Annotated in this window: 48 protein-coding genes and 1 tRNA gene (2 of these 49 only partly in view); 31 read left to right on the top strand and 18 right to left on the bottom strand. The window is 28.2% G+C overall.

The annotated features are described in order from the left end of the window. The 11 genes in view from fliQ to BVAVS116_RS01310 are tightly spaced (at most 43 nt apart) and all read left to right on the top strand, a layout consistent with a single transcriptional unit that may run on beyond the window. Positions 1–5, top strand: partial view of a flagellar biosynthesis protein FliQ gene (gene fliQ / locus BVAVS116_RS01360; protein WP_006068297.1) — the 3' end only. It extends 259 nt beyond the left edge of the window; the window shows 5 of its 264 coding nt (coding positions 260–264); its start codon lies off the left edge, out of view; the stop codon is at positions 3–5. Between the two features lie 43 nt (positions 6–48). Continuing rightward, a complete protein-coding gene (gene fliR, locus BVAVS116_RS01355; RefSeq protein WP_006068406.1) occupies positions 49–837 on the top strand; it encodes a flagellar biosynthetic protein FliR in 789 nt (262 codons plus the stop codon). Next, positions 837–1955, top strand: coding sequence for a flagellar biosynthesis protein FlhB (flhB, locus tag BVAVS116_RS01350; RefSeq protein ID WP_006068607.1), 1119 nt, complete (start codon positions 837–839; stop codon positions 1953–1955). Before fliR ends, flhB begins: the two co-directional genes overlap by 1 nt. Before the next feature lie 8 nt (positions 1956–1963). Continuing rightward, positions 1964–4057 carry a flagellar biosynthesis protein FlhA gene (gene flhA / locus BVAVS116_RS01345; RefSeq protein ID WP_095456318.1) on the top strand — a complete coding sequence of 698 codons (2094 nt, stop codon included), beginning with the start codon at positions 1964–1966 and terminating at the stop codon, positions 4055–4057. A gap of 4 nt (positions 4058–4061) precedes the next feature. Beyond that, positions 4062–5228: a flagellar biosynthesis protein FlhF gene (gene flhF, locus BVAVS116_RS01340; RefSeq protein ID WP_006068785.1), complete on the top strand. Its 1167-nt coding sequence runs from the start codon at positions 4062–4064 to the stop codon at positions 5226–5228. Between the two features lie 11 nt (positions 5229–5239). Next, positions 5240–6127, top strand: coding sequence for a MinD/ParA family protein (locus tag BVAVS116_RS01335; protein ID WP_006068738.1), 888 nt, complete (start codon positions 5240–5242; stop codon positions 6125–6127). A gap of 9 nt (positions 6128–6136) precedes the next feature. Then, entirely contained in the window at positions 6137–6616 is a 480-nt protein-coding gene (locus tag BVAVS116_RS01330) for a hypothetical protein (RefSeq protein WP_006068814.1), read from the top strand. Positions 6617–6618: 2 nt separating this feature from the next. Further along, positions 6619–8523, top strand: a complete 1905-nt coding sequence (locus tag BVAVS116_RS01325) for a FapA family protein (protein ID WP_006068251.1) — start codon at positions 6619–6621, stop codon at positions 8521–8523. A 25-nt stretch (positions 8524–8548) separates the two neighbouring features. Then, positions 8549–8857, top strand: coding sequence for a hypothetical protein (locus BVAVS116_RS01320; RefSeq protein ID WP_006068510.1), 309 nt, complete (start codon positions 8549–8551; stop codon positions 8855–8857). A 19-nt stretch (positions 8858–8876) separates the two neighbouring features. Further along, positions 8877–9398: a hypothetical protein gene (locus BVAVS116_RS01315; RefSeq protein WP_006068341.1), complete on the top strand. Its 522-nt coding sequence runs from the start codon at positions 8877–8879 to the stop codon at positions 9396–9398. Beyond that, positions 9376–10845 carry an Hsp70 family protein gene (locus BVAVS116_RS01310; RefSeq protein ID WP_006068877.1) on the top strand — a complete coding sequence of 490 codons (1470 nt, stop codon included), beginning with the start codon at positions 9376–9378 and terminating at the stop codon, positions 10843–10845. Before BVAVS116_RS01315 ends, BVAVS116_RS01310 begins: the two co-directional genes overlap by 23 nt. 22 nt (positions 10846–10867) lie before the next feature. Here the strand turns inward: BVAVS116_RS01310 and lepB are convergent, their stop codons facing one another. Next, complete coding sequence (gene lepB / locus BVAVS116_RS01305; protein ID WP_006068715.1) at positions 10868–11374, bottom strand: signal peptidase I; 507 nt, start codon at positions 11372–11374, stop codon at positions 10868–10870. A 61-nt stretch (positions 11375–11435) separates the two neighbouring features. Between lepB and BVAVS116_RS01300 the strand changes: the two genes are divergently transcribed. After that, positions 11436–12668, top strand: coding sequence for a M23 family metallopeptidase (locus BVAVS116_RS01300; RefSeq protein WP_006068656.1), 1233 nt, complete (start codon positions 11436–11438; stop codon positions 12666–12668). 6 nt (positions 12669–12674) lie between these two features. On the opposite strand, the gene BVAVS116_RS01295 is transcribed toward BVAVS116_RS01300, so the two are convergent. Then, positions 12675–14057, bottom strand: a complete 1383-nt coding sequence (locus BVAVS116_RS01295; RefSeq protein ID WP_006068601.1) for a tetratricopeptide repeat protein — start codon at positions 14055–14057, stop codon at positions 12675–12677. Between the two features lie 217 nt (positions 14058–14274). On the opposite strand from BVAVS116_RS01295, the gene BVAVS116_RS01290 reads away from it, so the two are divergent. Genes BVAVS116_RS01290 through BVAVS116_RS01275 form a run of 4 tightly spaced genes read left to right on the top strand, consistent with a single transcriptional unit; the run spans position 14275 to position 20604 of the window. Continuing rightward, a complete protein-coding gene (locus BVAVS116_RS01290) occupies positions 14275–15288 on the top strand; it encodes a hypothetical protein (protein ID WP_006068743.1) in 1014 nt (337 codons plus the stop codon). Beyond that, positions 15281–17440 (top strand): flagellar assembly lytic transglycosylase, encoded by a 2160-nt coding sequence (locus BVAVS116_RS01285; RefSeq protein ID WP_040351361.1) that lies wholly within the window; start codon positions 15281–15283, stop codon positions 17438–17440. The genes BVAVS116_RS01290 and BVAVS116_RS01285 overlap by 8 nt, the downstream gene beginning before the upstream one ends. Positions 17441–17454: 14 nt before the next feature. Beyond that, positions 17455–18249, top strand: a complete 795-nt coding sequence (locus tag BVAVS116_RS01280) for an undecaprenyl-diphosphate phosphatase (RefSeq protein WP_006068279.1) — start codon at positions 17455–17457, stop codon at positions 18247–18249. A gap of 3 nt (positions 18250–18252) precedes the next feature. Beyond that, positions 18253–20604 (top strand): DNA translocase FtsK, encoded by a 2352-nt coding sequence (locus tag BVAVS116_RS01275; protein WP_006068320.1) that lies wholly within the window; start codon positions 18253–18255, stop codon positions 20602–20604. A gap of 44 nt (positions 20605–20648) precedes the next feature. Here the strand turns inward: BVAVS116_RS01275 and rpsU are convergent, their stop codons facing one another. From rpsU to recJ, 3 genes are read right to left on the bottom strand one after another with little or no spacing between them, the layout of a single operon-like run. Then, positions 20649–20858: a 30S ribosomal protein S21 gene (gene rpsU / locus BVAVS116_RS01270; RefSeq protein WP_002656880.1), complete on the bottom strand. Its 210-nt coding sequence runs from the start codon at positions 20856–20858 to the stop codon at positions 20649–20651. Between the two features lie 14 nt (positions 20859–20872). Then, positions 20873–21817 carry a M23 family metallopeptidase gene (locus BVAVS116_RS01265; RefSeq protein ID WP_006068428.1) on the bottom strand — a complete coding sequence of 315 codons (945 nt, stop codon included), beginning with the start codon at positions 21815–21817 and terminating at the stop codon, positions 20873–20875. Then, entirely contained in the window at positions 21810–23936 is a 2127-nt protein-coding gene (recJ, locus tag BVAVS116_RS01260) for a single-stranded-DNA-specific exonuclease RecJ (protein WP_006068754.1), read from the bottom strand. Before recJ ends, BVAVS116_RS01265 begins: the two co-directional genes overlap by 8 nt. 282 nt (positions 23937–24218) lie before the next feature. On the opposite strand from recJ, the gene lon reads away from it, so the two are divergent. Continuing rightward, positions 24219–26639, top strand: coding sequence for an endopeptidase La (lon, locus tag BVAVS116_RS01255; protein ID WP_006068495.1), 2421 nt, complete (start codon positions 24219–24221; stop codon positions 26637–26639). Here lon and BVAVS116_RS01250 read toward each other — a convergent pair. The 7 genes from BVAVS116_RS01250 to rdgB all read right to left on the bottom strand — a co-directional run bounded on the left by BVAVS116_RS01250 (position 26628) and on the right by rdgB (position 35499). Beyond that, entirely contained in the window at positions 26628–28931 is a 2304-nt protein-coding gene (locus BVAVS116_RS01250; protein WP_006068524.1) for an efflux RND transporter permease subunit, read from the bottom strand. The genes lon and BVAVS116_RS01250 overlap by 12 nt on opposite strands. A gap of 13 nt (positions 28932–28944) precedes the next feature. Continuing rightward, the gene (gene leuS / locus BVAVS116_RS01245) at positions 28945–31467 is read right to left on the bottom strand and encodes a leucine--tRNA ligase (RefSeq protein WP_006068380.1); all 2523 of its coding nucleotides are present in this window, start codon (positions 31465–31467) and stop codon (positions 28945–28947) included. A 101-nt stretch (positions 31468–31568) separates the two neighbouring features. Then, positions 31569–31652 (bottom strand) — tRNA-Leu (locus BVAVS116_RS01240). A 20-nt stretch (positions 31653–31672) separates the two neighbouring features. Further along, entirely contained in the window at positions 31673–32287 is a 615-nt protein-coding gene (locus BVAVS116_RS01235; protein ID WP_095456317.1) for a DedA family protein, read from the bottom strand. Beyond that, the gene (gene pcsA / locus BVAVS116_RS01230) at positions 32284–32988 is read right to left on the bottom strand and encodes a phosphatidylcholine synthase (RefSeq protein ID WP_006068618.1); all 705 of its coding nucleotides are present in this window, start codon (positions 32986–32988) and stop codon (positions 32284–32286) included. Before pcsA ends, BVAVS116_RS01235 begins: the two co-directional genes overlap by 4 nt. A gap of 13 nt (positions 32989–33001) precedes the next feature. Beyond that, a complete protein-coding gene (gene pepF / locus BVAVS116_RS01225) occupies positions 33002–34774 on the bottom strand; it encodes an oligoendopeptidase F (RefSeq protein WP_006068953.1) in 1773 nt (590 codons plus the stop codon). Between the two features lie 119 nt (positions 34775–34893). Next, positions 34894–35499, bottom strand: a complete 606-nt coding sequence (gene rdgB, locus BVAVS116_RS01220) for an RdgB/HAM1 family non-canonical purine NTP pyrophosphatase (RefSeq protein WP_006068700.1) — start codon at positions 35497–35499, stop codon at positions 34894–34896. Between the two features lie 176 nt (positions 35500–35675). Here rdgB and BVAVS116_RS01215 point away from each other — a divergent pair, with 176 nt between their 5' ends. From BVAVS116_RS01215 to BVAVS116_RS01205, 3 genes are read left to right on the top strand one after another with little or no spacing between them, the layout of a single operon-like run. Next, positions 35676–36701 (top strand): M23 family metallopeptidase, encoded by a 1026-nt coding sequence (locus BVAVS116_RS01215; RefSeq protein ID WP_006068998.1) that lies wholly within the window; start codon positions 35676–35678, stop codon positions 36699–36701. Next, a complete protein-coding gene (locus BVAVS116_RS01210) occupies positions 36702–37256 on the top strand; it encodes a bactofilin family protein (RefSeq protein ID WP_006068703.1) in 555 nt (184 codons plus the stop codon). It abuts the gene before it with no gap. Next, positions 37243–37737: a YaaR family protein gene (locus BVAVS116_RS01205; protein WP_006068765.1), complete on the top strand. Its 495-nt coding sequence runs from the start codon at positions 37243–37245 to the stop codon at positions 37735–37737. The genes BVAVS116_RS01210 and BVAVS116_RS01205 overlap by 14 nt, the downstream gene beginning before the upstream one ends. Positions 37738–37823: 86 nt before the next feature. On the opposite strand, the gene BVAVS116_RS01200 is transcribed toward BVAVS116_RS01205, so the two are convergent. The 3 genes from BVAVS116_RS01200 to BVAVS116_RS01185 form a co-directional block, all read right to left on the bottom strand. Then, a complete protein-coding gene (locus tag BVAVS116_RS01200; protein WP_095456332.1) occupies positions 37824–39413 on the bottom strand; it encodes a glycerol-3-phosphate dehydrogenase/oxidase in 1590 nt (529 codons plus the stop codon). 403 nt (positions 39414–39816) lie between these two features. Next, complete coding sequence (gene glpK / locus BVAVS116_RS01190; protein ID WP_006068550.1) at positions 39817–41322, bottom strand: glycerol kinase GlpK; 1506 nt, start codon at positions 41320–41322, stop codon at positions 39817–39819. A 43-nt stretch (positions 41323–41365) separates the two neighbouring features. Beyond that, positions 41366–42130, bottom strand: coding sequence for an MIP/aquaporin family protein (locus BVAVS116_RS01185; RefSeq protein ID WP_006068322.1), 765 nt, complete (start codon positions 42128–42130; stop codon positions 41366–41368). 407 nt (positions 42131–42537) lie between these two features. Here BVAVS116_RS01185 and BVAVS116_RS01175 point away from each other — a divergent pair, with 407 nt between their 5' ends. Next, positions 42538–43140, top strand: coding sequence for a deoxynucleoside kinase (locus BVAVS116_RS01175; protein WP_006068545.1), 603 nt, complete (start codon positions 42538–42540; stop codon positions 43138–43140). 65 nt (positions 43141–43205) lie between these two features. Then, positions 43206–43976 (top strand): hypothetical protein, encoded by a 771-nt coding sequence (locus BVAVS116_RS01170; RefSeq protein ID WP_040351328.1) that lies wholly within the window; start codon positions 43206–43208, stop codon positions 43974–43976. Here BVAVS116_RS01170 and lnt read toward each other — a convergent pair. Next, complete coding sequence (gene lnt / locus BVAVS116_RS01165; protein WP_006068995.1) at positions 43916–45481, bottom strand: apolipoprotein N-acyltransferase; 1566 nt, start codon at positions 45479–45481, stop codon at positions 43916–43918. The two genes, BVAVS116_RS01170 and lnt, sit on opposite strands and share 61 nt — an antisense overlap. 147 nt (positions 45482–45628) lie before the next feature. Between lnt and BVAVS116_RS01160 the strand changes: the two genes are divergently transcribed. The 8 genes from BVAVS116_RS01160 (at position 45629) to BVAVS116_RS01125 (ending at position 52623) form a co-directional block, all read left to right on the top strand. Next, complete coding sequence (locus BVAVS116_RS01160; protein WP_006068202.1) at positions 45629–47635, top strand: hypothetical protein; 2007 nt, start codon at positions 45629–45631, stop codon at positions 47633–47635. A gap of 32 nt (positions 47636–47667) precedes the next feature. After that, complete coding sequence (gene ychF, locus BVAVS116_RS01155) at positions 47668–48774, top strand: redox-regulated ATPase YchF (RefSeq protein WP_006068969.1); 1107 nt, start codon at positions 47668–47670, stop codon at positions 48772–48774. 14 nt (positions 48775–48788) lie between these two features. Then, positions 48789–49616, top strand: coding sequence for a hypothetical protein (locus BVAVS116_RS01150; RefSeq protein ID WP_006068898.1), 828 nt, complete (start codon positions 48789–48791; stop codon positions 49614–49616). A 69-nt stretch (positions 49617–49685) separates the two neighbouring features. After that, positions 49686–49943, top strand: coding sequence for a 30S ribosomal protein S20 (gene rpsT, locus BVAVS116_RS01145; RefSeq protein WP_006068795.1), 258 nt, complete (start codon positions 49686–49688; stop codon positions 49941–49943). Positions 49944–49955: 12 nt separating this feature from the next. Further along, positions 49956–50282: an HU family DNA-binding protein gene (locus tag BVAVS116_RS01140; RefSeq protein ID WP_006068623.1), complete on the top strand. Its 327-nt coding sequence runs from the start codon at positions 49956–49958 to the stop codon at positions 50280–50282. Next, the gene (locus BVAVS116_RS01135; RefSeq protein WP_006068653.1) at positions 50283–50690 is read left to right on the top strand and encodes a bactofilin family protein; all 408 of its coding nucleotides are present in this window, start codon (positions 50283–50285) and stop codon (positions 50688–50690) included. It begins immediately after the preceding gene. Positions 50691–50769: 79 nt separating this feature from the next. Further along, entirely contained in the window at positions 50770–52317 is a 1548-nt protein-coding gene (gene rho / locus BVAVS116_RS01130; RefSeq protein WP_006068580.1) for a transcription termination factor Rho, read from the top strand. A 60-nt stretch (positions 52318–52377) separates the two neighbouring features. After that, entirely contained in the window at positions 52378–52623 is a 246-nt protein-coding gene (locus BVAVS116_RS01125; protein ID WP_006068460.1) for a type B 50S ribosomal protein L31, read from the top strand. 46 nt (positions 52624–52669) lie between these two features. On the opposite strand, the gene BVAVS116_RS01120 is transcribed toward BVAVS116_RS01125, so the two are convergent. Both BVAVS116_RS01120 and BVAVS116_RS01115 read right to left on the bottom strand, forming a co-directional pair. Then, entirely contained in the window at positions 52670–55588 is a 2919-nt protein-coding gene (locus BVAVS116_RS01120) for an insulinase family protein (protein ID WP_006068373.1), read from the bottom strand. 15 nt (positions 55589–55603) lie between these two features. Further along, entirely contained in the window at positions 55604–56305 is a 702-nt protein-coding gene (locus tag BVAVS116_RS01115; protein ID WP_006068377.1) for a hypothetical protein, read from the bottom strand. Positions 56306–56441: 136 nt separating this feature from the next. Between BVAVS116_RS01115 and serS the strand changes: the two genes are divergently transcribed. After that, positions 56442–57671: the 5' portion of a serine--tRNA ligase gene (gene serS, locus BVAVS116_RS01110; protein ID WP_006068506.1), read on the top strand. 48 nt of this gene lie beyond the right edge of the window; the window shows 1230 of its 1278 coding nt (coding positions 1–1230); its start codon is at positions 56442–56444; its stop codon lies off the right edge, out of view.

Raw genomic sequence — 57671 nt, 5'->3', positions numbered from 1 at the left:
TTTAATTTATGACTTTAAATTATAATATTATATTATTTGGATGAAATTTTGAATTTGAATTTTTTGGTTTTAAAATCTTTTACAATTTTACCTGTGTTGGTTAGAATTTTTATGTTTTTAAAATTTTCTCCATTTTTTTCAACAATAAAAATTGGATATTTTAATTTTTTCTTTTCTTTGATTCTCTCTGTAATTATTGTTGAAAAGATTAAAGTTACTTATCCTTTAGATAATATGTTTTCTTTTGTGTTAATTTTATTAGGAGAAGCTATTTTAGGCCTTATTCAGGCATTTTTTGTTAGTATAATTTTCAATGTTTTTCATTTAGTTGGATTTTTCTTTTCGAATCAAATTGGGCTTGCTTATGCAAATGTTTTTGATATCTTTTCAGAAGAAGATAGTATGGTTATTTCGCAAATTTTTGCTTATTTATTTTTGCTTTTGTTCTTGTCAAGCGATTTTTTACTTCGGTTTTTTGTGATTGGCATACATGATTCTGTTTTGAACATTAGGGTTGAACATTTGGTAAATATGAGAAATTCAGAATTTATCAAGCTTTTGTTTATGTCTTTTGGATTTCTTTTTGAGAAAGCTTTATTAATTTCGTTTCCAATATTGTCTTTGCTTTTACTTTTTTATTTGGTATTGGGAATACTTTCAAAAGCATCACCCCAGATTAATTTATTAATAATTAGTTTTTCAACTTCGCTATTTTTAGGGCTGTTAATTTTATATATTGGATTTCCAAGCTTAGCAATATCTTCAAAAAGAGTGATTGAGCTTTCCTTAGATTCTCTTGCCAGTTTTTTAAAATTGTTTTCTAGAGTTTTAAAATAATGAAAAAAGATGAATTTTTGATTAAAAGTTGGTATATTCCCCTTGATTTTTTTTCTGCAGATGATGAAGGAAGAACCGAATTACCCACTGACCAGAAAAAGCAAAAAGCAAGAGAAGAAGGACGGGTATTAAAGTCTGCTGAAATTAATACCGCTGTTGGTCTTTTATTGTTATCTGCATTATTTTTTTTCATGCTTTCTTATTTTGCTTTAGATTTAGTAGCTGTTTTCAAAGAGCAGGCTAGCAAGCTTCCTGAAGTTATGAAGATGAGTATTTATGCTATGGGTTTTGCATATATTAGATCCATCATGGGTTATGTCGTTTTGTTTTTTTTTGCATCCTTAGCTGTTAATTTTTTTGTGAATATTGTTCAAGTAGGCTTTTTTATTACTTTTAAATCTTTAGAGCCAAAGTGGGATAAAATTAGTTTTAATTTTTCCAGGTGGGCAAAAAATTCTTTTTTTTCAGCTGGGGCTTTTTTCAATTTGTTTAAAAGTTTGTTAAAAGTTGTTATAATATGCTTAATATTCTATTTTATTATAGAAAACAATATAGGCAAAATTTCTAAGCTTTCGGAGTATACGCTTCAGACTGGGATTTCTATTGTGTTAGTGCTTGCCTATAAGATATGTTTTTTCTCAGTAATATTTTTGGCAATTGTCGGAGTGTTTGATTATTTGTTTCAAAGATCTCAATACATTGAGAGTTTGAAAATGACAAAAGAAGAGGTAAAGCAGGAGAGAAAGGAAATGGAAGGTGATCCTTTACTTCGATCTAGAATAAAAGAGAGAATGAGGGTTGTTTTAAGTACTAATTTAAGAGTAGCTGTTCCTCAAGCAGATGTAGTAATTACAAATCCAGAACATTTTGCGGTTGCTATTAAATGGGATAGCGAAACAATGCTAGCTCCAAGGGTACTTGCAAAAGGTCAGGATGAAATGGCTCTCACAATTAAAAAAATTGCAAGAGAAAATAATGTCCCTTTAATGGAAAATAAACTGCTTGCAAGAGCGCTTTATGCTAATGTTAAGGTTAATGAAGAGATTCCAAGAGAATATTGGGAGGTTGTTTCAAAAATTCTTGTGAGAGTATATTCTATTACTAAAAAGTTTAATTAGAGGTTCTATTGTTGGATGCTAGAAAAAATTCTATATTAGGATATTTAGGGCTTAATAATAAGTCTGATTTAATAATTTCAGTTGGTTTGATATTTATTGTTGCCGGGTTTATTTTACCCCTTCCTGCGGTTATTTTGGATGTTTTGATTACGGTTAATCTAGTAATAAGTCTTTTAATTATTTTAATTGTTCTTTATTCCAAGAGATCTCTAGATTTCTCTGTTTTTCCCACTTTGTTACTTGTGATGACTATTTTTGGACTTGTCCTTAATATTTCTTCTACTAGATTAATTTTAACTAAGGGTATAAATTTTGATGGGCAAATGATAAGAACATTTGGCACATTTGTTGTAGGTAGTTCTGGAATTCAAGGACTTGTTGTTGGATTTATAATATTTATAATAATCATTGCTGTTCAATTCATTGTAATTACCAAAGGAGCAACAAGGGTAGCTGAAGTTGCAGCTCGATTTGCTCTTGATGCGCTTCCTGGTAAGCAAATGGCAATTGATTCTGCTTATAGTTCTGGAAATTTGACAGAAGAAGAGGCTACAAGGCAAAAAAATGATTTACAATCCGAAGTCAATTTTTATGGCGCAATGGATGGAGCTTCTAAGTTTGTGTCGGGAAACGTTAAGGTTGGATTTTTGATAACCCTTATAAATATTCTTGGCGGTTTGTTGGTAGGAATAACTTTACAAGGTCTTAACTTTAATGAAGCTCTTAATAATTATGTTTCATTGACGGTTGGTGATGGGCTTGTGTCTCAATTACCGGCCCTTTTAATTTCAACAGCTACAGGTTTAATTGTTACTAGGTCAATTTCAAAAAATAGTTTTGGTGGCGAGATTTTTGAGCAATTCACAAATCATTTAGGAATTTATTGGATTGTTTCTGGATTTTTGTTTTTTTTAGCTTTTCTTCCTGGATTTCCAACTTTAATTCTTATTTTTTTAAGTTTGCTAATTGCATTTTTAGCTTATTCTCTTTCAGGCATAAAAAGTAGAGAAGAAATTAATGAAAAAATGAAACTGGAAGAAGAGCAAGCGGCAATTTATTTAGATAAAGATGTTGCGCCTGTTGTTCCCCTTGATCCATTAGCTCTTGAGATTGGATATAATCTTGTTCCAATAGTTGATGATACAAAAACCTCTGAACTACTTGATCGTATTGTTAAGATAAGGCGCGAGATTGCATTTGAATTTGGAATAGTTGTGCCTAAGATTAGAATAGTTGACAATATGCGGCTTGAGCCCAATGCTTATTCTTTTAAACTAAGAGGAGTTGAAGTTGGGCGAGGTGAGATTAAGCTTGGTAAATTTTTAGTGATAAATATTGGTCTTGATTCTGGAATAGATGGAGATCTAGTTAAAGATCCTTCATTTGGACTTCCTTCTCTTTGGGTAAATGATGATGGTCGAGAAACTGCTGAAAAATTGGGATATACTGTTGTTGATCCCCCTTCTATTATTGCTACTCATATGACAGAACTTATTAAAAGACATTCTTACGAAATTTTGACTCGTCAAGATGTTCAAAATACCCTTGATGTTTTTAAGAAAGATTATGGGGCTATTGTTGAAGAGGTTCTTAAGAATTTTTCAGTTGGAGAGATTCAAAGGGTTTTGCAGGGCCTTTTAAAAGAGCAGGTTTCAATTCGCAATTTGGTTACAATTTTTGAAACAATTGCAGATTTCACAAGTATTACTAAGGATACATTTTTCTTGATTGAAAAATGTAGACAAGCAGTTGGAAGACAGATAGCTAGTGGATATTTAGACTTAAATTCTGAGCTTAATGTAATAACCTTAAACCCCAGTTTTGAGCAAATAATAATTGATTCTCGTATAGAATCTAATCACGATCTTATAAGTTCAATTGATCCTAATTTGAAAACTAAATTTATTTATGAACTTTTCAAAATTGTAAACGAGGTTCAAGCAGAAGGGTTTTATCCAGTTATTCTCTCAAGCGAATCGTCAAGACCTATAATAAAAGTGATAACAAGTAGAGAGATCCCAGAACTTGTTGTTATGTCTGTTTTAGAGGTTCCCCAAAATATTAAAGTTAATGTTCTTAAAACAGTAGAGGTTGAAGAATAATATTATGGTTCAATATTTTACAGAAAAAGGTCCAACTTATAATGAAGTTATAGAAATAATTAAGAAAAAATATGGTAAGAATGCTAGGGTTATGACCTATAAAACTATTCCTCATGGAGGGATTTTAGGTTTGTTTAGTAAAGATTGGGTTGAGGTCTCAGGTTATGTTAGATACGACATTGGTAATCAGCAGATTAATGTTGAGGATGAAAAGCGAAAAATCCTTCAAAGCATTAAAAGAGAAGAAAATTCTTCAATTGAAGATGTGCTCAAAGAAGTTAAGTCTCTTAAAACAGAACTTGCTCAAAAAAAGGAAAATATTAACCACCCAACAATTACAAAAATTGAAGATATTTTAAGAGAAAATGATTTTTCTGAAAATTATATTAAAGACATTAATGAGTTTATTAAGAGAGAATTCAGTTTGTCAGATCTTGATGATTATGAGAGAGTTAGAGAGGATGTTGTTTTGTATATTGCAAAAACAATTAAATGTTCAGGATCTATTATTGATGATCTTAAGAAAAGGGTTTTTATTTTAGTTGGTCCAACAGGTGTTGGAAAGACCACCACAATTGCGAAACTTGCAGCAATTTATGGTATTAATGGAGAATCTAAGAGTTTGAATATTAAAATTATTACTATTGATAATTATCGTATTGGAGCTAAAAAACAAATTCAAACTTATGGTGATATTATGGGTATTCCGGTTAGAGCAATTGAGTCTTTTAAAGATTTAAAAGATGAAATTACTGATTCAAAGGATTTTGATCTTATACTTGTTGATACAATTGGCAAAAGTCCTAAAGATTTTATGAAGCTTGCTGAGATGAAGGAGCTTCTTAATGCTTGTGGAAGAGATGCTGAATTTCATTTGGCTGTGAGTTCTACTACAAAAACATCAGATGTTAAAGAAATATTTCACCAATTCTCTCCTTTTAATTATAAAACTGTAATTTTTACCAAAGTGGATGAAACCACTTGTGTTGGAAATTTGATAAGTTTGATTTATGAAATGAAGAAAGTAGTTTCTTATGTTACGGATGGGCAAATTGTTCCTCATAATATCAGTGTTGCAGAACCACTTACTTTTATTAGAAGAATAAATGGCTACAGAATAAGCGATGATGCAGAGTTTATTAAGAAAATAAAAAGTAAATCTTATTATTAAGGAAAGTTATAATGGAAGATCAAGCTCAAAGTTTAAGAGATATGATGAGATTAAATGGTAAATTTAATTTTTCAGTTGATGAGAAAGTTCAAAACAGTAAAACAAGATTTATTGCTGTTAGTAGTGGTAAAGGCGGTGTTGGCAAAAGCAATATTGCAATTGGACTTGCTCTTAAATATTCTGAGCTTGGCAAAAAGGTATTAATACTAGATGCTGACATTGGAATGGCTAATGTTAATATTTTGCTTGGTGTTATTCCCAAGTACAGCATATATCATATGATTGCTCAAAGTCGTGATATTAGGGAAGTAATAACAAAGACAGAGTACAATATTGATCTTTTAGCCGGTGCTTCTGGTACAATGGAGCTTTTAGATCTCTCTGATGTTGATGTTAATAAATTTATAAAAGAATTATTAAAAATATATGAATATGATATAGTTGTAATAGACACTAGTGCTGGGATTTCAAGACAAGTTATTTCGTTTTTGCTTTCCAGTGACGATGTTGTTATTGTTACTACCCCAGAGCCTACTTCGATTACGGATGCTTATGGAATAATAAAGGTATTGTCTTATAAGATGGAGAATTTGAAAAATTTAAGACTTATTGTTAATAGAGTAGCTAATGTTAGTGAGGCTAAGGGGGTTGCCAAAAAGGTTATAGATATTTCAGGGCAATTTTTAAATTTAAATATTGATTATTTGGGATATATTTATGAGGATCAAAATGTTAGGAGTTCTGTTTTTAAGCAAAAACCTTTTGTTTTGGTAAATCCAAATAGCAAAGCTAGTTATTGTCTTGATTCTATTGTTGCTACTCTTGAAGAGGTTTCTCTAGATAGCAGAAAAAGAAGGGGTGTTATAGGCTTTATATTAAGATTTTTTGGTGTGGAATAGTAGGACATTATGTTTGTTAGTAGGGAATTAAAGTACATTTTATTAGCTAGTTTGTCGGCATTTTTTATTTCGTCAATTTTAGGTTTATTTTTTGGTTTGCCATTTTTTACAATCTTAGTAAGGTCTTTTTTGCAGTTTGTATTTTTTTTTGTTATTGGACTTTTAATTGAGTTTATCTACAAGAAATATTTATCGAATCTTTTTTCAGCAGAATTGTCTGGTAATATGGAAAATAAGCTTCAAGATGATAATAAGGTTCATAAGGATTTGAACGAAAATCTTGATTTTCAAAATAAAAATTCTCTTTATGAAAATTCTCAAAATAACAGTAGTAATGTTGATTTTATAGAAGAGGTTAAAAAGTACAAATTTGATACTGAAGACATGGGTAAGGGAATTGGCAAGATTAAAAAAATATCATTTATTGAAGATAATGATCCAAAAGTTGTTGCAGATGCTATTAAAACTTTAATGAGCAAAAAGGAATAAATATGGATGGTAGGGTTATAAATTTTTCTGAACTTTGTGATAAAATGCGAGGTTACTTGGAAAGAGAAAATAATGTTGATTTTATAGAAATAGAAGCAGATACTCTTGAAGAAGCCTTAAATGATGCTTCTTTAGAGCTTTCAGTGCCTTATAAAGAATTAGACTATGAAATTTTGTTAAAAGGTAGTAATGGCATATTAGGATATGGAAAGAAAAAATGGAGAATAGTTGCCTATAGAAATTCTTCTAGCAAGCCTAAAGTGTCTCTTGATTCAAGAGATGATTCAGGAGAAGAAAAAATAATTTCAACGGATGGTGAATTTTTTATCAGAAAATCTTCTAAGGGTGTATTTTTAAAGGTTATTCCATCGAAGGGACAGGGAATTTCTATTAAGTATCAAGATGTTCTTTCTAAATTAGAATTACATAGCAATATTGAAAACTTCGATAAAGACATTGTGAAAGGTATAGTTGAGAATGCTAGTGGATACTATGAAAAAATTGCTGATTTTGAATCTGATCCTTCTGAAAATGTTACAATGATGGTTCAAATATCAGAAAATTCAATGTCAGTTACTATTGAATTTACTACGCCTGGAATTAATGGAGCTGAAATTTTTGCGCAAGATATTTTCAATATCCTTAGAAAATATGGAGTAATAGATATTGCAATACTTAAGGATAAAGTAGCAAAATTTGTGGATTATCCTGTTTATGGTGAGCCTATTGAACTTGCAAAGGGGTTAGAACCAGTAAAGGGCAAGGATTCTTATATTGATTTTATTGTTGATGAGAATAATAGACTTGGTGAATATGAAGTTTCAAGCATAGGATTTAGGAATGTTATTGAAGGCGAGGAATTGGCTAGAATTATTCCTTTTGAAAAAGGTATAGACGGTTATACCGTTTTTGGCAAAATGTTAAAATCAGAGAGTGGACAAGATATTAATTTTGTTTTAGGTGAAAATACTTTTAGAGATGGTTATAAAATTCGTGCAAAATGTAATGGATATATGTCTGTTTCAGATGGTGTAATATCTGTTCACAATGTTTATTTAGTCAAAGGTGATGTTGGACCTGCTACTGGAGATATAGTAAATAATGGAATGGTCCTTGTTCAGGGCAATATTTTAGATGGATACAACATTATGGCTAAAAGTGGAATAGAAGTAAAAGGATTGGTGGGTCGGTGCAATTTAAAAACGGATGGATCTATTATTTTTCATAGTGGTGTAAATGGTAAAGGTGATTCTAAAATTTATGCACGGGGCAATATTAGAGCTAAGTTTTTAGAAAATGTTACTTTAAGTTGTGGTGGAGAAGTTGAAGTTTTAAGGGGCATTGTGAATTCTTCAGTTTCTTCTAAAAAGAGAGTTCTTTGCATCGGCAAAAAATCAAAAATAGTTGGTTCTAATGTTTATGCTAAAGAAGAGGTTAGAGCATATTCTATAGGTTCTGATAGAAGTTGTGAAACCTGTATTGATGTTGGTCATGATCCTGAAATTAAAGATTTACTAACTAGGTTTAATAACCATCTTGAAAAGATTGAAAAGCGACTAGAAGTTTTAACTAAAGATATTATTGCTTTAAAAAAGAATATTGTGCTCATTACAGATAAGGCAGAAAAATCTTTAAAGATTGATAGTTACAATGAATTTGTTAATGAGGGTAAAATTCTTAGAATGGAAATAAAAATGATAGAGAGAAAGCGAATTGATTTACAAAATGAGCTTGAAAATACTAAGATAGAGGGTAAAGTTTCTGTTGAAAATATAGCTTATTCGGGTGTTAAGCTTTATATTAAAAATGCTTTTTATGAGCTTTCAAAAGATTATAGCAATGTTACTTTTGTAGAAGATGATAATTATATTAAAGTTATGACTTATATTCCTTATAAGTCTGGGTGAAGATCTTTAATATAAGGATTTAGATATGGATGCATATAAAGTTTTAAAAATGTCTGTTGTTAGTTCTTTTAAGGCTAGACAACTTTTAAGTGAATATGAAAAGCGCAAAAGATTAAGAATTAATCAAAATCAAAATACTAGGTTTAGATTTTTAAGAAATTATCATACTGATTTTGAGGTTAGTAATGTGTGTGCAATTAGTAAAGTTGAGAATAATTTTTTGCTTTCATTTCCAGTAAAAAAAAATAAAAATGAAGATAGGGCAATGCTGAGTTTATATTCTGGTAAATTTGAGGATCCTAAAATTGGTAAAAATGTTAACCTTAAGAGATAAAATGTTTTAGGGCTTTTGTATGTTTGTTGTTTTTTATCTTATTTTAATTATATTTGTTTTTATATATTTTCATGTGTATGTTAATTTGAAAATAAAATCTAATAGCATACTTAGAAAGTTTAAAAGTGAGGTAGATAAAACAATTATTGAAATCAATCAAGCTACGGATAGAAATATAAATATTATTGAAATAAAAATTGAAAGTTTAAATAGAATCATTAAAGAGGTTGACGAGAGAATTGAAATTCTTGATCAGAGATTGTTGGGGTTTAACAACAGTTCTATTCCTGGGAATAGTTCTTCTAGTTTTGGATCTAAGGGTGATGGAATTTATAAAAGTAATTTGGACTATTCTATACCTACTATTGAAAAAAACATAATAAAAGAAAGTTATAATGTTCGCAATCAGATTATTTTACTCCATGAACAAGGTATGTCTTTTGAGGCTATTGCTAAAAAGTTTAAGCTAGATCTAGGTGAAGTTGAGCTAATTGTTTCAATACATAGGGGAGGTATTCATGAAAAAATGGATAGGTATTGATCTTGGAACCACAAATACTGTAGCATCGTATTTTGATGTTAGTTCTAAGATAATATTAAATGAAAGGGGTGAACGAATGACCCCTTCTATTGTTTCTTTTTCAGATAAGGATGTTCTTGTTGGGAGTGCCGCTAAAAATCAAATATTAGTTAATCCTCAAAAAACGTTCTATGATTTTAAGACTAATATAGGTTCTAATACTTTTTATAAAGTAGATGGCGAATTTTATAGAGCAGAATATCTTTCAGCACATTTACTTTCTAGTGTCAAAAAGAATGCTGAAAAATTTTTAGATGAAGAGATTGAAAATGCTGTAATAACAGTTCCTGCATATTTTTCCGAGATTCAAAGGAGAGGTGTTGTTGAGGCTGCAAATTTTGCTGGTTTGAATTGTAAGGCTATACTTAATGAGCCAACTGCAGCTGCTATTGCTTATGCTTTTGAAAAACAGATTGATGGAATTTTTCTTATTTATGATCTTGGAGGTGGAACTTTTGATGTAACTCTTATGGAAAAACAAAGTGATACTTATACTGTTCTTTCGGTTAAGGGACAAGGTCGACTTGGGGGTAATGATTTTAATAAAATTATCGAAAAGCATGTTTTAGATAGTTTTAAAAACGAATATCCCGATTTTAATTTAGAAGATGTTTTGCTTCTTGAACAGTTAAGAGAACGAATTGAAGAGGGTAAAAAAAATTTATCTGTCATGGAAGAGGTTGACATTACTTTGCTTTTCCTAGATGGCAAGCATTTAAATTATAAGCTTAAAAGGAGTGAATTTAATTCAATGATAAGTGAATATGTTGACAAAACTATTCAATTATCTATGGAATGTATTGCTGATTCTGGAGTTGATATTAATAGTATTTCGAAAATCATACTTTCTGGTGGTTCAACAAGGATTCCCTTGATTGAACAAGTTTTAAAAGAATCTTTTCCTTCTGTTTCGATTTTAGATTCTTTAAATCAAGATGAAGTTGTAGCTATTGGTGCAGGTATTCATGCTTTTAGTCTTTCTAGAAATGACTCTGTTATTAAGTTTAAAGATGTGACTCCTTATTCTCTTGGGCTTGAGATAAGGGGTAATGGGTTTTTTACTTTAATAGAGAGAAATACTGCTTTGCCAATTTCTAGGAGCAAGCTATTTACGACCACCAATGATTATCAAGATGAAATTGAGATTCATATACTTCAAGGTGAATATAAAAAGGCTTCTTTGAATTATTCTATAGGTAGGTTTTCTTTTGGTAATATTCAAAAAGCTTTAAAAGGAGTTCCCAAAATAGAGGTACTTTTTACTTTAAATGAAAGTGGTATTTTGAGTGTTAATGCTAAAGATTTGGCGACAAATTCTTCTAATTTTATTGAAATAAAAATTACAAGTTCATCTGACAGTGTAGCAAGAGACAGTCTTTCAAATACTTTTACAAGTATTATTGATTAAAGACTTAAAGGAAAAAGTTTTTTTAAAAGTAATAAATTATTTTTCCCAATATGTTATCAATTTTTACAAATCCGTAATCCCTTGAGTCTAATGAAGTCTGTTTATTTTCTCCTATGACTAAATAGTGATTATCAGGAATTTTTTTAGTATTTTTTTTTAAAACATTTTCATCTATTTTAAAGCTTAAGTCATGTATGCATATTTTATTTTTTTCTATTTGTTTAAATTTCTCTCCTGGAATTGCAAATATTTTTTTAATGGCAATTTTGTTTGTTATAGGATCTTTAATAAGCACCATTTCATTTTTTTTTGGGTTTTTCCATAATAAAAGGTATTTTTTGTGATTTTTAAGTCTAAGTCCATATTCAAATTTGTGACTTACAATCCAATTTTTTTCAAATATTGTTGGGGTCATTGATTCGCCTTTTACTATGTAAAATGATAAGAACAACTTTATTAAAGTCATTAAAAATAAAGAAGCAGCTAAAATTGACACCAGTTCATATTTGTGAGCTTTAAATATTCTCATAACTTTTAAACAATGCTTTCATTAAAATGCAATTTTCCATTGTATAATGAAATAGCATGTTATGATTATATCAAAAAAGAAGCAAAGGGTAGAAAAACGTAAAAAAAATTTTTTATTCAATAACAAAAAGAATATTGATTTTGAATTAAAGGATTTTGCCAATATTAGGAATATTGGCAAAAGAAGAAAAAAAGCTTTCAAGTTTAAAAACTTTTTTAAAAAAGCTTCTTTATTTTTCTATAAGTTTAAAATACAAAATATTAATCATTATGAATATAAATATTATTATAAGAGCTTTAAAGAGAAAGTTTTTGACATTTTTAGCTTAAAATTTGATTATAAGCTTGTTTTTAAGGTTAATGCAATAATTTTTATTTTTATATTAATATTTTATATTAATATTTTTTCTTACTATGGTTCGTATATTTTTTTAAATAGACTCACTTTCCCCAAAGATTATTTTATTGATACATTTTTATATTATAGTGATCAAGATATAGCGCAAATTAGTAGTTATTTGCTTGAATCTAATGTTTCTTCAAATGTTCCTGGATTTAAAAAAAATTTTGTATTAAAGGTGTTTGACCATAAAATTAAGCCTGGAGAGACTCTCTCTCATGTTGCAGCTAGATATCAGATAACCAGTGAAACTTTAATTTCTTTTAATGAAATTAAAGATGTAAGAAATATTAAGCCAAATTCAGTTATTAAAGTTCCTAATATGAAAGGGATTGTTTATGTTGTTAAAAAAAATGATTCTATTTCATCTATAGCTAGTGCTTATAATGTTCCCAAGGTGGATATTTTAGATTCTAATAATCTTGATAATGAAGTTTTATTTTTAGGGCAAAAATTATTTATTCCTGGGGGAAGATTGCCCAAAGATTTTTTAAAAGAGGTATTAGGAGAGACTTTTATTTATCCTGTACAAGGCGTTATTACTTCAGGATATGGTTATCGACCAGATCCGTTTACAGGGGTTATTAGCTTTCACAATGGAATAGATATTGCAAATTTAGCCAATACTCCCATTAAAGCTTCAAGAGAGGGTATTGTTGTAACTGTGGGATTTAATGCGGGGGGATATGGTAAATATATTGTTATTTCTCATAGTAATGGATTTCAAACTTTATATGCGCATTTGAATTCTTTTGCTGTTAAAGTTGGAAAAAAAGTTTCAAGGGGAGCGGTAATAGGCTATATGGGAAGTACTGGTTATAGCACAGGCAATCACTTACATTTTACCATTTTTAAGAATGGCAAAACCGAAAATCCTATGAAATATTTAAGGTAGTATTTTTCATGTGTATTTGGATATGTTAATTTTTTTAAGTATTTGAGTTAATTTTTTGCCTTCTACTAAATCAATAAGCCTTCCTTCAATCATTTGTTTAGCTTTTAAAGAAAATTTTGATGGAGCAATACAGAGCCCTTTTATTTTATTTTCTTTTATTTTTGAAATGAAATCTTTTAAGAATAATTCACCAAAAGTATCTTGTTCAGTTCTTACAAAGCGTACTATTAAATTTTCTTCCCACTGATTGTTAGCTAAGTGAAAATTCATATCAATAAATTGCGATGTTATTTCGTTTATTTTAGAATCTCTTACTTGGAATTTATTTAAATATAGTTTTAAAATAATTTCATTTGCTATTTTCCCAAAATTTTCTTTTGAACTGCGCAAATATATTCTTAGTGCTATGTTTTCGTTTAATCTTTTGCTAAATTCTAATTTTTCTTTAATTTTTTTGTAATTTGGATCAATATCTTCAACTTTGCTAAAAGCCTCTGTAGCTTTTTGATAATTTTCAACAGAGATTTGGAGTTCTCCAAGATTATAAAATAATTCAAGGAAAACTTTTTTAGGTAAATCAGGTTTTACTTTTATTATTTCTTTAATATTTTGTTCTAATTTTTCTAATTCTTTATTTTTTGAATGAATCTCAGATGTAATTAATAAAGCCTCATAAATCATTCCATCTTTTTGCTTTATTTTATTAGCAATTTCTAGTGCCAGATGATCTTGATTCATTTTTGACAAAGACTTAGCATATGCTAAAAGAGCGTCAATGTCGCCTTGTATGTGTTTTTTTATATTATTAAATATTCCAGCAGCCTTTCTATAGCTTTCTAGATTAAATAAAGCTATTCCTATGTGTTTTAGGATGTCGTTATTATTTTTATTAAACTTGTAGACTTTTGTAAGATAGTATAGAGCTTCTTTATACATTTCGTTTTTTAAGAATGCTATACCAAGATAATAATTTGCATCTTCATCTGATTTTTTTAGCAGATAAGCTTTTTTTAAAAATTCTAAGGCTTCCCTGTTAAAATTTCTTTTAAGGTTATAAAATCCATAACTTAAAAAAGCTTTAAATGTATTTATTTCTTGGCTTATTGGATTGTCTTCTATTAATTGGCATAATTTTTTTGCATATTTTATACCATTTTCATAGTCTTTGTTTTTATAGTAATAATTATTTAAAATTTCAAGAGCACCTATTTCGTTTGGATTTGTTTTTAATAGAGAAATTGCTCTTTCGATTAATTTTCGTGTTCTCTCATCATCTTTTTTTATTTTTCCTCTAGTTTTTCCTATTGTAAGTTTTAATGCTATTTTAAAAAATAAAAATACTAAAATAAATACTGTTAATGAAGAGATTACTATAAATAGCGATAACACTCGTATTGCTCCTAAATTCAAAATATCTCATTAATTTGCATCATCATAGCTACTTTTAATAAAAGTTATTTACTTAAAATAAAAGTAATTTGTAAGTTGAACATCACATTATTTATATTATATTATAGTTATAATAATAATGATAACTATAATTATTATATAAGCTTGGTTTCAATAAAATAAAATAAAATAAAATAAAGCAAAGAGGTTATAATTTTTGAAAGGGTTTTTAGCGATAAAATTATCTAATAATGAATATTATTCGGTTTTAAATTTAGATGATAGTTCTGTTAAGAGAGTAATATTGGGTAAGATTGCAGGTGATACTAGCATTAAGTTGAATTTTTATGTTAGTGAATATGAAGATTTTTCAGTTCCTTTTTTAGTTGGTTCTTTTTTCTTGGATAATTTAAAAAAGGAAAGCCTGAGTGTCAATGTTTATTTTAAAGTTATGGATGAAATACTTTATGTTTATAGTGAATCTGATGGGATTCAAGATAAATCGAAGTTTGATTTAAGTCTTGTAGATTTTAATCAAACTTTTAAAGGATCTAATGAAGATAACCTTTTAGGTGATTTTAAAAGTAGTGGTATTGGCAGTGATTTGTCTGTTGAAAATTTGGGTTCTGAATTTGATTTAAATTTTGAAGAGAAAGATGATTTTGTTAAAAAAGATATTTCTGATTTAAGTATGCCCACTATTAATTCTTTAGATCTGGAAAACGAAGAAGATCAAAAAATTGAGTCAAAGGATTCAGATTTTGAAAGTTTTGATGATAATGATGATAGTGTGGTTGATTCTAAAGAGTTTAATTTAGAAAATAAAAAAGTAGAGTATATTGATGAAGAATCTTTTAATTTTGATAATTTTGAGTTACAAAAATTAGAAGAATTTTCTTCAGAAGAAGAAAATTTGCATGATTTAAGCGTTGAAGACATTATTGCAGATATTGACAAAGATTTAATAGATACTTCAGATGAAGATGTTGAGCTAGATCTTAGAGAAGATTTTGAGAGTGATGTAGCTAAAAATAATTTTAAATTAAATTCAGGTGAAGGAGCGGTGCATTCTCCTATGCTGTATTTAAGTCTTATTTCTCTTTTTCTTTTGATATTTTTTTCTTTGTTTTTAGTTTTTTCAAAAATTTTAAAGCCTAGAGATTTTGTTTCATACTGCTTTGAATGTGATAAAAAGAAAATTGAGAGATATGGAAAAGATCAATATGTTTAACAGAAGTTATTTCGTATTGCACAATTTTCTTTTTCTTTTTTTATTTTTAAGTTTATTTTCTTGCTTTGTGAAAAAAGAAATTTCAGGCAGTGATTTTATTAAGGCGCATTCAAAAGAGTTTGATTTAAATAATTTGAATTGGTTATGGAATTTTGATTATTCAAAAAAAAATTTTGATAAGTATTTTAACATAGATTCAAGTTCTTACATATATGTTGCTTATTTATTTAAAAAAATAGGATTTGAAGAAAAATTTGTAGAGTATATGAAAAAGGCTATAGATCATGGGGATAATATTTCATCTCAGTTTGCTGGAATTAAACTTATTGAATATTTTAATTCAATAAAAGATTATTTTTCGTCTGAATTGATTGGGGAGAGGCTTTATAAAAAATACGAAAATAATAAATTTATTATATTAGGGTACTTTAAAAGTCTTTATTGGCAAAAGAAAAACGATAAAGCGCTTAGTCTTTTAAATAAGCTTGATAAGATGAAATTTTCTGATTATCAAGAAAATGAAAATATTTTATTAAAAGCAGCTCTTTATCTTAATCTTTCTAATGTAAGTGAGTCAAAAATTTATTTTAATAAACTTTTTGAGAATTTACCTGCAAATTATTTACATGTAAGAGCTTATGATTATTTTATTATTGAAAATAAGTCTAAGTATTTTGGTGCAAATTTTTTAAATCTTGTTAAGTTTAAGTATGAAGTGGCGAATGGTAATTTTAATAGTGCAATAAATATATTGAATAAAAATGGTTTGAGCGACTATTATGACAATAATATTGTATTAAGCGATGTTTATAAGGCTTTTATTAGTTCTGGTAAAATTTCAAATGCTTTAACATTTTTTAATAAAATAAAAAGTAAATATAAAAATTATTATTTGGGCATTTTAAATCTTAAGGTTAAGGGAAAAAATAATTTAGGCTTTCTTCTTTTAAAAGAATATCTTGAAGGTGTGAATCTTAATAATGAGATTAATAGGCTTACTTTGCTTAATACGGCTTTTAGTAATTTAATTTTTACTAAAAGTGCCAGAGATTATTTTGCCGAAAGCGTAGCTAAGTTTTATACTGAGAGCGATAAAAAAAATTCTACTTTTATTAAGATTTTAGAAGAGTATATTTTGGAATCAATTCAGCTTGAAGACTATTACAACATTTATAAACTTTATTCTAATGCTAAAAAAGTTATTTCTGATTCTATTTTATCTAAGCTTGCCTTTATTAATGCAAGGCTTATTTATCATAAATTAATTAAACCCAGTGTAAGTGGAGAATATAAGAGTCTTTTGCATTCTGCGGTTAATTATGATAAATGGTCATATTCTTCATTTATGAGCAGATACTTATTAGATCAAAATATTGATGAATTTTTTACAAGTGGGTTTGATGTTAAATATGAGCAATCTGATTATGAGATTTTTTTGGAGGGTTTTTTAAAATTCAATCTTTGTCATTATGTTAGAGGTTTTATTTCTGAAGATTTTAAGAATGGGTATAAATTTTCACTCGATTTTTATCGAAAAGTATACGATGAACTTTTAAAGAGTGAAAATTATTACGATGCAACCCTTGTGATTAATTATCTTGTAAGTCAAGATGAATCTGCTTTAATGGAAAGTGACTATAAAAGGCTTTATCCTTATTTGTATGGATCTTTAGTAGAATATTGGGCTAAAAGGCGTGGACTTGAAACTAGCATTGTATTTTCTTTAATAAAAGCGGAAAGCAGCTTTGAGAAAAATGCTGTCTCAAAGCCTGGTGCTGTTGGTCTTATGCAAATTATGCCGGCAACAGCTAATGATATTTCTAAAGAACTTAAATATTTTGATTATGATTTAAAGACCCCAAAAGATAATATAATAATTGGAACATATTATTTAAAAAAAAGAATATCGACAACTGGCAGCCTTTATAAGGCTCTTGCATCTTACAATGGGGGTATTGGTAATGTTAGAAAGTGGGAAAAAAGTTATGGACATTTATCAAAAGAGCTTTTTATTGAGGCAATTCCTTTTAGTCAAACTAGAAATTATATTAAAAAAATATTAGTTTATTCGGTATTTTATGACGCTTTGTATGAAAAGAAGGGAATAGATTCAGTAATAGTTAAAATTATGGGCGAATTTCCCAAAAATTAGTATTGGAGCATTTAATGACAAATATTTTAAGTGCAATTATTTTGGGGATTGTTCAAGGTATTACAGAGTTTTTGCCAATATCTAGTTCAGGACATTTGTTGCTTTTTGGTCATTTTATGCATTTAAAGCTTCCAATAATATTTGATATTTATTTACACCTTGCAACAGTTTTAGTGATTATTATTTATTATCGTCAAAGAATTTTAGAGCTTTTTTTAACTTTTATTAGATTTTCTTTAAGAAAAACTAGTAAATCTGATTTAACAAATTTAAAATTAATGTTGCTAATATTAATAATAACTATTGTTACCGGAATTGTTGGAATTTTTATTTCAAAATACGAGAGAATGTTTACATTGCCTTTTGTTTTAATTAATTTTATTATAACGGGGATTTTAATCTTGATGCTAGAATTTAATTTTTTTAAAATTAATTTTAAAGGTAATATTTTGTTAGTAGGAATTTTTATGGGGCTTATGCAAGGCTTAGGCGCGCTTCCGGGAATCTCTCGTTCAGGGATTACAATTTTTTCTGCGACGGTTCTTGGATTTAATAGAAAAAGTGCATTTGAAATTTCATTTTTGTCTTTAATCCCAATAGTTTTTGGAGCAATTTTATTAAAATATAAAGAATTTTATGATGTTTTTATGGTTTTAAATTTTTTTGAAATAAACTTAGGAGGATTGGTTGCTTTTGTTGTTGGCATTTTTTCAATAAATTTCTTTTTTAAAATGCTTAATAACAAAAAACTATATTATTTCTCAATATATTTATTTGCACTTTCAATTACAGTTTGTTATTTTTTATAGAATATGAAAGATTTTTATCAGTATTTTCAATTTTTGTTTTTTTTTATGCTTTCGGTCATTTCTTTTTCTCTTTTTGTAGCATTGACCCCTTTAAGCAATATGTTTATATTTTTTGTTTTCAACCTAATAGGGCAAATACTGCTTAATGTTTTTTCATTTTTGTCATTTTATTTAATAATTTATCCACTTGTTAATTGGTATGCTTACAAAAAGCATATTTTTACTAAACGATTTATATTTAATTGGAATTATACCGTAATATTGTTTTTTACTTTAATATTTTTAATAAAAATTAATTCTAATGTTGAAAAATCTTATCTTATTAAGATATTCCTTAGTAATTTTGGCATAATATTGGGAAATTTTTTTATTTTTATTCTTTTAATTTTAGAATTTGTTGTTTGGATGTATTTGAATTATGTCTTTTTCAAAGATGTTAATTTTATTTTAGATGCTTTTAAATTTTTAGAGTTTAAGATTAAAATTTTGTTTGAAAATATATTAAGTTATTTCCCCTTTTCAAATTCATTGGATGTAAAAAAAGATATTAAAGTTTATGGAGATTTTTCAGAGGATTTAAAAAATTCTCAAGTTTTTGATGAGAAACAAAATATTATTAATGATGAGGAATATCAAGCTTTATGGTCATTTAGTGCGTTTTTAAGGAGCAACAAAAAGCCTTCTAATGTTAATTTAGCCAAAACTGTTTTTGAAGGCTCAGATTCCAGAGAAGAAAGCTCTTTAAATAAGGAGACTTCAAATGATAATGCTTTAAATACAGATGAAATTGATGAATTTTGTGAATATAAATATTTGGACAATCTTGAAGATAATAAGTTAATTATTAGTGGAAAGGTTAAGGCTGGTGAGATAAGGACCAAAGGCATAATTAGTCAAGTTGCTATTCCTCATGTTTATAACGAAAATGTAGTTTTGAATAAAAAAGACGATTCTTACGTTATTGATATTTCAGTTTTTGACCAGAAAGAGGTTAAAAATGATGTAGAGGATATTGAATATGAGAAAGAAATTCAAAAGCAATCAATGATTCTCCAGGAGACATTAAAAGAGTTTAATATTAATGCTAAATTAATTGATATTATTAAAGGGCCTGTTGTGACAATGTATGCTGTTCGTCCGGATAAGGGAATTAAGCTTTCTAAGATTACTTCTATTTCTGATAATATTGCCTTAAGACTTGCAGCCATTAGGGTTAGGATTATTGCTCCAATTCCTGGCAGAGAAGCTGTAGGAATTGAAATTCCTAATAAAAGACGAGAGTTTATTTTAATTTCAGAAATAATAGACAGTAAAGAATTTAGGGGTGATTTTAGAATTCCTTTTGCTCTTGGAAAAGAGATTAGTGGCGAAAATATTGTTTTTGACCTTGTTAATTCTCCACATTTATTAATAGCTGGTGCAACTGGAGCAGGTAAATCGGTTTGTGTAAATTCTTTAATTGCTTCAATTATTTTTTCAAAATCACCAGATGAAGTGAAATTAATTATGATAGATCCCAAAATAGTTGAGCTTAAACTTTTCAATGATATTCCCCATTTATTAACTCCAGTTATTACAGATGTAAAGAGAGCTTTAGAAGCTCTTAGATGGTGTCTTGATGAAATGGAGAGAAGATATGTGCTCCTTGATAATTTATTGGTAAGAGATATTTCTTCTTACAATAAAAAGGTAAAAGATGAGAATTTGAATTTAATGGTTTTGCCATATCTTGTAATAATTATTGATGAATTTGCAGATCTTATTCTTTCTGCAAGAAAAGATTTGGAAAATTTAATTTCTAGACTTGCTGCAATGGCTAGAGCTGTGGGGATTCATTTGGTTCTTGCAACTCAAAGACCTTCAGTTGACGTTATTACGGGAGTAATAAAAGCCAATTTCCCCTCAAGGATTTCTTTTATGGTAGCAAGCTCTATGGATTCTAGAATAATTCTTGGATCTTCTGGCGCTGAAAAGCTTTTAGGAAAGGGGGATATGCTTTATATTAGCTCTTTAAATCCTTTCCCTCAAAGAATTCAGGGTGGATTTTTAAAGGAAAGAGAAGTTTACAGACTTGTTGAAGAGGTCAAAAAATTTGGTTCTCCAAATTATATTGATGATGAAATATTTATTGATAGTGCAAAAGAACCAGATTTAGTTGCTCTTGGTCCTTCTGATGAGCCAATGTTTGATGAAGCTCTTGAGATTGTTAAAACTACAAGAAAAGCATCGGCATCTTATTTACAAAGAAGGTTAAAGATAGGTTACAACAGAGCAGCTCGAATTATTGAAATTATGGAAGATATGGGATATGTAGGACCTGTTAATGGATCAAAACCAAGAGAGGTATTAATTTAAAATAAAGAGATATCCGTTTGAACATCTCTTGTTATCTACTCATTCTATCTATTAGTTTTTTGTTTTAATTTTCTAACTTTTTTTGCTTGTTTTCTTTTAAAAGCTTTTTCCTTTTTAACACGGATTGTGGATGGTTTTTCATAGTATTCTCTTCTTTTCCATTCGCGAATAATTGCTTCTTTTTCAATCATTCTTTTAAAACGTTTCAATGCTTTTTCAAGATTTTCATTTTTGTCCACAGTGACTGTTACCAAAAAATCACCTCCTTTTACTCTATTCTTTTAATATTATTTATTATTTTATTTTTGTCAATAAGCATGCCATTTAAAAGGAAATCTGGATTTATTGCTATGCCATTAATTCTTACTTCAAAGTGTAAATGAGGACCTGTTGAGAGGCCCGTATTTCCGGTATGTCCAATGTATTCGCCAGCACTAACTATTTTATTTTCACCTATTTCTAATTTTGAGAGGTGAAGGTAAATTGTAAATACACCCGGTAAATGTTGTATTATAAGGGTATTGCCCGTTAGTTCTCTATTTCGTGCAAATACAATTTTTCCTTTGCCAGCAGCAAAAATTGGAGTATTTTCTCTTTTAAATGGGGCATAATCAATTCCGTTGTGCATTGTATAATTTGAAATTTTTTTATTACCATACATGTAAAGCCTTAAATCTCCATAGTGACTTGTTATAACGTATTGATCTTTTATTGGTTTGACTAACGCATCATAGTGGTATATTGTTGTATCTCCAATATTACCAATAATATTCCATAAAGTCAAAGCTTGTTCTTTTTGTTTTGTTGATTTTTTTTGGGTAATAAGCTTAGCTTTTTCTTTATTAAAACTAATTTTTGTTTTTTTGAAGTTGAATTTTTTTATTTCTATTTCTTTGATATAGCTTTTATTTTTGAATTCTATTTGAATTTTTCTTTTGCCTTCTTTTATCATTGGTGTAATTCCCATAAATGCTATGTAGTAAATTTTATTTCCTACTGTAAATTTAAATGGGGAAGAGCTTATGATTGGATTTTTATTTGTGCTTAAAAGTGATAACTTTTTAAAGTTTTCATTGCTTGCAAAGTATATGTAATCTCCTTGAAATGCCTCTTTTTTATATTGGACCTTAGGAATAGTATTTGTTATTTCTGAATTTATATTTTCTATTGCTAGAATGTAAAATATAAGTAAGGTTTTTTGTATTTTATACATTGGTTTGAGCACTCTTTTTTATGTCTATGATTTTCAAAATTTTTTCTCTTGGGGAATAAAAATCTTCGTTAACTGTAAAAATGATGTCTAAATATTGATCTTCTTTTATATTTAATTCTTCTATTTTTTTTGTTCCGTTAAAAAAAATAGCTTTATAGTAATCGTTTTGTGATTTAATGCGCATATTTATATGTTTTGAGCTATGATTTTTGTCAATTATTTTGAGTTCTTGAAGGTAAGCATTTTCCATCATTAATATTGGCTCTCTAAATTCATATCCATAAGGTTCAAATATTTCTATTGTTTTAAAAAGAGAATCTTTTGTTAAATCTTTTGGAAGAATAGCATCTATTGATATTGATTCGTTTTCATTAGTAGTTTCATATTCAACTTTTGTAGTTGCATATTCTAATTCTTTAATAAAGTTTTCGAGTAAATTTTCATGCAATGTAAACCCAGCGGCAGCTTTATGTCCTCCTGAATTTATTATTAAATGAGAAGGCACTATTGATATTAGTGCTTTTGAATTAATTTTATTGTTTGACCTAATTGATCCTTTAATAATATTATCTTGCTTTGTTAGAAAAATAGCAACTTTTTGGTAGTAGGAAGAAAGTCTAGTTGCAATTCTGGAACTTATTCCTTTTGGGGTATTTTTATCATAGCAGACTATAAATTTATCGTTTTTTAAAATAGTATTTTTACTATGTGAATTCCAAGCTTTTTCTTCTTTATATTTTCTCAGTTCGTTGATTTTTTTTATTTCTTTAAATTTATTTTCTATTTGATTAATGTCGTTAGTTAGTAAAAAATTTATTGCAATATCTGCTTTTTCAAGCCTTCCTGTTGAGTTTAGTATTGGTGCAATTTTATATGCAATGTCCGTTGCGGTTATATTGGGTTTTGTTAATATGTTTGCATCTTTTAATAGATAATTAATAGGCATTCTTTCTCTTAGTGCAATTTCTTTAAGCCCCACTTTTAGGATTATTCTGTTTTCATTAATAATAGGCATATTGTCTGCTATTGTTCCTATTGCAACAAAGCTAAGTCTTTTTAAACATTTTTGAATTAAATTTTTATTAATTTCAAAAATTAAATTGTAAAATATGTAGTAAAGCTTGTCTTTGATCTCAATTTTTTTATATTTAAAGTACTTAGTTGCTTGAATTAAGTCTTTTAATGTTTTTTTTCTAAAATTTGGGTATTTTTTTATGAAATTTTCACTGATATCAATTGTGTTCATATTTATGCTTCTTTTGAAGTGTTTATTTAGTAATTGACCTTGATCTTCTTTGTTAAAGATTACTATATATTTGTTTTGTACAAATTTTTCCAGTTTGTTTAAGTTGATTAAAGAGTCATTCTTATTATTTAATCTTAGATATTGTTTTAAAGTATAGTTGTTTATTTCTACTGCATGAAGAATAATTTCACTGTCTGTTTTTTCTAAAAATAAAAATACAAGGTTTTTAGAATAAAGATCTGTGAAGGACATGCTAAGAGCAAGACAAGTTTTAAAACTTACGCAACATCCCGCTATTTCTTTGAATGGATATTTGTCATCTTTTAGATGAGGATTTATAACTATGCTTTCAGTTTGAAAATCTTCGCTTGGAAGGTGGTGGTCTGTGATTATTATTTCTATTCCTTTTGAATTTGCATAGTTTATTTCTTCAATACTAGAGATACCATTATCAACAGTTATTATTAAAGAGATTTTTTTTTCTAAAGCCATGTTAATTAATTCGTTTGAAAGTCCATAAAATTCTCCATTTGAAGGTATTTTATAGCTAACATTAAGTCCAAAATCTTTAAGAGTTTCATACATTATTATTGTTGCTGTGATTCCATCAGCATCTTTATCTCCAAAGATTAATATGTTTTCATTCTCTTTAATTGCTTTATTAATTCTGTTTATAAATTTATCTATATTTTTTAATAAAAATGGGTTGTGCAGTAAATTTACGCTGTCTTCGAGGAAAAACATGAAATCTTCTTCTTTGATTTCTCGATTTATAAGCAAAGTTGCTTCAAAATGATTGATATTATATTGTTTAACAATGCGAGATAATTCTTCAGGTTGTATATTAATTACTTTTTGTTTCCAAATTTTCATTTACTTCTCTAGAATTTATTTTTTTAATCGATTTTTTAAGGATTCTTCTTTACTAATTTCACCATAGATTAATTATTAATTTTAATTAGTAGTCATTGTGTTTTTATTATTGAATGGTGAAGCTTTAGTAGATTGTAATTTTTACCACAATATAAATTTAGGGTTATAATTTTAACTGTGCAAATTCTCATTTTATTATTTTATAATAAAAAAAAATATTATTAAATGAATTTCCATAAAATATTTGTTTTGTTATAATTAACTTAGGAGATTTCAAATTTTATGGATGAATTTAAAAAAGCTAAGGTGGGAGATAAAAAGAAAGAAAAAGCTGTAGCTGGGATTTTGCCTCATTCTAATAAACCCGCAAGAGTTCCTTTAATAGCGGTTCCTTCCCATCCAGTTTTCCCCGGGATGTTTATTCCAATTGTTATAATCTCTGATTCTGACATGAAAGCAATTGATTACGCTATGAAAGGGAATGGAATCATTGCTTTGTTTGTTTTAAATGATAAATTTTTAGGAAAAAACAATAATAATGCTCAACAGAAATTAATTATTGATTATAGTAAAGATATTTATTCTGTTGGAGTTACTGGAAAGATAATAAAGAAAATTAATCTTCCAGATGGTGGTTACAATATATTTGTTTCAACTTTTGATAGGATTAAATTTATTAAAGTTGTTCTTAATGATAAGTTTCCCATAATTGAAATTGATTATTTAAAACAAATTCCAGTTAGAAAAGATGATATTCAATCAAAAGCAATTTACAGTAGTATTTTGCTTAGAACCAAAGAGATATTTTCACATAGAAAAATGCCGGAAGTTCAATTAAATATGGTTAATATTGAAGATAAGGGTAAATTATGTGATATTGTGGCCAGTACTATTTCATCTTCAAAAAATGATCATCAAATAGTTCTTGAAACTTTGAATGTAAAAGATAGGCTTAAAAAAGTTTTAGAGCTAATTTATGAAGAGCTTAATTTAATTGAAATTCAAAATAAAATTGCTAAGGGCATTCAAGAGAGATTAGAGAAACAACAAAAAGAGTTTTTTTTAAAAGAACAGCTTAAAGCTATTAAAGCTGAACTTGGTATAGGTGATAAAAAAAACAGCGATTTAGAAAAACTTAAAACTAAATTAAGGGCTTTAGATTTGAAAGGAGAGTCTTTAGAGGTCGTTGAAAAAGAGTTGGAAAAATTTTCACTTCTTGAGACAAGTTCGGCTGAATATATTGTTATTAGAAATTATCTTGAACTTATTACTGAGCTTCCTTGGCGAAATTTGAAAATTAATTTTGATAAATTAGATTTGCAAAAATCTAAAAAAATTTTAGACAAAACTCATTACGGTATGACGGAAGTTAAGGATAGAATTATTGAATATATTTCTGTTCTTAAATTAAGAAAGACTCAAAAAGGGGCTATTATTCTTTTAGTAGGGCCTCCTGGCGTGGGGAAAACTTCTATTGGGGCAGCTATTGCAAAAGTTTTGCGCACTAAGTTTTTTAGATTTTCTGTTGGTGGAATGCGCGATGAATCAGAGATTAAAGGGCACAGAAGAACTTATGTTGGGGCTCTGCCTGGCAAAATTATTCAAGGCTTAAGAATTACTAAGACAAATTCTCCTGTTTTTTTAATTGATGAGGTGGATAAAATTTCTGCTTCAAATTATGGGGATCCTTTTTCAGTTCTTCTTGAAGTTTTAGACCCCGAGCAGAATGTTAAATTTAGAGATCATTATCTTGACCTTCCTTTTGATATTTCGAATGTATTTTTTATTTTAACTGCTAATTCTGTTGAAACAATACCAAGACCTTTGTTAAATAGAATGGAGGTTATTGAAGTTTCTGGATATGTTGATAACGAAAAAATAGAGATTGCAAGAAAGTATTTAATTCCTAAAGTTTTAAGTGAAAACGGAGTTGATAAAGATTCTTTAAAATTTCAAAGTTCAGCTCTTGTTCAAATTGCGCAAGAGTATGCAAGAGATAATGGGGTAAGAAATTTTGAAAAATATTTAAACAAAATTGTACGAAAGGTTGCAAGAAAGCTTATTGAGAATACTGAGGTCAAATCCTATCAAATTTCTAATGATAATCTAGAAGAATATGTTGGTGTACCTGTTTTTAGAAAGGAAAGCATGCCTAATGCTATGTATTCTGGGATGGTAATGGGTCTTGCTTGGACAAATTATGGAGGTTCGACCTTAATAATTGAGACTGTAAAGACAGAGTCCAAGGTAGGTGGAATTAAATTGACAGGTAGGCTTGGAGACGTAATGAAGGAATCTGCTAATATTGCCTATACTTATGTTAATAGTATTAAAGGAGATCTAAGTATTAGCAAATCCTTTTTTGAAAAAAATATTATTCATTTACATATTCCAGAAGGAGCTACTCCAAAAGATGGGCCTTCTGCAGGAATTACAATAGCTAGTGCTTTTATTTCTCTTGCTCTTAATAAGGTTGTTAGGCCCCATTTGGCTATGACAGGAGAACTTTCTCTTACTGGGAATGTAATGATGATAGGGGGCCTTAGAGAAAAAATAATTGCAGCAAAGCGTAGTGGTGTAGAACACATTATTGTTCCCCGGGCAAATAAAGTGGACTTAGAAGAGATTCCTATTAACATTAAGAATGGTATTAATTTTTATCTTGTGGATAATATGCGCGAGGTCATTAAATTATTGTTTTAATTTTTTAAAATTGTTGTTTGTGGCTAGTTTAACTCTAGGTTTAAATAAATGAATTAATAATGGAAGAAGAGTTAGCGATGCAAGAGATGTTGTTAGCATTGTAAAAGCAATTATTGCACCAAGGGTTGATATTATTTTATAGGCCGAAAATGTTAGTGTTAAAAATCCTATTCCAACAGAAATGGAATTTGCAAATATTCCATTAAATACACTTGGTATTGATTCAAGAAGTGCAGTTTTATAGATTTGATTTTTTCGGTATTTCAAAATAAATGTGTTGAAAAAATGGATTGAATAATCTACTCCTACTCCCATGCTTACAGATGCAATTGTTGCTGTTGCGGGGTTTAAGGTTATCCCAAATAATCTCATTACAGCAAAATTTAAAAACACTGACCACGCCACTGGGATTGCAATAATTATTCCGGTTTTTATAGATTTAAAGAAAAACATAAGTAATAGTGTTATTGATCCAAGAGTTGTTATAATGTTTACAATCTGCTCTCTTACCATTGTTTTAGCTATTAATACCTTATCATATACTCCTGAGAAATGATATTTACTATTTTCCATATGTTCATTAATTGTTTTAATAGCATATTTTTCAAATTTTTTTATTCCTTCGGTTGAATTGTCTTCAATTCTTACTATAATAGATATTAATGACCAATCATCATTAATATACATTTTTTTATTGTCTTTAGTCCAATCGCTTCTATCTATTAAATTTATTAGTTTGTTTAGTATAGTTTTGTTTTCAGGTAGTTTGTACTCTAGTGGGGATTCTTTTTTAATTTTAAAATTTGTAAATTTTAAAATTCCATTAATAGAGCTGGATTGAGTTTTTGAGGAAAATGCATCAAGCTTATCTGTAATTAAATCTAAGGTTTGCATTGCTTTAGCATTTTTAAATTCACCAGGTTTACCTTCAAGTTCTATTTTGAAAATTGATATTCCCCCCATTTCTTTTTGCATTAGATTTAATGTTTTTTTTACATTTGTAGTTTCTTTAAAGTAATCTTTTTCATCAAAATTGATTTCGATCTTTAAAAGACCCGCAATAGAAATTCCTAGTATGATGAGGACTATTATGGAGGATGTATATTTTCTTTTTAATATAGACTTTGTTATTTGTGTATTTAGTTTGGCAAGTCTTTCAAGGAAAAATATTTTATGTAGTTTATTTTCTCTTTGTTTTTCAAGAGACTTTTTTTTTGCAAATGGGATTAATGTTATTATTCCAGGTAAAACGGTTAATGAGATTGTCATTGATATAATTACCCCAATTGACATGAAAATACCCATTGTTTTGTAAGCATTAATTGAAGAGGTTGTAAGAGATAAGAATCCAAATGCAGTTGTAAGAGATGTTAGCAGAATAGGTGTTTTAAGTTTTTTAATTGTTGTTTTTATTGATTCTGTTGAGAGTTGTTCTTTTTTTATTAATTTAAATATTCCATTTATTATGTGTACAGCATTAGCGCATCCGATTGAAATAAGTAAAACAATCATTGAAGTTTCGGGTACCGTAATGGGGGATTGTACAAGTCCTTTAATTCCAAAAGTCCAAATTAATGATAATAAGGCAATAAAAATAGGAATTAATGCACCAATTAGATTTTTTATAATAAGATAAAGTGAAATTATTACTACAAAAGTAGCAAGTGGGCCTAAGATCTTGAAGTCTTCAACCATGTAGTTTAATATTTTTTCTCTTACTATTAAATCTCCTGTAAGATACAACTTTAGGTCGTTTGTTTCATGTTTTTTAATTGTTTTCTCCATTTCATCCAGTTCGGTTTTTAAATTTCTACTGAAATTGATTTTATCACTTTCTGATGGGATTATTATGAAGTATATTAAATTTTCTGAGTTGCCTAAGAATGTGTTTTTTACAAATGGAGTTGACTTTATTTTATTTTTTATTTCTTCTATATCTTTATCTGTGTAGGTTTCTTTTTTAAATTGCGGAAAATAAGAAAATATGCTTGTAACGGCATTCGGAGATACTTTTAAAATTTTGGTTATTTCATTGATTACACTGTTTATTATTTCAAAATTTTTTTTATTGAAAATATTTTTTTTATCTTGAAATATTACTATTGTAGATAAAAGTGAATTGCTTTTGTCAATGTCTATTAAGCTTTCAGTTTCTTTAGTCTTGGGAATAAGTTTTAAGATGTTTGCATCGAATTTAAGATTTTTTAAAAAAAATCCTAAAAAAATAGTAATTAATATAAATATTGTAAATATAATTCCTTTATATTTAATGCTTAGACTTTCAAAGTCCATATTATGCCTCTTTTTATTTTGTCACTATGTTGACAAGCTTGTTTTTAATTACAATTATTTTTACTATTTTTTTATTAAATAAGCTTGGTTTTATTTTGCTATTTTTCATTGCTATTTCTTTTAGTTCTTCTTCATCTATCTCTTTGTTTAGTAAAATTTTGTCTTTTATTTTTCCATTTATTTGTAAGACAATTTCTTTTGTTTCTTTAATAATAAGGTTTTCATCAAATTTTGGCCATTTTGAATTTTTGAATAAACTAGGGGGTTCTCCAATGTATTCCCATAGCTCTTCTGCTAAATGGGGTGCATATGGGGATAAAATAATGATAAATGGTTTGAATATATTTAAATAATTTTTTTCATACTTTAGAATCTCATTTATAAATATCATCATGGCAGAGATTGCTGTGTTAAAATTTAGTTTTTCTGTGTCTTCTGTGACTTTTTTTATTACTTTATGTAGTTGAGATATTATTTCCTTTGGAGGATTGTCTTTTGATAGTTCTTTTTCTTTTAAGCTCCAAATTTTGTTTAAAAATCTAAAAACACCAATAATTCCTTTAGTGTTCCAAGGTTTAGAATCTGTTAGTGGTCCCATAAACATTTCATAAATCCTTATTGAGTCTGCTCCAAATTCCTTAATAATGGTGTCTGGGTTTATTACGTTCTTTAAAGATTTTGACATTTTGGCAATTACTTGGGTTACTTCTTTATTATCTTTTTTGTCAAAAAATTTATTGTCTTTTTCTATAACTTGGTCATTGGGTATTAAACTCCCATTTTCTTTTTGATAAGAAAATGCTGTTATTATGCCTTGATTTATTAGTTTTTTAAAAGGTTCTTTGGTATTTACATATCCTAGATCATAAAGGACCTTATGCCAAAACCTTGAATAAAGTAGATGTAATACTGTATGCTCGGCTCCACCTATGTATAGGTCAACCGGCATCCAATATTCAATTTTTTTTTTACTTGCAAATTCTTTTGGGTTTTTTGGGTCTAGGTATCTTAAATAATACCAACAAGAGCCTGCCCATTGAGGCATCGTGTTTGTTTCTCTTGTAAAATCCGTATCTTTTACTTTTACCCAATCTTTAATCCTTGATAAAGGAGATTCTCCTGTTACAGAAGGCTCATAGTTTGCGGTTTTTGGAAGCTTTAAGGGAAGATCGTTTTCTTCTAAAGGTATTGTATTTCCAAGCTTATCAAACAAAATGGGTATAGGCTCTCCCCAATATCTTTGTCTTGAAAAAATCCAATCTCTAAGCTTATAGGTAACTTTTTCTTTTCCTTTGTTGTTTTTAGTAAGCCATTCGATTACTTTATCTTTTACTTCAGAATTTTTAAGATTATTAAATTCACTAGGAGAATTTATTGAAATTCCATCATCAATAAATGCTTTTTCTAATATTTCATTTTCCCCTGATTTTGATATTACAGGTAAAATTTTTAATTTATACTTTTTAGCAAATTGAAAGTCTCTCTCATCATGCGCCGGAACACCCATTACAGCCCCACTGCCATAAGTTCCTAGTACGTAGCTTCCAACCCAAATTGGAATTCTTTCGTTTGTTATTGGGTGAAATGCATAAGATCCTGTAAAAACTCCCGATTTATCTTTTTCAAGAGAGGTCCTTTTAAGATCACTTTTGAGTTCTTCGTGCTTTACATATTTTAGGACATTTTTTTTAAAGTTATTTTTTGTTATTTTTTCTATTAGTTTATTTTCTGGTGCTATTACTAGATATGTGATACCAAATATTGTGTCTGGTCTTGTTGTAAAGACTTTGATTTTTTCATTGTAACCTTCAATTTCAAAATCGATTTCAATTCCTGTTGATTTGCCAATCCAATTTCGCTGCATTTCTTTTACAGATTCAGGCCATTCTAATTCTTCAAGGTCGTTTAACAATCTTTCAGCATACTTTGTAATTTTTAAAACCCATTGTCTTAAATATTTTTTTTCTACGTTGTGAAATCCTCTCTCAGATTTTGGTCCATTTGGAGTTTGAATAATCTCTTCATTTGCTAATACTGTTCCAAGTTCAGGACAATACCATACAGGCATTTCTTTTGCATAAGCTAGACCCTTTTTATATAATTGCAAAAAAATCCACTGTGTCCATTTATAGTAATTCTCGTCATGTGTTCTAATTTCTCGGTCCCAATCATAGGCAAATCCCAAAGCTTTTATTTGTCTTTTAAATTTATTAATATTTTCTTCCGTACTTTTTTGAGGATGAGTTCCTGTTTGTATTGCATAATTTTCAGCAGGAAGTCCAAAACTATCAAATCCTATTGGGTGAAGTACATGAAATCCATTCAAAAGCTTATATCTTCCAAATATGTCGGTAGCTGTGTATCCTTCTGGATGGCCAACATGGAGTCCGTTGGCAGAAGGATAGGGGAACATGTCGAGTATGTATAATCTTTTTTCTTTGGGTATGCTTGGATCTTCGTCTACTTTGTATGTTTTGTTATTATCCCAAAACTCTTGCCATTTTTTTTCAATTTTTATGAATTCGTATTTAGACATTTGGCCTCTTGAAAACTAATCTACAAAATAATTTATTTTCTATTACACTTTTAGATCACATTTTTGTTAATTTTAATTTAATAAGCTACTAACAATTTTTATGCTGTGAACTGGACTTGAACCAGCATGGGCTTACGCCCACTAGCCCCTCAAGCTAGCGTGTCTACCACTTCCACCACCACAGCATTATTAACCATTATATTTTTTATTTTAAATTTTTGTCAACTTTTTTATTTTTTTTAATTACGCAGATTATTATTGTTGTTGTAATTACGGTAATAAATATTGTAAATATAATTATTTTTATTTTTGAAAATATTATTTCAAATGATTGTCCTAGTTTAAAGCTTAGAGTAAAGTAAACTATTATTGAGAGTAAGGTTGCAAAAAAGTCAGAAACAATAAATAGATTGGATTTCATATTTCCCATTCCTGCTGATATAAATATTGCGTTTCTAACCCCAAAGGGTATAAACCTTCCTATAAATAAAGTCAATACCCCGTATTGACCGTAATAATAATTTATTTTGTCAAGCAAGTTATTGACTTTTTTATTTTTAAACAATTTATTTCCCATTAATTTTCCAATGTAAAAAGATATTATGTCCCCAAGATAGGCTCCCCAAAAAATTCCTAAAAATATTAATATAGTGTATTCATTTTTTCGACTAGATAAAATTCCGCCCATTAATACTATTGCATCTTCGGAAATGGGAACATTAAGCCCTGCTAAAATTAACAAAGAAAAAAATACTATTGGGGAATAAGCTATGTTTGAATCAATAGATTCTATTATTTTGTTTATATACATTGTTGTCATCTATTTCTTGTTGTATAGGTTAAATATATGCTTGCTAAAGTTAAATATGTAAAGTAAAGTATAAGAACTGTTTTTGCTATTTTTAACGCTGTTGTGGATAATTCTAAAAATATTGATACAATAAATATTAGACAACTTATTATTGTTATTGGTAGAGTAATTTTCCGTAATTCTTTAGTTTTTGACGGGTAAATAAATTTCATTGGGATAAAGCTTGTAATAATGCATATTGATATCATAATAAGATTTGTTGTTTGCTCTATTTTAAAGATTATGTTTAATATTACAAATACATTCCATAGAGAAGGAAATCCTCTAAAGTAGTCATCATTTGTTTTTGCATCTGTTCTTGAGAATTGGTATGCTGATGAGAGTAAGATTCCAATGCAAATGGCGACTTTATATTTTTCCTCAATGAATTCTCCTAAATAAAAAAATATAACGGGTATGAATGTGTAGTTTATGTAGTCTGTAATGTTATCAAGCAGAGTTCCATCAATTTTAGGTATTAATTCTTTTACCCTAAGCTTTCTTGCCATAGTTCCATCAATTCCATCTATTATAAGTCCTATTATTGTTAACTTTAAAAGAAGAGAATAGTTGCCATTTATAATTGAAATTATTGAGTAAAGTCCTACAATCAATCCAGATGCTGTAAAAATATGCACAAGCCAAGCTAAAATCAAATTGATATTTTTCACAGTAAATCTCCTTTTATTGGAATATTTTCTTTATCTCTTCGAGTCTACATTTGAAAATATTAATAGTGTTTTCTATTGTTTCTTTTTTTGTTAAATCTACTCCGGTAATATTTAAGGAATCTAATGGATATTTAGAACCACCTGTTTTTAAAAATTTTATATAATTTGCTACTGCATTTTTTTTATTTTCTTTAATATCTTTGTATATTGATAGCGCGGCTGCAATGCCTGTAGCATATTGATACACATAAAAGGGTGAATAAAAGTGAGGAATTCTAAGGCATTCAAGCGAACTTAATTCATTAAATTTTAGACTAGGTCCAAAGTATTTTTTTAGCAAATTCATATAAGTTTCTGTTAGCGTTTCTTTTACTATAGGTTCTTCTTTGCTAATCATTTCATGAATAATGTACTCAAATTCGGCAAACATTGTTTGTCGGAAGAATGTTGAAATCATATCGTCAATTTGTGTGAGTTTTATATATTTTATTTTGTTAGTATCGGTTTCATTTTTAAGTAAATATTCTGCTAATATTTGTTCGTTGATTATTGATGCTATTTCTGCTTCAAAAATAGAATAGTTGTAGTGTGGAAATGGGTTGTTTTTTATGCTAAAGTAAGAGTGCATTGAATGTCCTGCTTCGTGTGCAAGTGTAAACATGTCTCTTATTGATTCGTCTTTGTAATTAAGAAGTATATAAGGTTTTCCATTGTATGATCCAGCGCTAAAAGCTCCCGATCTTTTTCCAGTATTCTCGTATTTATCAACCCATCTTTCTTTTAAAAGACCGTTTCTTAAAATTTCTGTATATTCATTTCCCAATATCTCTAAAGATTTTAATATTTTTTCACAAGCTTCTTCGAACGAATTTTTAAATGTTATTCCTTTTGTTAATGGGACATAAACATCATAGTGATATAAATTTTCTTGGTTTAAAACTTTTTTTCTAAATTCATAATAATCATTAAGCGCAGATAAATTTTCATTGACAGTTTCGATTAAATTTGTATAAACCTTTTTGTCAATATTATTTGAAAAGAGTTGCATTGAAAAAGTATTTTGAAATTTTCTTGTCTTTGCAATGAAGTGATTCTTCTTAAGGTCTGAAATAATAAGATTAGCAAGTGTATTTTCATTGTTTTTGTATTTTTGATAAAATTTTAAAAAAGCTTCTTTTCGTATTTTTTGGTCTTCGTTTTGTAAAAATAGTGTGTAGGTAGAATTGGTTAAAGGATGTCCATTAATTTCTCCGAATTCCATATCAGCATTTGTTAATGCTGAAAATATATTTTGATAAGATGAGTAAAGAGGGGTGTAGTTAGCAAGTATTTCTTCTTCTTGTTCGCTTAAAATATGGTTTTTTTCTCTTAATATTTTTTCAATTGCAATTTTTTTCTCCTCAAGCTCTGGTTCATTTATCCAATCTTGAATTTTTTTTGCATCTGTTTTTAGTATTTTGGGCATGAAGAATGAGGTAGTATTAGATACTTTTGTAGTTAAATTGACGCATATAGAATATATTTTATTTGAATCCTTGTTTGTTACATCTGTTTCTAATTTAAGCATTGCATAGTAAGAGACTTTCTCTAAATCTTCCATAATTTCATAGTATTTATTTAAAATTTCTTTAAACAAATCAAAATTTAATTCCAATTTTTCATATTTGTTAAATTCTTTGGTTTTGATTTCAATAGCATTTATTGCTTCTGCATATTCTTCTTCATTTGCAAATAGAAAAGATAAATCCCATTTATCATTCTCATTGATTTCATTTCTATTTATCACTAAAATCTCCTCTTCCTTTTTTCATTGTTTGGAAAGAAATAGTACATTGAAATTTTATAAACATTATGCTTTTTATTTTACAATAAAGTCTAAACTTTATATATAAAAAGATTTTAAGTTTAACTATTGAATAAAGATTCTAATAAAAATTTTTTAAATTTTAGAAATGCTATTCCTCGATGGGATATTTTGTTTTTTTCTTCAAGTTTTAGATCGCTAAGCTTTTTATTATTTTTGGTTAAAAATATTGAGTCATAACCAAAGCCATAGTTTTTATTGTCATTTAAGCTTAATGCAATTTTTCCCTTAAGAATTCCTTCAAAATTTGATATTTGTCTATTTTTTGATATATAACTTATGTTGCATATAAAATATGCATTTCTGTTTTTTTCATTTTTCATTAAGTCTAAAATAAATTGATTTTTTTCATTAGTGCTTAATTTTTTACTTAGCTTATAAATGTCATATCTTTTGGAGTAAATCCCAGGTTCCAAGTTTAGTGCTTCGATGCACAATCCAGAGTCTTCTCCAAAAACATTTTGATTTTTATTTAAAATTTCAAACAGTGCTTTTGCTTTAAGTAAAGAGTTTTCTTTAAATGTTTTTCCTGTTTCTTTTATGTTAAAATTTTGAGGGACTATTAAATTTAAATTAGGTATATTTAATATATTTTTTACTTCATTTATTTTATTTTCATTTGTTGTTGCAAAAAATAGTGTTTTCATTTATATAATAATAAAGTATTTGTGAGTTTAATTGTATAATTATATTGGCTTTAAGTATTATTTTCTTTAATTATGTGTATTTTTGTACTAGGTTTTTATCGAAAAATTTGGATTTTTGTTTAAGATATTAAAATTAATTTTTTTGTTTGAGCGTGGTAATTTTGGTAAGGTTTCTTATGAAGAAAAGAATTAAATTTAAAATTATTTTAGGTTTCAAAGGAATTCTCAAGTTTTTTTTGGTTATTTATAATTCTTTGTTTATAGCCCTTAAAGTTATACGTTCTTTTTTAAAGCAAAATATTAGCTTTATGATTATTCCCCATGTTAAAGGGAATGTAAAAAATATTAAAATTTCTTTCTTGACTTTATTTTTCTTTTCTACTTTTTTTTTAGGTGGTTTTATAGGGTTTGTTTTGCTTGCTGTCAATTATGTTACTCTCTCATCAATTGTGAAATCTACAGAAAAAAATTACTCTTTAGCAGAATCTGAGATTGAAGATTTTAGAAATACAGTTGTGGAAATTAATTCTGTTGCAAAAAATTTTTCTAAAATTTTAGATGAGCTTAAAACTTCTTTAAAAATTAATTCTAATGGTGTTGATTTAAATAAGAATAAATTAGATGGAGATCTTTCTGATTTTATTGATTTGCAAATTTTAGAAGCTAATTCAATAAAAGAGCTTAGCGATCTTAAAAATATTAAAAGTAAAATAGAAAGTTCAATTCCCCCTCTTAAAAGCATAGTTAAGGTTTTGCATGCTCAGGATAAGCTTTTAAATGATATTCCTTCTCTATGGCCTCTTGCAGGTGGATCTGGAATTATTACTTTGCATTTTGGTCCTGCTATTGAACCTTTTACTAGGCAGTGGTACATTCACAAAGGTATAGATCTTGGGGGGGTTAGAATTGGAACTCCTATTGTTGCAACTGCTGATGGGGAGGTTGTTAGGGCAAGTTATCAATCAGCAGGCTATGGTAATTTTGTTCAACTTAAGCATAAGTATGGGCTTGCTACTCTTTATGCACATATGTCTCGCCTTAATACTTCTAAAGGGTCTTATGTTAAAAAGGGGCAAATAATTGGATTTATGGGACAGACAGGCTATGCAACAGGTCCGCATGTTCATTATGAGGTTCGTGTAGGTTCTCAAGTTATTAATCCCGATATGTATTTAAATTTAGCAACAGGAGCTTCAAAATAGATGTTAAATTTTTTGACTGTAAAAAAAGAAAGAAAAGCGTCACCTGTGTTTATTTTTGATGAAATAAAAACAATAGTGGGTGTTGGTGATTTTTTTAAAGGAGACTTAGTTTCAAATAATTTTATTCGACTTGATGGCGATTTTATGGGCACTATTAGTTCTACTAAAAGAGTAATTATTGGAGAGAGTGGAAGAGTTAAGTCTAGTATTGATGCTAATGAACTTGTTATTTCCGGAATGGTTGTGGGCAATATTTATGCTAAAAGCAAGATTAAAATATTTGCATCGGGATGTGTTATTGGGAATATTTCTTGTAAGTCTATTGAAGTTGAAGAGGGCGCTATTATTGATGGGTATATGGATATTGGCGCTGAGTATCTTAGAGCCCCTGAAAGAAATACATTTTTTTATACTGGTTCTTATAAAGTTAATGAAGACCTTTTAATTGAAATTAATAAAGAATATCAAGAAGAAAAAAGATCTTTTCAACCTTTAGAAGGTGAAGACGATAAATACTTTTCAAGTGTTATGAATAAAGTAGATGAAAATAAATAATTTAATTGCTGGAGCATTAAATCTTAATTCAAAAGATTATAAAAAAGGTGGCAAAAAAGTATTTTCTGATAAGGGTAATGTTTTTTCTTCGGTGTTTGAGATTGAAAGTGTTAAAGAGAATAAGCATTTTATTTTGCTTGAAAATGGTGAATTTAATCTTGATTTGATTAAAAATATGTTAGATGGAATTAACGAGATTGGCGAGAGGCTTTTGAGCGAGCCTTCCAGACAAAATGTGATTTTTTACAAAAAAGTTATTTCAGAATTTTTATCCATTATTATATCATCTTCTGTTTGTTTGAAAGAACAAAAAGGGGGTCGCTTGGGAGATCCTAAGCGACCCAAGTATAGAATTATTAAGATTATTAACGACAAGTTGGACAAACTTGCTTATTCTGTTTTACAAAATCAGATGACCCAAATTAAACTGTTAGATAGCATTGAAGAGATTCAAGGCTTGCTTGTGAATTTACTAATGTGAATTAAGTTTAAAACATTTAAAATATTTTAAACTTAAAATTAAAAGGGATTGTTTAACAATCCCTTTGTTTAATAGTAAATGTTAAATTAATTTTCAATTAAATATTTTTTACTTATTTCCGAAAAGCTTTTTATTTGTTCGTTTTTCCACTCTTCAGATTTATTTAATTTTTTCATCATTATTGCAGCAACTCTTGGAGCAGCTGCAATTGTAGCTTGAGGATTTAAAGGTAACGACCTTGTTCTTCTTGCTAAAACATCGTCAATAGTTTTTGCTTGCTCAAATTCAATTGAGAAAGCTATTTGAGCTTCATTTAAATCCAAGTCCTCGTGTATTTTTTTGTCAAAACCTTCCATATTTTTTAGAATTTCAAAGTCACTCCCATAAGCTCTAAAAGGTTCAGGAATTTTTAGTGCATCTTCTTTTTTAAGATACCCGTGTAACTTTAAATCTTCTGTAATTGATGTACGACTTGGTATTAAATTTTTTTCTATTGCCTTGAGCAAGGTTTTTTCTGCCATTTTTCTATATGTAGTATATTTCCCTCCCGCTATTGTAATAAGATTTGAATCTGATATAAATATTTTTTCATTTCTTGAAATTTTTGAAGTGTTGCCTTCAGCTTTTGGATCCATTATTAATGGTCTTATTCCAGTATATACACTTTTTATATCTGATTTTTCTATTTTAATATTTAAATAGTTGTTTAAATTATTTATTATAAAGTCAATCTCTTCATCAAATCTTTTAGGTTCTTCTTCTATCTCTTTTATTGGAATGTCGGTGCTTCCGCAAACAACACTACCATACCAAGGAATAGCGAATAAAATCCTATTATCACTAGTTTTAGGCATCAATATTGCATGATTTTTGGGAAATTTGTCTTTTTTAATTATTAAATGGCTACCTTGGGAAGGTTTTATAATGTTTAAAGCTTTTTCATTATCTAATCTTCTTATTTCGTCTGAAAATATTCCCGTTGCGTTTATTATACATTTGCTTTTCAATGAAATTTGTTCTTTTGATAATTTATCTTGTATGATAACCCCCGAGAGTTTTCCGTTTTCCTTGTTGAATTTTTTAAGCTCTGTGTAGTTAAGAGCAATACCCCCTTTTTCGGTAAAAGTTCTTAATAATGTTATTGCCATTCTAGCATCATCGAATGAATTATCGTAATATAGAATAGAGCATTTAAGGCCTTCTGTTTTAATATTAGGAGCTTTTTCAATGGTGGATGTTTTGGATAGTAATTTAGTTTTGTGTTTGGTAGTTTTTTCCTTTCCCATAAGATTGTGGTAATAACTTAATCCAAAATAATAATAAGGTATTTCTAAAATATTATAAATAGGGGTAATAAGTGCGCATTCGTTAATTAGATGAGGTGCATTTTTTTCCAGAATGGCTTTTTCGTGCAAAGCTTCTTTAACTAAAGAAATATTCCATTGAGCTAAATATCTTACTCCGCCATGAATTAATTTGCTTGATCTAGAGGAAGTTCCTTTTGCGTAATCAAATTTTTCTATAAGTATTACTTTATATCCTCTTGTGATTGCGTCTACTGCGATACCAAGACCTGTTGCGCCCCCTCCAATTATTATAAGATCAAATTCTTGATTTTCAAGATCTTTTAATTTTGTTTCTTTGTCATTATTCATGAAATTTAAATATTCCTCCATTTTAGTTAATTTATTTTTTTTAATTAAATGATAGACTTGAGAAATTCGCAAAAGATCATTTGTTTTAATTTTGTTAAATCGCACTGTAAATCAATTGCATTGGTAAATCTTTTAATTTTTATGATTTTTCTTTCGATTTAATATATTATTAACCATTTTTTGTATTTCTCCAATGAATTGAATCCTTTTTGCAAGGTGTAAATATTTTATTTCTTAAGTCCATGCGTAACATCAATGGATATCGATGAAAAAATTTAGTTAAGAGTTGTTCGTATAATCGATTTATTTGCTTGCCATTTATTTTTATTATATGTTGTTCTAATTTTAAAAAATCAAATAAATCATGCATAATTTTGTCTCCGATATATTCTTGTTATAATCTTTAAAGCACTGTTTTGAGCTTTTATAGATTATGAGAATTCTGTATCCAGGATTTTGATCTTTCAACTGCTTTGTTCCAGTTCTCAAGAAGTTTTTCTCTTTGATTTTTTGGCATTGAAGGTTCAAATATCTTATCTACTTGCCAAAGGCTTATGATTTCTTCGGCGCTTTGCCAATAACCCGATGCAAGCCCCGCAAGATAAGCAGCCCCAAGAGCAGTTGTTTCTGTTATTTTTGGTCTTACAACTTTACATTCTAAAAGATCAGCTTGAAATTGCATTAATAGATTGTTTTGACTTGCCCCCCCGTCTACTCTTAATTCTTGAATTTCAAAGTTGGGAATGGATTTTTTTACTGTGTTTAGTATATCAAAACTTTGAAATGCAATACTCTCAAGGGCAGCTCTTGTAATATGAGCTTTTGTTGATCCTCTTGTTATTCCGAAAATTGTTCCTCTTGCATAAGAATCCCAATGAGGTGCACCAAGCCCAACAAATGCTGGTACAAAATAAATTCCTCCATTATCTGAAACAGATCTTGCCAACGATTCTGCATCTGAGCTTTTTCTAAAAAGTTCAAGACCATCTCTTAGCCACTGAATTACGGCTCCACCAATAAAAACACTTCCTTCAAGAACATAAGTTACAGTTTTTTTTCTTCCCCATGCAATCGAAGTTAAAAGCTTTTCATGGGTAATAATTGGTTCTTTGCCTATATTTACCGTTAAAAAGCATCCAGTTCCATATGTATTTTTAGCCATACCTTTTTTAAGGCATGCTTGTCCAAATGTTGCTGCAAATTGATCTCCAGCAATTCCTGCAATAGGAATTTCTGCTCCAAATAGTGATTTATCTGTTTTGCCATATATTGTAGAACTTTCTTTAAGTTCGGGCAGAATTGCTTTTGGAATATTTAATATGCTTAAAAGTTCATCATCCCATTCTAATGTTTTAATGTTTAATAATAATGTTCTTGAAGCATTAGAATAATCGGTTGCATGTACTTTTTTCTGAGTCAGATTCCATAATATCCATGTATCTATTGTTCCAAAACATAATTCACCATTTTCAGCTTTTTGTCTGGCACCTTCTACATTATCCAAGATCCACAGTATTTTTGTTCCACTAAAATAAGAATCTAGAACCAAGCCTGTTTTTTCTAAAATAATTTTATCTTTTCCCTCTTGCTTTAATTGGTCGCAAATTTTTGCAGTTCTTCTGTCTTGCCATACTATTGCATTATAAATGGGTTTTCCTGTGTTTTTTTCCCACACAACTGTAGTTTCTCTTTGATTGGTTATTCCAATAGCATCAATTTCATTGGGCAAAATTCCTGAATTTGCCAAAGCTTCTGTTACAACTCCAAGTTGTGATCCCCATATTTCGGTAGGATCATGTTCCACCCAACTTGGCTGTGGATAAATTTGAGTAAATTCTTTTTGAGCAAGCCCTTTTATGTTTGCATTTTTATCAAATACTATTGCTCTCGAGCTAGTAGTACCTTGATCAATAGATAAAATATATTTCATAATTCTTCCTTTTTATTTTGACAAAGATACAGATAAATATCTTTTAATCTTTGTTATTTTTTAGTGTAAATTCGTAAATTGTAGCGCCTAAAATTGCTCCAATTATTGGACCAATTATTGGCACAATAAATATGCTTAGATTGTTAAAGCCATGATTTTTAAATCCAGCAAATAAGAGTAAAATTCTTGGTCCCAGATCCCTTGCAGGATTAATAGCATAGCCGTTCATTCCCCCAAAACTTATTCCTATTGCTAAAACCACTGATCCCACAATGAATGGAATAAATGGATTGTCATTATGTTTTTTTACAAAATCTCCAACAACAGAAATTAAAAACATTAGCAAAAAAGTTCCAAAAATTTGATCAATAAATCCAGGCAAAAATCCAGGAATAGCAGGGAAAGTTGCCATTATGCCTTGAGTATTTTCTAGGCCAGGGTCTATTTCTATCCATTTAGGATAAAATACAACAAGTGTTATTAATGCGCCTGTAAATGCTCCTAATATTTGCGCTACAATGTAGTGTAAGAGTTTTGAAACGGGAAATTTTCCAACAGTTGCTAATCCTATGCTAACAGCTGGGTTTAGATGTGCTCCACTAATTCTTGCTGATGTATAAATACCAAATGTTACACCCAATCCCCATCCAAATACTATATTTGTATACCCCCCTTTTATTATTTCTCCTGATATTTCAGGACTTGAGGGAAATAATACTGTCATTGCGACAGATCCAGTTCCTAGAGCTAATAGTATAAATGTTCCCAAAAATTCCGATATAAATTCTTGGAATTTTGTATAATTCATATTTTACCTCCTTATTTTTATAACAATTTTATTTTTTATTAAAGAGTTTTAATTTTTGATTTTTGAATTTGGATATATTAAATTTTTTTATCAAATTTTATAGTGTTTTTTTAATACAGTTAGGGTTTTTATATTATAGCCTCTTGCTTTCAAAAAAAATTAATATTTTTAATTATAAATTTATAAATTTCGTATTTAATATATTATTTTTAATTAAGATTAATGTCAATAATTTAAAAATTTTAAGTTTTAAATTATTGATTTCTTTTCTAAAAATTTATTTAAGGTTTTTTTATTTTATATTAAAATTTTTACATTGGATTTTTTTATTAGTTAAGTTTTATGTTTTAGCAATTCTTTTTTAGCTTATATGTGAGTTATTTAAGTTATTTTTGGAGGTAGACTTGGTGATTGTAATAGAAGGTTTAATTGGAGTAGGAAAAACTACTCTTGGAAATATTTTATCAAAGGAGTTGAAAGTTCCTTTTTACAGTGAACTGAATAATGATTTTACTTTGGCTATTTTAGGTAAATTTTATAAGGATAAATCCAGATGGGCATTTCCAGTTCAAATTAATTTTCTCAATGAAAGGTTTAAGTTAATAAAAGGTGTGTTTAGAACAAAAGGGGGCATACTTGACAGATCTATTTATGGTGATTGTGTGTTTGCGGCTCTTTTAAATTGCGATGGATATATTTCTGACGAGGAGTATAAAATATATATCGATCTTCTTGATAATATGCTTGAACATTCTCAGCGACCAAGTTTGCTTGTTTATCTTGATTGCAGTATTGATGAGGTTGAGCGCAGAATTAAAAATAGAAATAGAAGCTTTGAAATGAATATTCCCAGAGATTACCTTGAGGGTCTTAATAGGAAATATTTGAAGTGGTATAATGAATACAGCTTATCTTCAAAGATAAAATTTTCTTACGATGAAATAGATATTTTTAACGAAGAAGATAAGAATAAGGTCATTTCTTTAATTAGAGATAAACTTGTATTATAATTACTTATAGTAGATTGACATTCTTTTGTTTTATTTTAAAGGTTGAGTGTTAATGGAGGTTCTTAATGGGGAGATTATTTCTTCTGTATTTTTTATTTTCTTTTGTTTTTTTGAATTTGTTTGCTCAAGATAGTTCTTCTTATGTTGATAAGCAAAAAGAGCTTGCTATTTTTTATTATGAGGTTGGTCAAAGGTATATAAATGTTGGTAAAGTTAAAAAGGGAAAACTTTTCCAAGTAAAAGCTTTAAAGATTTATCCAGATTTGAAAAAGGGAGTTAATATCAAGCTTGCAGTTAAAGAGCTTGATGCTAGAATTAAGGATGACAATTCCAAGGTTGTTATGCTTGAGGATGTTAAACTTGAGGAGATACCCGGAATAGTGCACGAAAAAATAGAAATCAATGATTTTACAAATGCTCCTAAAATAGAATATATTGCTCAAAGAGAGAGAAGTAAAAATCAAGATAAATTTATTAAATTCCAATTTGGAAAGTTTGCAAGAGCTTTAATTTCTCAAAAATTTGATTTGGTTGACTCTGTTATTGCAGATAAAATTAATGTTATGGGTCAGTTTAAATCAAAAGATGATTTTATATCAATTTTATCAAATGCTTCATCTAAAATTGATGCGGATGAGCGAGAGTATTTATCAGTTGATGATTATTACGATTTAAAGTCTTTAAAAATTTCAAAGTCCAACGATACTTCCTTTTCTGTTAATGTGAATGCTAAGAAAAATGACTTTACTAAAAATTTTCCATTTTGGAAAGAACGTCAGACTTTAATTTTTACTAAAGAGGATGATAATAATTGGTTTTTATCTTCTATAAAGTAAAATCTTAGTGTTGTAATTGCAAACATTATTATTAATATATATATAAACGAGTCTCCAATTTTTTCATAAATGGTTGTAAATGTTGGAGACAGTTTTACTGTTGATAATAAGTAGCCTTTTGTAAAAGTTTCTAACTTTTCAGTACTTTCTCCATATTCGTTGACGACCGCAGTAATTCCTGAGTTTGTAGCTCTAATGGTTTTGATTCCATTTTCAATGCTTCTAAATTTAGACACAACAAAGTGTTGCCATTCTGCTGAATTTGTTTTTGACCAAGAGTCGTTTGAAAAGTTTAACAATATATTAGCGCCTTGGATTTTGTAAAATCTTGAAAGTTCTGGAAATGCATCATCATAACATATTAAGGGGGCAAATTTAAATTTTTTCAATTTCAATATTTCAATTTTATTACCTTCAATCTGTCCCAAGATTCTAAAATTTTTTAAAAAAAAGTTTCTTACAAATTCATATTCGTAAAACGGAATTTTTTCTGCAAAAGGGACTAAGAATATTTTAGAGTATATGTTTGCAATGTTAAGGTCTGGCTCTATCATATAAATAGAATTTTGTTGAATCCCTATAGTTTTGTCTACATTTGAGGGAGCACCAATGGCAAATGGGATTTTATGTTCTTTTATAAAATTTTTCAGCTCATTATGCAAGCTATAGTTTTTAAAGTACTGGTCTTCTTTGCTAAAAGGGTAGGTTAGTACTCCTTCGCTCCAGATTACAAATTCTATTTGTGGATTTTCTTTTAAGGCTTGTTCTGTAATTGTAATAGAATCTCTTATTCCTTTCTCGTCATTTCCAGGCAACCATGGGTCAATATTAAGCTGAATAGCTGCAATGTTTAGACTATCTATTTCTTTTGATAATAAGCTTTTTAGTTCTGTTTTTTTAAGTATTCCGTAAGTAAAAGATGTTGTTACTAATAATATTGGAAATATTGTGTTTAGCAAATTTGTTTTGTTTTTATGGATTAAAAAATCTGCAATTCCTGAGTTTAAAAAGTAGACTGCAAATGATACAAAAAATACACCGAAAATGTCTGCTATTTGAATTAAATTATTGAAGTTGTTTACTGTAAAAGCTGCAAGTCCCCAGGGATATGCTAAAAATCCAATTGATCTTAAGTAATCATAAAATGTAAAAAGCATTGTTATTGTTATTGCTTTATTTTTAAAGCTTTTTAAAGAGTAATAAAGAAAATAACCTAAAGTTAATGAATATGGAATGTATCCTATTAACACTCCTATGAGTGTAATCCATCCAAATGCATGAAAAAATCCAAGCCAAAAATTTTGCAAGCAGTTGGCTATTATGAAGTAAAATACGGTTAATCCTATTAATGTTTTTTTATCTTCTATTTTGTTTAAGGCTAAAAAAAGCGGTACATAAGCAATAAATCCTAGGATTGAATATCCGGTTTCTTTAATTTCATTTGGAATTGCAAGTGTTGTAAGAATTCCTGAAAATGCGGCTAGGCAAAGATATCTAGTTTTCATTTTTCCTCTTTTTTACTATTATTAGTAGTAGCATAATGATGTAATATATTTAACATTATCATTAATAATTTTATATGATAGCATTAAATTTTGTATTTTTTTGGAGAATTTATGCTTGTAATAGGTCTTTAAAGAGTAAAGGAGATTATGTTAGCTTTTGTTTTTATTGGTTTGTTTTTTTTAAATATTTTTAGTTTGCATGCTCAAGGAATAGTTACCAATAAAGATGCTCAAGAAGAGTTTAAATGGGCTCTTAATTCCTATAATAATGGAATTTATGATGATGCTCTTTTATCTTTTAAAAAAATTTTAAGCTTTGATCCTAATAACCTTGATTATCATTTTTGGACTGGTAATGTTTATTACAGACTGGGTTATGTTGAAGAAGCTTTAATGGAATGGAGAAATTTAAAAGATCAAGGCTATAAGGTTCCCTATCTTAGACATTTGATTTCTACTATTGAGCAAAGGAGAGGGATTTTTTCAAATTACGAACTTAATTTTAAAAAACTTGTAAAAGTTGCTTCTCTTGATAATTCTATTTACAAAAGGCCACACGGGTATCAGATTACGTCTTTGAGGGCTGATAAGTACGGTGGATATTATGCTGCTAACTTTGTAGGTAATGAAATATTGTATTTTGATGTCAATAATAATGTTAATACTTTAGTTAAAGATGGATTTAGTTATTTAAAATCACCTTATGATGTTATTGAAGCTAATAATTTGCTTTATGTGACTCTTTATTCAAGCGATGAAGTTGGTGTTTACGACAAAGTTCTCGGAGTTAAAAGGAAATCTATTGGGAAAAAAGGCACAAAAGATGGCGAATTGCTTGCTCCCCAGTATATGGCTATTGATAAGAGAAACTATATTTATGTGAGCGAGTGGGGAAATAAAAGAGTTAGTAAATTTGGACTTGATGGCGATTTTATTCTGCATTTTGGTTATAGAACTTCAGGTTACAAGGGTCTTTTGGGTCCTACAGGTGTAACTTATTTGAATGAAAATATTTATGTTGCAGATTCTTTGAGAAATACTATTGAAGTTTTTGATACTAGCGGCAATCATTTGTATTCAGTTTTTACTTCTATTGAAGGAATAGAGGGTCTTAGTAGCGATTTTGCCGGTAACAATGTTATAGTATCTTCAAAATATGGTGTTTATAAGTACAATATTGCTAAAAAGACAATTACAAAAATTTTAAATGCAGATAAAGCGAATTCTAAAATTTCTTCATCTGTTTTGGATGCCAATAATCAGATGATTGTCTCAGATTTTAATAATGCCAAGGTTTCAGTTTACAAGAGTGATTCAAGTCTTTACGACAGTTTAAATGTTGATGTTAGAAGAATAGTTAGACTTGGAGGTCCTAAAATTTACGTTGAGCTTAATGTAAGCAGCAAAAGCGGGTTACCGGTTGTTGGACTTAAAAGTGAAAATTTTTCAATTGCAAATGAAAATTATTACATTGTCAATCCTAAAGTAGCGTACAATGTAAATGCTTCAAAAGACATTAATATAGCAGTTGTTTTTGATAAATCTTCTTATATGAAAAATTATGATCTAGATCAAATTGTAGGTTTAAATGCTTTAATGGAGTCGTCAAAAAATAAAAACTTTAGTTTTATAAATGCAACAAATGTGCCTATTATAGATAATATTGAAAGCTTGACAAATAATATTAGAAATACAAGTTCTCTTGGTCCTTATAGTACAGATTTGGTAAAGACAGATGTTAGTTTAAAGTTGGCAGGTTCTGGGCTTATGTCAAAAAGCTCAAGAAGAGCAGTAGTTTATTTTAGTGGTGGTGTTTTAAATCGCAAAGCTTTTGAAAAATACTCTTTAGATACAATAGTAAGCTATTATAAAAATAATGATATAAGGTTTTACTTAATATTATTTGGCAATGATCCTGTTAATAGCAAGCTTCAGTATTTAGTTAATGAGACAGGTGGTGCTATAATTCCTTTTTCGTCTTATGAAGGAGTATCTAAAGTTTATGATTTAATTTTAGAACAAAAAACAGGTACTTATTTGCTAGAATATTATTATCCAGGTCCTCAAGAGCCTAATAAATATTTTAATTTATCTGTTGAGGTAAATATGAATCAACAGACAGGAAGGGGAGAGTTTGCATATTTTATTAATTAGATTGCTTTTTAATTTTATTAAGGGTTTAAGATATGAAACTTAATGCAGGAATTGTGGGACTTCCCAATGTGGGCAAATCTACTTTATTTGCATCGTTGACATCATCTAAAGTTGAGATTGCTAATTATCCTTTTTGTACTATTGAGCCAAATGTAGGGATAGTAGAGATTCCTGATGAAAGGCTTTTGAAAATTGCAGGGTGTATTGTTCCACAAAAGATTATTCCTGCTGTTATGGAATTTGTGGATATTGCAGGTCTTGTTAAAGGAGCATCAACAGGTGAAGGACTTGGTAATAAATTTTTGGCTAATATTCGCGAAGTTTCTCTTATTGTTCATGTTGTAAGATGCTTTGAAGAAAAAGAAGTTATTCATATTAATAATGAGATTAATCCTGAGAAAGATATAACCACAATCAATATTGAGCTTTGTCTATCAGATCTTGAAACTGTTCAAAAAAGCCTTCAAAAGCAAGAAAAAAATGTTAAAAGCACTGATAAAAAAATTAGTGAATCTTCTAAGGCAATTGTTTTAATGCTAAAAAGACTTGAAGATCATTTAAGCAATATGAATCCTGCTATTGAGTTTGAATTTGATGATTTCGAATACAATTTTATTAGAACGTTAAATCTTTTGACTTTTAAAAAAGTTTTGTATGTTTGTAATGTCGATGAAAATTCACTTAGTGGCAATAAATATACAGATATTGTAAAAAATATTGCTTTGAAAGAAGAAAATGATTTTTTAATATTATGTGCCAAAATTGAAGCCGAGCTTGCTGGAATAAAGGATATATCTTATAAAAATGAAATGTTAGAATTATTTGGAATAAATGATAGCGGTCTTAGTAATTTGATAAAAAAAGCCTATTATACTTTGGGGCTTAGAACTTATTTTACAGCAGGTTTGCAAGAAGTTAGAGCTTGGACATTTAAACAGGGTACGAAAGCTCCTAAAGCTGCTGGAATAATTCATAGTGACTTTGAGAGGGGTTTTATTAAAGCAGAAGTTTATTCTTGTGAGGATTTGTTTAAATTTCAAAGTGTTCAAAAACTAAAAGAGAAAGGACTTGTTAGAATTGAAGGTAAAGAATACCTGGTAAGAGATGGAGATGTAATCTTTTTTAAATTTAATGTTTAGATTTATTTTATATTATGGGTAATTTATTTTTCAATAATATAAAATTAATTAGCTTGTTTGTTTTCAATATTTCAATTTGTTTGCTTTATTTATTTTTGTATGATACAAATTTTTTTTACTTTGTTCTGGGGCTTCTTTTAGTAAATTTTTTTGTAATTCTTTTTTATTTAAGATATTTTTGTTCTATTTCTTTTAAGGGATCTAAGATTTATTATAAGAGTAATTTTTTAAGTTATAATTTTGATTTTAATGACATTATTTCGTTTGAAAAAAGATTGACAGACAATGTTTTGATTTTAAAATTAAAAAATAAAAAAAAGATTAAGATTTGTTTTTTGATAGGCAATGGTTCAAGTGAATTATTCAAAGAGCTTAAATTACAAAGAAAAGATTTGTTTATTTCAAAATTGGAAAATTTTCCAATAAGATATTATTTGTCTTATGCCTATCTTTGCATGTTTTTAGCTCGTATTATAATTAGTTTATTAGTTTATTATATTTCATTAAGCAATATATTCATTTTTTTATTTATTTGTTTTATTGACATTAAAGTTTTGTTAGGTGATTTTTTGGTTATTAGTAATGTAGTGTTATTTTATGAATTTAGAAAAGATTCAATTTATGAAAGAAAAATCTTTAAAGGTGAAATTTATTTTTATGAATTTTTTGAAAAAATTTTTATTACCAGAGAATTTGAATTTAACAATAAAAATTATTTATGTTTTTCTTATAAAGGGAATCATTCGGCAAAAAAAGTATATATTTTGAATAAAAAAATTTCTTATTCCATGCAAAAGGTTTTTGAATATATTAATCAGAATTATAATACTGAATTAACTTAAGCTTTGATTGACTATATTTAAATTAGTTGGTATATTAAATTCATTGTTTAATAAATTAAGGAGTATCACTTGAGAAAAAATGCATCTGCATTGAAGCGCTCTCGTCAAAATTTAAAAAGAAAGATTAGAAATGTAAGTGTAAAAAGTGAATTAAAAACAATAGAAAAACGCTGTATCAACTTGATTAAAGCGGGTAAGAAAGACGAAGCTATTGAATTTTTTAAGTTTGTTGCAAAAAAACTAGACACTGCTGCTAGAAAGCGAATAATTCATAAAAATAAGGCCGCTAGAAAAAAATCTCGTTTAAATGTTTTGCTGTTAAAGTAAGGAAATTAGTTTATGTCTTTTCCAAGAAGACCAAAGATTACTAAGTCAGATATTGTTGATCAAATATCTTTGAATATTAGGAATAATAATCTAAAATTAGAAAAAAAATACATAAGACTTGTAATAGATGCTTTTTTTGAAGAGCTTAAGAGTAATCTTTGTTCGAATAATGTTATTGAGTTTAGATCTTTTGGTACATTTGAAGTTAGAAAAAGAAAGGGACGTTTAAATGCTCGCAATCCTCAAACAGGGGAATATGTTAAGGTTTTAGATCATCATGTTGCATATTTTCGTCCAGGCAAAGATTTAAAAGAGAGAGTGTGGGGTATTAAAGGTTAAATGCCGGTTAATTTGGTAGATTCTTATAAATGGGACTGTAAACTGGATTCTAGTTTAACTTTTAGAGGAAAATTAAAATTTGAAGGAACTTTGTATCTCGATTCTTCTTTTGAGGGTGAAATATCTTCGAAAGGGGGTGTGCTTTTTATTGGTAAGAACAGTAAGGTTATCACCGATGTGGTAATTTGTGATACATTAATACTAGAAGGAATTTTGAAGGGCAATGTAAATGCTGCTAGTAAAGTTTATTTAAACAGTGGTTGTAAAATATATGGGGATGTAAAGACAAAAAAAATATTTATTAATGATAATATAATTTTTGATGGTAAGTGTGAAATGATAAAATCTAATGAAATTGTAGATTTGTTTTCTTTCACCGTTTCACAAATAAAAGATACTTTACAATAGGGTCGGTATTTTTTATTAATTAATAATAAGTAGATTTTTATAAAATCCTTTCTCAAAAATTTAATTCGTAGAGGAAATTATGGATAAAAAAAATGGTGGATTTGATTTAGAAAGTGAAGTAAGGCGGTTGGATGTTTCTAAAGAGTTTAAGATTGAAGATAATTTGAAAAAAAAAGTGGTTAAAGTTGTTGCCAAAAAGGATTCTGCATCTAACGTGACAAAATCTTCAGATTTAAGTAGTGCAAAGGATTCAAATGGTGTAGTATTTTCTGAATTTGATTATGATATTCCTGCTTCGGGCTTAGAAAATAACATTAAAACTTTAGAGCAAAGCAATATCATTAAGTTTTTTAATGGAAAAGATTATTTAGAGGTTGAAAAACTTTATGACAAGCCAATTACAGAGGTTAGAAAAATTGTTGAAGGTCTTGGAACCAATCATACTATTGCTGTAACAATGAAAAAAACCGAATTAATATTTTTATTGGTGAAAATATTAAGTGAAAATAATATTAATGTTTTATTTACAGGTGTGCTTGATGTACTTAGTGATGGCTATGGATTTTTGAGAACTGCATCAAATTCTTATCTTTCAGGAGGTAATGATGTTTATGTTTCTCCTTCTCAGATTAGACTTTTTAATTTAAGGACAGGTGATATTTTATATGGTCAAATTAGATCGCCTAGGGATGGTGAGAGATTTTTTGCCATGGTTAAAATTAAATCTATTAATAATCAAGATCCTACGTTTGCTCAAAACAGAATACCTTTTGATAATTTAACCCCTCTTTATCCTAATATTAAATTGAATCTTGAATATGAAAATTGCAATATTTCTACAAGGCTTATTAATCTTTTTTCACCTATAGGTAAGGGACAAAGGGCTTTAATAGTGTCCCCTCCAAAAGCGGGAAAGACCACTTTGCTTCAAAAAATAGCTAACGCAATAACTACCAATTATTCGGATGTTATTTTGATGATATTGCTTATTGATGAGAGACCAGAAGAAGTTACAGATATGATTCGTAGTGTTAAAGGCGAAGTGATTGCATCTAATTTTGATGAGCAGGCTAGTAGGCACGTGCAGGTAGCAGAGATGGTTATTGAAAAGGCAAAAAGGCTTGTTGAAAACAAAAAAGATGTTGTTATTTTGCTTGATTCTATTACAAGGCTTGCAAGGGCATATAATCAAACTATGCCAACTTCTGGTAAAATTTTATCAGGCGGAGTAGATTCTAATGCTCTTCATAAGCCAAAGAGGTTTTTTGGATCTGCTAGAAATATTGAAGAAGGGGGAAGTTTGACTATTATAGCTACTGCTTTGGTTGATACTGGTAGTAAAATGGATGAAGTTATTTTTGAAGAATTTAAAAGTACCGGTAATATGGAATTAATTCTTGATAGAAGTTTGGCAGACAGAAGACTTTTCCCTGCTATTAATATTAAAAAGTCAGGCACCAGAAAAGAAGAGTTACTTCTTAGTGAAGAGGAGCGCTCTAAGATTTTGCTTATTAGAAGAATATTAGGAGGTGTTGATGATTATGAGGGAGTTGAAGTTCTGATAGAAAAGATGAAAAAAAGCAAAAATAATGAGATCTTTTTAAAGACAATGAGTAATGGTAATTAAAAAAATTGACATTATTTCTAATGTCAATTAAACTTTAGTGAAGGTTAAAAGGAAGGTTTTATGAAAAAAGATATACATCCTAAAAATAATTTAGTTGTATTTAAAGACGGATCAAATGGAGCAATGTTTTTAACCAGGTCTACTTTAAATTCAAAGGAAACTATTAAATATATTGATGGAAAGGAATATCCACTGATTACTGTGGAGATTACAAGTAAATCACATCCTTTTTATACTGGTCAACAAAAGTTTGTTGATGCTGCAGGAAGAATTGATAAATTTAATAAAAGGTATAAAAAGTCCTAAAAATTTAAAAATTTATTAGTTTTTTGCATGAGATTTTGAGAAAGTATTAATAAATTTTTTTTACGTTATATTCTTTTCCTATTAATTTTTCCAGATTGTTTTTTTCTTCTTCATATGTTTGGTTATTTACTAAAGATGCAATGCTATTGTGTTGTTTTAATTGTGTTAGAATCTTTTCGGATGTTTCTTTAATATCTTGGGGTGTAATTGTAAAGTAGGCATCTCGAATGGCTTGTCTTAAACTATCACTAATATTTAACATTTTTCTTCTATAGCTTTGCAAAGCTTCTGTAGCTTTAGTTTTTACATAGATATTGTTTCCTATTAAACCTATTAAGTAGGTATAAATCTCTTCATTTGTCATTTTATTATTAACTAATTCTTCTAAAGAGTTTTCGAAAGCCTGGTACGTTTTAATAAAATTAGGGTCTCTGTAGGATGCAAAAGAGAAAATTCCGTTAGCAATCGATGCGCTTGCTCCGTATGCACCGCCTATTACCCTTATTTTTTCCCAAAAAATTCCACTTCTTAATATATGCTCTAAAAAATTTGCTTTTGGATAATTCTCATCGTTGATTTTGTAAGTAGGAAAACATATGGCATTGAAAGCTACTTTTGATTGGATAATTATTATTTCTTTTAATGTTTTGTTGTTTGTCTCGATATTGAGCAATCCATCGTAATAATTATTTTCTTTTAGGTTTTCTTTTAGATTAAAAAATTCATTTTCCAAGGTTTTAAGAATATCGTCAGTGTTTCCCATTATTAGCGCAGATAGATTGTTTTTTAAAATTATTTTATTTTTTAGATTGTCTAATTTATTTGCGATTTCTTTTAAAGACTCTGTATCAATTTTTATTTTTTGCCAAAATTCTCTACCTGTTATTCCATTTTGTAATTCTTTTAAATATTCATTTAATTTTAGCTTTGATTTGGACCTTAATATTGCCAAAAGATGTCCTTTGGGAATTAATAAAGATTTAAAATCGTTTTTTAAGCTTAGTGTTATTTCTTTTAACCTCTCATAATCATGGAAGTTAATATTAATTAAAATTTCTTTGATCAGTTCAAATGATTCTTTAACCTTATGGTTAAAAGATTTAAAGCTAATATTAAATGAATTTAAAATGTTTTCATTAATATTTTCGTCGTAATTTTCAGATATATTTATTTGTCCTAAAGTATTTTGGATTTTATTGTTAATATCTATGTAAGAATAGTTTCTTGTAGATAAATCTTGGAGAGCTCTTTTGAATAAAGATAGGTATATATAATCTTCTTTTTCTAAAAAATTTAGTTTAAAAAATAAGTTTACATTAAAAATATTGTTATTTTTAAATTTAAAAGAATGTAAATTTAGTTCTTTTATTTCATTAAGATCTAAACTTTTTTCTATTTGTTTTGGTAAATCTTCTATTTTTAGTAAAGGAAGTTTTGCTATATCTGCTTTAGAATCCTTTTTATTTTGGTATTTTTTAAACTGATTATAGTCTTTTTTAAATTGTAAAAATTCTTCTGGATTTTGTTTAATTTCAATTTCCTTTGTCATTAATTTTTTTTCAATTTCTTCTTCCATTTCTTTTTCTGTATCATGTGATGGAATAAAGCTTATTAATGTGTAATGATTGTTAAGTATTAAATATTTTTCGATTAAATTTTCGAAGTAATCAATTCCTTTTTCTAATTTATTTGTAATTTCATTTATATAGTAGCTTGTTTGCAATGTTTTGATTGGATGCATGCCATTTAGCCATCCTTTAAAACTTTTTATCATTAAAGCAATGGGGAAATTTTGCCCTTTTTCTTCTTTTAGAGCAAATTCGTAGCCAAAAAGAATTCCTTTTATTAGCTCTTTTGGAATTTTATTTTTTACTAAATTTTTAAGCTCACTAAAAATTAAATTTTTAAATTCTTTTTCTTTTTTTTCAACAACATTTTGAAGCCCAAATGAAAAAATGGATTCTTTTAAATCCGTATTGATTCCGCTAACGTGAGCTATATCTTCGCCAATCCCGCTTTTTAAGATATTGATTGTGAATGAACAAGAATCATCCAAGAGTATTTCTGAGAGAATTTCAAGACCAATACTGTCTTCAATGTTGTTAATTTCTGTGCAAAGCCAATTTATTGTGTATACCCCTCCAAGAGTATTATCGTTTTCTTTAGGAATTTTGTATGTTAATTTTTTTCCTTTTTCCCATCTTTTAACGTTTTCTATTTCAATATTAACATTGCTTTTTTCTTTTTTATAAGGCCTTATTATATATTTTTCAATGAAATTTAGATTTTTTTCAGTCTGAGTATTCCCACATAAAAATATTTTGCAGTTTTCAAGTGTATAGTATTTTTTATAAAAATCTAAAAAACTTTCATAGGTAAGATCAATAATATTTGTTGGAATTCCACCCGAATCGTATTTATATGCTCCTTCTTCAAAAAGAGAACTACTTACTATTTCGTTGATTAGAGAATTTTTATTTGAGTAGCTACCTTTCATTTCATTAAAAACAATTCCAGATACTTTAAAATCTTTTGGATTTATATTGTATCCTTCTTGCATAAATGATTCTTTTTTAAGCAGCGGGTGAAATATAGAATCGGCATAGATATGAAATAAATTAAAATAGTCTTTTTCGATTGTTGATGCTGCTGGGTAGATGGTTTTGTCTGGGAATGTCATTGCATTTAAAAATGTGTTTAGACTCCCCTTTAATAGATAAAGAAATGGATCTTTTATTTTATATTTGTTAGAACCACAAAAAATTGTATGTTCTAAAACATGTGCAACCCCGGTATTGTTTGAAGGTATTGTCTTGAAAGCTATGCAAAATGCATGTTCTTTAAAAGAATCACTTTTTAAGTGAAATACTTCAAGACCGCTGTTGTGTTTAAAATAAGATCCTTCTGCATCATATTCTTCTAAATAAGTTTTTGAAATTAGCTTAAAAATTTTTTTCCTTTTCATTTATGGTTTTAATCCTTATTTTACAAATTGTTCTATTTCGCTTGCATTAAATTCAAATATGTTTTGTAGCTCCTCTGTATCGTCCAGTTTAAATGTGTATTCTGGAAATTTAATAATAATTTTTTTGTTTTCAAAGTAAATTACTGCTTGCTGTAAATCAAATAATAATTCGTTAGGTAAAATTTTTTCTTTAATTTTTTTTATAAAAAATGGGAATGCTTCATCTGTTTTAATTATGTCGTCAATGTTATAAATATAATGTCCGTTATCTTGAATGTAATAGGTTCTGTAATTTGTAATAGGACTATTATGTATTTCTTGAGTTGCAATAAGTATTATTGTATAAGTGTTGTACCCATAGTGAATTTCATAGTCTATTTTTAAGCTAAATTTTTTGTCCTCAGGTTTAAGCTCGTTACTAACAATATCAAGTCTTGCTACAATTTGACTTACATATTCGTTAAGCTCAGTATTAAATTCTTCAAGATTTCCCTTTTCTTTTCCTTCAATTATTAGCTTGGGTATTCTAATATTGTATTCATAAAATTTTGATTCTTCTTTTGAACTCATTGAATTTATTATTAAAGAATTCATTTCGTTGCTATTTGAGTTAATATCTTTAAAATTGATTTTGGTAGTTTTTTTTGCACATCCGTTAAAAATCATTAATGTAGATATTAACACAAAAGTTACTTTTATTGTTCTTGGATTTAGCATACTACGATTTCTCCCTGCAATATTTATTCTAATCCTGTTATAAGATATTATATAATAACCTTGATATGAATTAATATTATTTGTAATTTTTAATTTTGTTTAAAAATTTTACTTATGACATATCTTAGGAGATAAGATGCTTGATTTGAAATTTATTAGAGATAATCTTGATCTTGTTAAGAGAAGTATTAAAGCAAGAGGCCTTGTTTTAGATATTGATAAGTTAATTTATCTTGATGATAAGAGAAAAAAAATAATTACTAAAATTGGTGAACTTAATGCAAAAAGAAATGAAAATTCCTCTAAAATGCAGAGAAATCTTGATGAGGGTTTGAGAATTTCTTTAATAGAAACCGGAAAGATTTTAAAAAAACAGCTTATTGATCTGGAAGAAGAGCTTAAGAGAGTATCTATTGATTTTGACCTTGAAAATAGGCGAGTACCCAATATTTTGTCGCCTGATGTGCCTATTGGTAATATCGAGGAAGATCATTTTGAGATAAAAAAAGTTGGAGTTATTCCAAATTTTGATTTTAAGCCAAAAGACCATTTAGAGCTCGGCAGAGATTTAGATCTTCTAGATTTTGACAGAGCACGTGAGGTTAGCGGGAATAAATTTTATTATCTTAAAAATGAAGCAGTTTTTTTAGAAATTGCTTTAATTAATTTCTCTTTAAATAAATTAAGAGAAAAAGGTTTTGATGTTTTTATTACCCCTGATGTTGCAAGAGAGTTTATAGTTGAGGGGATTGGTTTTAATCCTCGTGGTAATGAAAGCAATATTTATAAGATTGAAGGTACAGATAAATATCTTGTAGGTACTTCTGAAATTACGCTTGGTGGATACTATTATAATAAAATAATAGATCTCACTTTGCCAATAAAAATGGCAGGATTTTCACATTGTTTTCGAAAAGAAGCTGGAACATACGGGCAGCTTTCAAAAGGTCTTTATAGAGTTCATCAATTTAGCAAGGTGGAGATGTTTTGTTTTTGTAAAGCAGAAGAATCTCAGGTTATTCATGATGAATTTTTGGGTATCCAAGAGCAAATTTTTACTGAGCTTGAGATTCCTTATAGGGTTTTAAATATTTGTTCTTTTGATCTTGGTTCCCCAGCATATAAAAAATATGATATCGAAGCATGGATGCCTGGAAGAGATGGCAAAGGTAGCTATGGGGAGGTTACCTCAACATCAAATTGTACAGATTATCAGTCAAGAAGGCTTAAGATTAGATATAAAGATCAAGATGGGCAAAATAAATTTGCACACATGGTAAATGGAACAGCAATAGCTACAACTAGAGTTATTATTTCTATACTTGAAAACTTTCAAGATGAAAAGGGAGGAGTTAGGATTCCTAAA

Origin of the sequence: Borreliella valaisiana VS116, assembly GCF_000170955.2 — a bacterium.
Lineage (GTDB): Bacteria > Spirochaetota > Spirochaetia > Borreliales > Borreliaceae > Borreliella > Borreliella valaisiana.
Note: the sequence above shows the minus strand (reverse complement) of the source record. Positions and strands in the feature narration are given on the sequence as shown.

Coding starts and splice junctions, on each gene's coding strand:
- BVAVS116_RS01210 (WP_006068703.1), top strand. CDS start 36,702: ATGTTAAATTTTTTGACTGTAAAAAAAGAAAGAAAAGCGTCACCTGTG.
- leuS (WP_006068380.1), bottom strand. CDS start 31,467: ATGTCTAAATACGAATTCATAAAAATTGAAAAAAAATGGCAAGAGTTT.
- lon (WP_006068495.1), top strand. CDS start 24,219: ATGGATGAATTTAAAAAAGCTAAGGTGGGAGATAAAAAGAAAGAAAAA.
- glpK (WP_006068550.1), bottom strand. CDS start 41,322: ATGAAATATATTTTATCTATTGATCAAGGTACTACTAGCTCGAGAGCA.
- BVAVS116_RS01185 (WP_006068322.1), bottom strand. CDS start 42,130: ATGAATTATACAAAATTCCAAGAATTTATATCGGAATTTTTGGGAACA.
- BVAVS116_RS01135 (WP_006068653.1), top strand. CDS start 50,283: ATGCCGGTTAATTTGGTAGATTCTTATAAATGGGACTGTAAACTGGAT.
- BVAVS116_RS01235 (WP_095456317.1), bottom strand. CDS start 32,287: ATGACAACAATGTATATAAACAAAATAATAGAATCTATTGATTCAAAC.
- ychF (WP_006068969.1), top strand. CDS start 47,668: ATGAAACTTAATGCAGGAATTGTGGGACTTCCCAATGTGGGCAAATCT.
- lnt (WP_006068995.1), bottom strand. CDS start 45,481: ATGAAAACTAGATATCTTTGCCTAGCCGCATTTTCAGGAATTCTTACA.
- BVAVS116_RS01320 (WP_006068510.1), top strand. CDS start 8,549: ATGGATGCATATAAAGTTTTAAAAATGTCTGTTGTTAGTTCTTTTAAG.
- BVAVS116_RS01310 (WP_006068877.1), top strand. CDS start 9,376: ATGAAAAAATGGATAGGTATTGATCTTGGAACCACAAATACTGTAGCA.
- BVAVS116_RS01275 (WP_006068320.1), top strand. CDS start 18,253: ATGAAAGATTTTTATCAGTATTTTCAATTTTTGTTTTTTTTTATGCTT.
- BVAVS116_RS01330 (WP_006068814.1), top strand. CDS start 6,137: ATGTTTGTTAGTAGGGAATTAAAGTACATTTTATTAGCTAGTTTGTCG.
- BVAVS116_RS01250 (WP_006068524.1), bottom strand. CDS start 28,931: ATGGACTTTGAAAGTCTAAGCATTAAATATAAAGGAATTATATTTACA.
- BVAVS116_RS01160 (WP_006068202.1), top strand. CDS start 45,629: ATGTTAGCTTTTGTTTTTATTGGTTTGTTTTTTTTAAATATTTTTAGT.
- BVAVS116_RS01300 (WP_006068656.1), top strand. CDS start 11,436: ATGATTATATCAAAAAAGAAGCAAAGGGTAGAAAAACGTAAAAAAAAT.
- rdgB (WP_006068700.1), bottom strand. CDS start 35,499: ATGAAAACACTATTTTTTGCAACAACAAATGAAAATAAAATAAATGAA.
- BVAVS116_RS01215 (WP_006068998.1), top strand. CDS start 35,676: ATGAAGAAAAGAATTAAATTTAAAATTATTTTAGGTTTCAAAGGAATT.
- BVAVS116_RS01115 (WP_006068377.1), bottom strand. CDS start 56,305: ATGCTAAATCCAAGAACAATAAAAGTAACTTTTGTGTTAATATCTACA.
- BVAVS116_RS01280 (WP_006068279.1), top strand. CDS start 17,455: ATGACAAATATTTTAAGTGCAATTATTTTGGGGATTGTTCAAGGTATT.
- recJ (WP_006068754.1), bottom strand. CDS start 23,936: ATGAAAATTTGGAAACAAAAAGTAATTAATATACAACCTGAAGAATTA.
- BVAVS116_RS01315 (WP_006068341.1), top strand. CDS start 8,877: ATGTTTGTTGTTTTTTATCTTATTTTAATTATATTTGTTTTTATATAT.
- BVAVS116_RS01285 (WP_040351361.1), top strand. CDS start 15,281: ATGTTTAACAGAAGTTATTTCGTATTGCACAATTTTCTTTTTCTTTTT.
- BVAVS116_RS01170 (WP_040351328.1), top strand. CDS start 43,206: ATGGGGAGATTATTTCTTCTGTATTTTTTATTTTCTTTTGTTTTTTTG.
- BVAVS116_RS01140 (WP_006068623.1), top strand. CDS start 49,956: ATGTCTTTTCCAAGAAGACCAAAGATTACTAAGTCAGATATTGTTGAT.
- BVAVS116_RS01200 (WP_095456332.1), bottom strand. CDS start 39,413: ATGGAGGAATATTTAAATTTCATGAATAATGACAAAGAAACAAAATTA.
- BVAVS116_RS01150 (WP_006068898.1), top strand. CDS start 48,789: ATGGGTAATTTATTTTTCAATAATATAAAATTAATTAGCTTGTTTGTT.
- flhF (WP_006068785.1), top strand. CDS start 4,062: ATGGTTCAATATTTTACAGAAAAAGGTCCAACTTATAATGAAGTTATA.
- BVAVS116_RS01120 (WP_006068373.1), bottom strand. CDS start 55,588: ATGAAAAGGAAAAAAATTTTTAAGCTAATTTCAAAAACTTATTTAGAA.
- rho (WP_006068580.1), top strand. CDS start 50,770: ATGGATAAAAAAAATGGTGGATTTGATTTAGAAAGTGAAGTAAGGCGG.
- lepB (WP_006068715.1), bottom strand. CDS start 11,374: ATGAGAATATTTAAAGCTCACAAATATGAACTGGTGTCAATTTTAGCT.
- BVAVS116_RS01335 (WP_006068738.1), top strand. CDS start 5,240: ATGGAAGATCAAGCTCAAAGTTTAAGAGATATGATGAGATTAAATGGT.
- BVAVS116_RS01265 (WP_006068428.1), bottom strand. CDS start 21,817: ATGTATAAAATACAAAAAACCTTACTTATATTTTACATTCTAGCAATA.
- BVAVS116_RS01125 (WP_006068460.1), top strand. CDS start 52,378: ATGAAAAAAGATATACATCCTAAAAATAATTTAGTTGTATTTAAAGAC.
- BVAVS116_RS01325 (WP_006068251.1), top strand. CDS start 6,619: ATGGATGGTAGGGTTATAAATTTTTCTGAACTTTGTGATAAAATGCGA.
- BVAVS116_RS01205 (WP_006068765.1), top strand. CDS start 37,243: ATGAAAATAAATAATTTAATTGCTGGAGCATTAAATCTTAATTCAAAA.
- flhB (WP_006068607.1), top strand. CDS start 837: ATGAAAAAAGATGAATTTTTGATTAAAAGTTGGTATATTCCCCTTGAT.